Source organism: Rhodobacter sp. SGA-6-6 (assembly GCF_011043545.1).
Taxonomy (GTDB): domain Bacteria; phylum Pseudomonadota; class Alphaproteobacteria; order Rhodobacterales; family Rhodobacteraceae; genus Pseudogemmobacter.
The window spans coordinates 331,032-386,768 of record NZ_JAAKGP010000001.1; the positions used below are offsets into that span (position 1 = coordinate 331,032).

Below are 55,737 nucleotides of genomic sequence, written 5' to 3' on the forward strand. Positions count from 1 at the left end.
CCACATCGCCTGGGACGTCGGCGCCGCCGGGGTGGCGCGCGCGCTGGCCGCGCGGCTGGACAGCCCGGCGATCCTGTCGGACTTCAGCCGGCTGGTGATCGACCCCAACCGCGGAGAGTTCGACCCGACGCTGGTGATGCGGCTTTACGACGGCACCATCATCCCGGCCAACCGCCACCTGACCGCCGACGACATCGAGGAGCGGCTGGCCCGGCTCTACCGCCCCTATCACGCCGCCTATGCCTGCCTGGCCGACCGGCGGCCCGACACGGTGATCCTGGCGATCCACAGCTTCACCCCCTGCCTGAAGGGCCGGCCGCCGCGGCCCTGGCATGTCGGGGTGCTGCATTCGCCGGTGGACGGCCGCCTGTCGCGCGCCCTGATCGCGCGGCTTCAGGCCGAGACCGACATCTGCACGGGTGACAACGAGCCCTATTCGGGCCATCTTCCCGGCGACGCCATCGACCGGCACGCGCTGGCCCATGGCCGCCACAACACGCTGATCGAGCTGCGCAACGACCTGATCGCCACGCCCGGGGACCAGGCCCGCTGGGCCGACCGGCTGGCGCCGCTGCTGGAACAGGCCCTGGAGGACATCGCCGATGGATGACCGCACCCGCACCGAGATCGAGGCCGCCGCCTTCCGCGCGCTGGTCCATCACCTGATGGTCAAGCGGCCGGACGTGCAGAACATCGACCTGATGAACCTGGGCGGCTTCTGCCGCAACTGCCTGTCGCGCTGGTATCAGGAGGCCGCGGCCGAGCGCGGCATCGAACTGTCGAAGGACGCGGCGCGCGAGGTGGTCTACGGGATGCCCTATGCCGACTGGGTGGCGCAGCACCAGACCGAGGCCGACGAGGGCAAGAAGGCCGCCTTCGAGGAGGCCTTCCGCAAGAATGTCGGCCCGCGCGGCTGATCCGCCTAACATTTGCCGGATTTACCAGATTTCATCGGCGGCACAGGCCGGACAGCCCCGCTGGACTGATTCCCGCCGCAGGACAATCCCGCCCCCTTCGCCGGATTGTCCAGCCGTCCACCGGCAATCCGGTGCCGCGGCCCGAATGTCGTTGACTGCATCCCCACACCTGAAATGCTGCGGGTTAACGAGAGGTTAACGCCTCCGATTCCCGCTGCTTTTGTGAGGTTGCCATGGAACTGATGTTTCTCCTGCCCCTGCTGCTTGTCGGCTTCCTGATCGACAGCAACAGCGACGACGATGACGACAATCCCGCGGACAGCCCGCAGCATCTTCAGGGCACCGAGGGCGACGACATCCTGACGGGCGGCACGGCCGGCGATACGCTGGAGGGCGGGGCCGGCAGCGACATGCTGACCGGCAACGGCGGCCGCGACCTGGTCGACGGCGGCGAGGGCGACGATACCCTGCAGGGCAATGCGGGCGACGACACGCTTCTCGGCGGTGCGGGGGCCGACAACCTGCGCGGCCTGGGCGGAGACGACGACCTCCACGGCGACGACGGCGACGACACCCTTGCCGGGGACAACGGCAACGACACGCTGCACGGCGGCCTGGGCGAGGACTTCCTCTTCGGCGGCGTGGGCGAAGACCAGCTGCATGGCGACGGGGGCAACGACGTGCTTCACGGCCTGGCGGGCGACGACGACGTGCATGGCGGCGCGGGCGACGACAGGCTGCTCGGCGAGGACGGCGACGACGCGCTGTTCGGCGACGAGGGCAACGATACCCTTCTCGGCGGCCTGGGCGACGACGCGCTCGACGGCGGGCTCGGCAACGACTTCATGCTGGGCGGCCTGGGCGACGACACGCTTCTCGGCGGCGACGGCGACGACCGGCTGATGGGCGAGGACGGCGACGATTCCCTGCTGGGCGGCGCCGGCGACGACATCCTGCGCGGCGGCAACGGCAACGATTACCTGGACGGCGGCGCGGGCGCCAACCTGGTCACCGGCGGCCTCGGCGACGACACGCTGATCGGCAGCGAGGGCGACACGCTGGGCGGCGGCGAGGGCGAGGACCTGCTGCTGGTCAGCGGCGCGGTCGCCCTGTCCACCGGCGCGGGCTCGGACATGGTGGAGATCGACGGCGATGCCGACGGCCTTGCCACGGTGACGGACTACGTGGCCGGGCAGGACGGCTATGCCATCGTCTTCGACGTGATCCCGCCCTCGGCCACGATCACGCTGACGCAGGAGGCGAACGGTTCGGGCGGGGTCGACACGCTGGTGCAGACGGGCGGCGAAACCTATCTGCGGCTGGTCGGCACCGCCGCCAACGACGTGCAGCTTGCCGATTTCAGCATCGTCCAGGACGCGCCGGCGACCGCCGCGGCGGCCTGACCGGCTCTACAGCCCCACGGCCCGCAGCGCCGCCGCCACCGCCACACCGGCGAGGGCGGCGGCGATGTCGTTGCGGCTGATCGCCGACAGGGCGATGGCGGTGGCAAGCGCCAGCGCCTCGACCAGCCCGCCCGCGGCCAGCGCCTGCGCGGCGATCCCGGCCATCACCGCCAGCGGGGTGGCCTTCAGCGCCGCATCCAGCCGGGCCGAGCGCGGCAGGAACCGCATCGCCGCATAGCCGGCAAAGCGGCAGAGCAGCGCCGCCGCCGCCATCACCGCCAACATGGCGGGCAACGAAGGGGTCATGTCCCCGCCTCCGGCCGCGCGGCCGCCACTGCGGCCCCCGCCAGCCCCGCCGCCACGATGCCCCAGCCGTTGCCCGCCAGCGGCGTGACCAGCAGCGCCGACGCAGCCCCCACCGCCACCGGCACCAGGCTGGACCTCCCCTTCATCATCACCGCCATCATCGCGGCGGCGAAGGCCGGCAGCATCATGTCGGCGCCGAAGGCATGGGGGTCCGGCAGCACCCGCCCGAAGACCACGCCGACCGCGGTTCCGCCCAGCCAGGCGCCCATCAGCGGCACTCCGGTGCCGGCCAGATAGGCCCGGTCCGCCTCGCCCTTCCCGGCCGCGCGCATGGTGGCGATCCAGTTGGCATCGCCGATCATCAGCAGGCTGGCATAGCCCCGCAGCGGCCCGGCCGCGCTCAGCCAGGGCTGGATCGTCGCGCCGAACAGCAGGTAGCGCGCATTCATCACCAGCACGGTGGCGAACAGCGTCAGCAGCGTCGCCTGCCCGGCCTGCACCACCGACAGCGCCGCCAGCTGGGCGGAGCCGGAAAACACCGTGGCCGACATCGCCAGTGCCCAGCCCCAGCTGAGGCCCGCCTGCGCCGCCACCAGCCCGAAGGCCAGCCCGTAGACGAAGATCGCCGTCCCCAGCGCAACCCCGACGCGGAAGCCGCGGCGAAAGCCCTGCCAGCCGAAAGGCGCGCGGGGCTCCACGGTCAGACGGCGGCCTTCCGCATCTCTTCCAGATAGATCTCGCGCAGCCGGGTCGCCACATGCCCCGGCTTGCCGGTGCCGAGCGCCGCGCCGTCCACCTGCACCACCGGCATCACGAAGGCCGAGGCCGAGGTGATGAAGGCCTCGTCCGCCTGTTTCGCCTCGTCGATGGTGAAGCTGCGCTCCTCCACCTCCATCTGCGCCTCGCGGGCGAAGCGCAGCACGGCGGCGCGGGTGATGCCGTGCAGGATGTCGTTCGACAGCGCCCGGGTGATGATGCGGTTGCCCTTGACGATATAGGCGTTGTTCGAGGTGCCCTCGGTGACGAAGCCGTCCTCGGTGAACCAGGCGTCGTCCACGCCCGCCTTCTTCGCCATCATCTTGCCCATCGAGGGATACAGCAGCTGCACCGTCTTGATGTCCCGCCGGCCCCATCGGATGTCGGGGACCGAGATCACCCGCCAGCCGGTCTTTGCCGCCGGATTGTCGGCAAGGCCCGCCTTGGCCTGGGTGAACAGCACCACGGTGGGCGGGGTATCCTCCGGCGGGAAGGCGAAATCGCGGTCGCCCGGATTGCCGCGGGTGACCTGCAGGTAGACCATCCCCTCGTCGATGCCGTTGCGGGCCACCAGCTGGCGGTGGACCTCCAGCCATTCCGCCTCGGTCAGCGGGTTGCGGATTTCCAGCTCGTCGAGGCTGCGTTGCAGCCGCTTCACATGCCCGGCGAAGTCGACCAGCTTGCCGCCCAGAACCGAGGTCACCTCGTAGACCCCGTCCGCCATCAGGAAGCCGCGGTCGAAGATCGAGACCTTGGCCTCGGTCTCGGGCAGGTAGTCGCCGTTCAGATAGACGGTGCGGGTCATGCGTTTATCCCCAAAGCGCGGGCGAAGCCGGGTGGATGTGGCGGTCGTCGTAGCGGACCGGATGCGCCCGGTCTTCGGCCATGTCGGCGGGGCCGTCAAGATCGGACCAGTCGGCGCCCTGCGCCACCAGGATCGCCGGGGCCATCGACAGGCTGGTGGAGATCATGCAGCCCACCATCACCTTCAGCCCCAGCCGCCGGGCCTCGTCCCGCGCCCGCAGCGCCTCGGTCAGCCCGCCGGTCTTGTCCAGCTTCAGGTTCACCACGTCATACTTGCCGATCAGCCCGGCCAGCGAGGCGGCGTCATGGGCGGATTCGTCGGCGCAGACCGGCAGCGGCCTTGCGATCTCGGCCAGCATCCCGTCGGCACCCTGCGGCAAGGGCTGCTCCACCATCTCCACCCCGAGCCGGATCAGGTGCGGGGCAAGGTCGGTATAGACCTCCGGCGTCCAGCCCTCGTTCGCGTCCACGATCAGGCGGACGGAAGGCGCACCTTGCCGCACCGCCTCGATCCGCGGCATGTCAGCGGGGGTGCCCAGCTTCACTTTCAGCACCGCCCGATGCGCATTGCGCGCCGCCGCCTCGCGCATCCTTTCGGGCGTGTCGAGCGACAGGGTGAAGGCGATCTCCACCGGCCGCGGCTCCGCCAGCCCGGCCAGTTGCCAGACCCGGCAGCCGCTGGCCTTGGCCTCCAGGTCCCACAGCGCGCAATCCACCGCATTGCGCGCCGCACCCGGCTTCATCGCCTGCTGCAATTCCGCCCGGCCGATCCCTTCCGGCAGCGCCGCGATGGCGGCCACCGCCTCCTCCACCGTCTCACCATAGCGCGGATAGGGCAGCCCCTCGCCCCAGCCGCGATGCCCGTCGCGGGCGACCGTGGCCGTCACCACCCGCGCCTCGGTCTTCGAGCCGCGGCTGATGGTGAAGGGATTGCGAAGCGGGAAGGTCTCGGCGCGGGCGGCGATCATCTTCGGCCTACCAGAGCGCGATCGACGGCACCGCCTGGATATGCTTCAGCCATTCCATCAGCTCGGCCAGCGGGATGAAGGCCAGGAACACCAGCGCATCGGCGAAGTTGCGCCGCAGCTGGCTGACCGAGAACACCACCTCCTCGTCGGTGCGGAACAGCCGCGGATCGGGCAGGATGCGCGGCACCCGGGCGGCATAGGCCTCATAGGCGCCGGGGAACATCTCGCGCAGCCGGGCCTCCTCGCGCGCCGCCGTCTGCGACAGGATCAGGAAGGTCAGGCCCCCCAGCAGCACCGTCAGCACCAGGCTGCCCAACATCAGCCCGAACCCCACCACCGCCAGCGTCGAGAAGAAATACAGCGGGTGGCGGCACATCGAATAGGGGCCGTCCTGCATCACCCGATGGTTCTTGCGGCCGCCGATGTAGAGGATGGCCCAGAACCGCCCCAGCACCCCGGCGATGACCGCGAAGATGCCGAAGGCCTCCAGAATCTCGAACAGCCACTCCGGCTCCATCCAGGCCGAGCGGGTGAACAGGATCAGCGGCAGGCACAGAAGGAAGGTGGCGCGCAGGATGGTGATGCGCAGCCGTTCCAGCGGATAACGGGCGATGCTCTCGGTCATGGCCGGGCCTTTCGGGGCTGTTGGACCGCCGTTCTGCGCCTTGCCCCTGCGGGCGTCAAGCGGCGGACGATTCACTTCCGGATCATGCTGCACGGCGGCATTGCATTTGCGAAAGCAATATTATACCGAAACCATCAATCCTGACGAAACATGATTTCACGGTGATCCATGAGCTTCCGCCTGCAACCCACCGCCCCCGCCCGCCCCAACCGCTGCCAGCTGTTCGGCCCCGGCTCTCGCCCGGCGCTGTTCGAGAAGATGGCGGCCAGTGCCGCGGATGTGATCAACCTCGACCTGGAGGATTCCGTCGCCCCGGCCGACAAGCCGCAGGCGCGGGCGAACATCATTCAGGCGATCGACAGCATCGACTGGGGCAAGAAGACCCTCTCGGTGCGGATCAACGGGCTGGACACGCCTTACTGGTATCAGGACGTGGTGCAGGTGCTGGAAAACGCCGGCGACCGGCTGGACCAGATCATGATCCCCAAGGTCGGCTGCGCGGCGGATGTCTATGCGGTGGACGCGCTGGTCACCGCCATCGAGCGCGCCAAGGGCCGCCGGAAGCCGATCAGCCTTGAGGTCATCATCGAGACCGCCGCCGGCATCGCCCATGTCGAGGAGATCGCCGCCTCCAGCCCCCGGCTGCAGGCGATGAGCCTGGGCGCGGCCGATTTCGCCGCCAGCATGGGGATGCAGACCACCGGCATCGGCGGCACGCAGGAGAACTACTACATGCACCGCGAGGGCCAGAAATACTGGTCCGACCCCTGGCATTGGGCGCAGGCCGCCATTGTTGCCGCCTGCCGCACCCATGGCGTGCTGCCGGTGGACGGCCCCTTCGGCGACTTCTCCGACGACGAGGGCTTCCGGGCGCAGGCCCGCCGCTCCGCCACCCTCGGCATGGTCGGCAAATGGGCGATCCACCCGAAGCAGGTGGCGCTGGCGAACGAGGTCTTCACCCCCTCCGAGGCCGCGGTGGCCGAGGCGCGCGAGATCCTCGCCGCGATGGAAGAGGCCAAGGCCGCCGGCCAGGGCGCGGCGGTCTACAAGGGCCGGCTGGTGGACATCGCCTCGATGCGGCAGGCGGAAGTGATCGTGCGGCAGGCCGAGATCATCGCCGGCGGCTGACAGGGAATCCTTGACAGGTTGCCCGCCCGGAGAGCAGCCTTGACGCTAGGGAAGCCCGCGAAACGGGCATTCCGCAGAGATCCCCGCGCCGCGATCAGGGGAGAGGAGGCCCCCGCGGCAGTCGGGCAGACGCGCAGCCCGTGGCCTCAGGCCGCGGGCTGTTGCAAGTTCAGTCGAGCGGCTTCGCCGCAAGGTCGCATCTCGCCTCTGCGCGCAAGCGCGCAACCGGCTCGGACGTGCGCGCCGCGCGGGGATATTTAAGTCCAGAAAGAGGACAAGGGCCCTCTCCTCTTTCTGGACTTAAAATATCCTCGGGGGGTCCGGGGGGCGAAGCGCCCCCGGCTCCGGCCTCAGCCGCCGTGCCCCAGGGCGGCCAGCAGCGCGCCATGCAGCGCCGGATTGGCCGCCACCACCCCGGTCGCCCGCGGCACCTCGGCGTTCAGCGCCAGCGCGCGGCCCTGCGGGTCGGTCACCGCGCAGCCCGCGCGCTCGGCGATCAGTGTGCCGGCGGCGATGTCCCATTCCCAGGCCGGGCGCAGGGTCAGCATGGCGTCGTGCCGCCCCTCGGCCGCCAGGCACAGCCGGTAGGCCAGCGATGACCGGAAGCTGCGTTTCAGCGCCGGCACCCCGCGCGGCCAGTGCTCGGGCGCCAGCGCGGCGCGGGTGGTCAGCACGTCGGCGCCCTCCAGCGCCGCGCGTGTGCCGCAGGCGATTTCCCTGCCGTTCCGCAGCGCCGGCCCCCCGGCGGAGGCGGTATAAAGCTGGCGCCTGGCGGGCAGGTAGACCACCCCCGCCACCGGCCGCCCGCCGGCCACCACCGCCAGCGACAGGGCGAAGTTCTCCTCGCCCTCCAGGAAGGCCCGCGTGCCGTCGATGGGATCGAGGATGAACAGCCGCTCCGCCGCCAGCCGCTCCGGCCCGTCGGGCGATTCCTCGGACAGCCAGCCGTAATCCGGCCGTGCCCCGCGCAGATGCGCCTCCAGCGCCGCGTTCACGGCCAGGTCGGCCTCGGACACCGGCCCGGCGCCTTCGCCCTTGTCCCAGGATTTCGGCGACTTGCGCCAATAGCGCAGCGCCACCTCGCCGGCCTCGCGCGCCGCCGCTTCCAGCAGCGAAAGGTCCTCAGCTTCCCGCAAGCGTCAGCCCCTCGACCAGCAGCGAGGGCACGCGGAGCGACAGATGTTCGCGCGCGTCGTTCGCCGGGATGATCCGCCGCAGCATGTCCTTCAGGTTGCCGGCGATGGTGCATTCATGCACCGGATGCACCGGCCGCCCGCCTTCCACCCACCAGCCCGAGGCGCCGCGGGAATAATCCCCCGTCGTCGGGTTGATGGTCGATCCGATCATCGAGGTGACCAGAAGCCCGGTCCCCATCGCCGCCAGCAGCTCCTCGCGGCTCTGCGTGCCTTGCGTCAGGTCCACGCAGCTGGTGGCGGGCGAGGGCGGCGCCGAGGGCCCGCGCGAGGCATTGCCGGTGGAAGCCAGCCCCAGCTTGCGCCCGGTGGCCAGGTCCAGCACCCAGGATTGCAGCACCCCGTCCTGCACCAGCGCCCGAGGCGCAGTCGCCAGCCCCTCGGCATCGAAGGGACGCGAGGCGCCGATGCGCGGCCGGTGCGGGTCCTCGACCAGCGACATCCCCGGCGGAAGCACCGGCTCGCCCATCAGCCCGGCCGCCCAGCTTGCGCCGCGGGCGATGGCGGTGCCGTTGATCGCCGACAGCAGGTGCCCGATCAGCGAGGCCGCCACCCTTTCGTCATAGAGCACCGGGAAATGTCCGGTCGGCGGCTTCACCGCGCCCAGCCGGGCCAGCGCCCGTTCCGCCGCCAGCGCGCCGATCCCGGCCGCCGCCGGCATGTCGGCGCCGTAGACCCGGCCCTCGCCGGCCCAGTCCCGCTCCATCGCCGTGCCCTCGCCGCAGAAGGCCACGGCGGAGAGCGACTGCGAACTGCGGGCATAGCCGCCGGCAAAACCATTGGTCGCCGCCAGGTGCATCCCGCGCCGCGACCAGCTGGCCGAGGTCTCGACCTGGGTGATCCCCTTCGCCGCCAGCGCCGCCGCCTCGGCCGCGCGCGCCTGCGCCTCCAGCGCGGCGGCGGCGGGTTCGGGCGAAGGGTCGCAGAGGTCCAGCGCATCGCCGTCCCGGATGGCGGTCAGCTGCGACGGGTCGGCCAGCCCGGCGGTCGGGTCCTCCGGCGCCTCGCGCGCCATCGCCACGGCGCGTTCGGCCAGCGCCGCGATGGTCGCCGCCGAGGTGTCGGAGGCCGAGACGCAGGCCTGCCGCCGGCCGATCAGCACCCGCAGGCCGATCTCGGTGCCTTCGGCGCGCTCGGCCTGTTCCAGCCGGCCCTGCCGCAGGTCCACCGTCAGCGACTGGCCGGTCACGGCCAGCGCATCGGCGGCCTCGGCCCCGGCCTTCTTCGCGGCGGCCAGAAGCGCCTCGGTCAGAGCGGAAAGGGATGCGGTCATGGCGGGCTCCTTTGGCCGGTCTGAGGTAGTCCCCCGCGCAGGCCGGCGCAAGGCCGGCGGCCATAGCGGTCGCCTGTCCTTCGACAAAACCGGATTCCACCTTTGTCGGACAGGCTCTAGCGGATCTTCTGGCCGTTCAGCAGGAACGATCCGCCGCGGAACTCCAGGTCGGTGGCCAGCTGGTCCAGCTGCCCGGGCACCGCGCGGCCCAGGAACAGCAGGCCGAAGCGCATCCCCGAGACCTCGTCCTCGGACATCAGCCCCAGCTTGGCCAGCCGGTCGATCAGCGCATTGGCCCCGGTGGTCAGGAAGGACAGCTTGCCCTCCGGCATCGGCACCTCCTCGACATAGCGGCTGCGGTCGGCGAAGTAGAAGACCAGGTCGCCGGTGCCGGCGATGCGCAGCCCGGCGCCTTCCACCAGCGCCTCGGTCAGGGTCAGCGTCAGGTCGGTGACGGGCAGGTCCTGCGGTCCGGGAGTCCAGCCGCCGGGCGCCAGCAGCCGCGGGTCCGGGGTATAGGTTCCGGTTGCGTCCAACACCAGCGACATCGGATCGCGCGGCAAGGTGCGGCCGGGGTCGGCGAGGTTCCACAGCTCGTCCGACACGGTGATCCCGGCGAAGCGGTAGAGCACATGCCAGCCCGGCGCGGCAACGCCCGCAGCCGGGAAATCCAGCCGCAGCGCCTCGCGCAGTTCCCCGGCGGTCAGGGCGAAGCGGTCCACCGGGATTTCGGGCGTGCGGCCCCGGAACGCCATCGCCACGGTGGAGGAGCCGATGTCATAGGCCAGCCCCTTGCGGTCCAGCGACAGCATCCCGTCGCCCGAGGCCGCGGTCAGGTCCAGCGCCACAGGCCCGTCCGGCGTCTGCGGCAGGTCCATCACCAGCGCCAGCGGCCCGTGGGCGACGGTCCCCTTCAGCCGCATCCCCCGGTCCAGCAGGTCCAGCAGCGAATGGAACGGCGGCTCGGGCCGGTCCTCCATCTTGTCCAGCACGTCCTGCCCGCCGGCGGGCAGGAAGGCGTCCAGATCGGCCTTCACCGCCGACAGGTCCAGCGCGATGCTGCCCTTCGCCCCCTCGGCCGGGATGTCCGCCCGCATCTCGAAATGCAGCGTGCCCAGGCTGGCCTGCCCCCTGGCGAAAGCCTCCGCCCGTTCCGGCAGGTTGCTCTTCCAGTCCAGCGCCAAGTCGGCCGCCGCCAGCGCCACGAACAGGTCCGGCGGGGCCGTCACCCCCAGCCCCTGCGCCAGCGGGTCGAGCGAGGCCGAGACCGAGCCCGCCCGCAGCGACACGTCCACCGCCTCGGGCCCGATGTCGCGGAAGGTGGCGGCCAGGTCGGGGGCCGCCACCTGCAGGGTCAGCTTCTCCGGCCCGCCCGCCTTGGGCGGCAGCTGCAGCACCAGCGGAAAGCGCGGCGGCAGTTCCAGCGCCACCGCGCCGCCCACCTGCCGCAGGGTGAAGTCCGGCAGCAGCAGGATCGGCCCGTCGTCCAGATCGACCTGGCCATGCGACAGCACCAGCGCATCGCCGCGGCGGCTGGCGGTGGCGGACAGCCCCTCCACCCCCTGCTGCATCAGCGCCCAGACCGCCTCTGGCGTGGTGTCGGCCAGCGCAGGCACGGGGGCCAGCGCGATCAGCGCCAGCGCGGCGGGGCGAAGCAGGGTCATGGGGCCGTCCTTTCCCTTGCGCCTACTGCATCTGCACGCCGTTGACGAAGAGGCTGCCGCCCGCCCGGAACTCGATCTCCGAGACCAGCTGGTCCGGCCCCGCGCCGGGCTTTGCCATCATCGCCAGCCCCATCCGCGCGCCCATCACGTCGTCCTCGGACACCACGCCGATCGCCACCAGCGCATCCATCAGCGCGTTGATCCCGTCCAGCGTGACGGTGACCTTGCCCTCCGGCGCCGGAAAGCCGCCGTAGGAGGCGAGGTCGGCGTTGTCGAAGGTCAGCGCGCCGGTCGCCGCCACCTGCGCCCCCGCCGCCTTGGCCAGCACCTGCGTCAGGTCCAGCGAGAACAGCTTCACCGGCAGCTCCGGCCCGTCCATCTGCACCGCCGGGTCGAGGATGTCGACCTGCCAGGCGCCGGTGCCCTTCACGTCCAGGATCGCCGTGACCGGATCGCGCTTCAGCGCGCCGCCCGGGTCGAACATGTTCCACAGGTCCTCGGTCATGGTCAGGTCGACCATCCTGAACAGGGCCGAGAAATCCGAGGGCTCGGTCGCCTTGGCCACCGGCATCGCCACGCCATAGGCGATCTCGGCGAAGGCGCCCTCCACCATCGGCATCGGGATGTCGAAGCCGGTGGCGTTGACGGTGCCGCCGGTCACGCCGAAGGCATAGTCCATCCGCTGCGCGTCCAACTTCACATGCGCGCTGCTGCCGGCCAGCGCCACCTCGACATGACCGGGCTTGCCGGCCTCGGTCGCATCCACCGACAGGGCGATGGGGCCGGTGCCGTAGCTGCCGTCGACCATGAAGCCCGCCGCCAGCGCCGCCGACATGTTCCCCGCCTGCATCAGCTCGGGCGAGACCATCACCGACTTGCCGCCGAACTTCGGCTCGGCCACGGTCAGGGTCACGTCGAAGGTGGTGTTCTGCTCCGGCTCGCTGCCCTTCACCGCCAGCGCCATGCTGGTGGCGGCGAAGGTGGAATCGTAGCTCTGCCCGCCGCCGGAGGGCGTGGCGGCATAGCTGCCGCTGAGGCCGGAAAGCGTCAGCCCGCCGGTCACGTCCACCGGCTTGCCCTCGGCATCGGTCACGTCCTTGGCCGTCAGCGTCAGCGCCTTGGCGGTGAAGTCGAACTTCGGCGCATCGACGGTGCCGGAGGCGACGACCTTCATCTCCTCCTGTCCCACCACCAGCGTGGCGGAGGACTTGTCGCTGCCCTCGGTGGCGGTCAGATTCACGTCATAGGCCGGCGGATAGGTGATCTCGACCGAGCCGTCGCCGAGGTCGCGGAAGCTGACCTCGGGGATGGTGGAGGCGATCACCGGGCCGTCGGGCACGGTCATCCCCACCGAGATACCGCTGACCACCAGCGTGTCGCCGTTGCGCGCCGTGCCGGTGGCGCTGATCGTCTGGCCCGCCGCGGCGGACATCGCCTGCCAGCCCTCCCAGGCCTCTTCGGGCGTCAGGGACAGCGCGGATTGCGCGGACAGGGCCAAGGCAAGCGCCGTGGCGCCGGAAAGGCGGGAATACATGATCGAACCCCAGGTTTTTTCAATGCCGCCGCCATGGTGTCGCCCGCGGGCCGCGGGCGCAAGAGGAAAGGCGCCGCAGGGATGGCAGGCATTCCTGACGTGGGCTCTTCCTCGCCTGACCCGGGCGGGAACAGGCGAGGCACTGCCTCGCCCCGCCCGTGCGTGACATGTCAACCGGAGGCGGTGGCAGCCCTGAACCCCGAGAGGCCAGCGCCCGACCCGGCGGGCGAGAAGCGCCCGCCGAGGGGCGGGCGGGCGCTGGCCGGGTGCTTGGGGCACCCGGCCGGACAAGGGGATGTTCCGCCGTGGCGAAGGCACACGCCTTCGCCAATGCACCGGCGCAAAGGCGGGGTGAACCCCGCCCTACACCGGCCCCACCCGCCGGACCGGCCGGAATGATCCTCGTAGGGCGGGGTTCACCCCGCCGATCCGCCCTCTCCGGGTAGGGCGGGGTCTCCCCGCCGGTCCGCCCTCCCCGATTGCGCGCCTTCCCGTTCCCTCCTAAGAAACCGCCAGCAAAGGAGCCGCGCCATGATCCAGATCCAGGACGAAACCGACGGCCTCCTGCGGGTGCTCCGCCTGAACCGGCCGGACAAGGCCAATGCCTTGACCGCCGACATGCTGGAAGCCCTCGCCCTCGCCGTCGAGGGCGCCGGAAAGGCCAGGGCGCTGATCCTCACCGGCGAGGGCCGGGTGTTCTCGGCCGGGGCCGATCTGGAGGCCGCCGCTGCGGGCCTTGCCACCTCGCCGCTGTGGGAGCGGCTCTCCGCCGCCATCGCCGCATTCCCCGGCCTGACCGTGGCCGCGCTGAACGGCACCCTGGCCGGCGGCGCCTGCGGCATGGCGCTGGCCTGCGACCTGCGCCTCGCGGTGCCGGGGGCCAAGGTGTTCTACCCGGTGATGCGGCTCGGCTACCTGCCGCAGCCCTCGGACCCCGCCCGCCTTGCCGCGCTGGTCGGCCCGGCGCGGGCGAAGCTGATCCTGATGGCCGGCGCAAGGGTGGAAGCCGAGGAGGCCCTGTCCTGGGGCCTGATCGACCGCATCGTTCCGGCCGAGAGCCTGCTGGACAGCGCCCGCAGCCTTTGCGCCGATGTGCTGGCGGCCGGCCCCGGCCACGCCGCCGCGATCAAGCGGATGGTCTGAGGCGGCTACCCCAGGGCCTGCCAGATCAGCCGCAGCGCCATCGCGGTCGAGGTCGCCACCAGCAGCGGCCGGATCACCCGCGCGCCCACCCGCATCGCCAGCCTTGCGCCGAGCGCCGCCCCCAGCACCTGCCCGAGGGCCATCGCCAGCCCGGTCATCCACCACATGACCCCCGAGAAGGCGAAGACCAGCAGCGAGCCGAGGTTGGAGGCGAAGTTCAGCAGCTTGGTATGCGCCGTCGCCTTCAGCACCCCGAAGCCGGCCAGCGCCACGAAGGCGATCATGAAGAAACTGCCGGTCCCCGGCCCGAACAGCCCGTCATAGGCGGCGATCAGCGGCACCGCGGTGAAGGCGAAGACGCCGGGCCGCATCCGCTCCACCCGGTCGGCATCGCTCAGGCCCTTGCGGAAGGCGAAGAAGGCGGCGACGCCGATCAGGACCGCCGGCATCACCAGCCGCAGCACCTCGGCCGGGATCAGATGCGCCAGCAGCGCGCCGCCGGCCCCGCCGAGGCCGGAAATCGCCGCCATCCCGGCCTGGTCGCGCAGCCGCACATGCCCGGCCCTGGCATAGGCCAGCGAAGCGGTGGCCGAGCCGAAGGTGCCTTGCAGCTTGTTGGTCGCCAGCGCCTCGACCGGGCTGGCCCCGGCCAGCAGCAGCGCCGGCACCGTGATCAGCCCGCCGCCGCCGGCGATGGCATCCACGAAGCCCGCGACGACCGCCGCAAGCACCAGCAGAACCGCAAGATCGGTGGCAATCTCGAACATCCCCGGCTTGTGGCCTGTCCCGGGACGGGCGGCAAGCCCCCGCGCGAAGGCTACAGGTCGAACCGGCGCGAGACGCGGCCGACCTTGCGCCCGTCCTCCAGCGCCCAGTCGGGGTCCCGGGCGTAGTCGGTGAAACCGATGCGGCCGTAATAGGCCAGACCCGGCACGTTGTCGGCCCGGATGGTGGCGTTCAGCGTCGCCAGCCCTTTCGCCCGCACCGCCGCGCAGGTGGCGGCGAACAGCGCCGCGCCGGTCCCCTTGGCCTGCACCCCCGGCGCGACGAAGGTGCCGATGTCGCCCCAGCCCCGGGGCAGTCCCGGCCAGACCCCGACCGCCTGGAAGCCGATCACCTGCCCGTCCTCTTCCGCCACCACGCAGGTCAGCGCCTCCGGCCCGTCGATGTAGTCGGCACGCACCTGCGCCTCGGTCTTCGGGTGCTGGTGCGCGGTGGTGCCGCCGAGGACGATGATGGCATTCAGGAGCGCGGCCATGGCCCCGGCATCCTCCGGCGCGGCATTGCGAACGATCATTCCGAAAACTCCTCTCGGCCATAGCCTTGCAGGTAAAGCAGCGCGGTCAGGTCGCCGTGGTTCACCCGCACGCTGCATTCGGCCTGCACCTTCGGCTTGGCGTGCAGCGCCACCCCCGTCCCGGCGGCCAGCAGCATCGGCAGGTCGTTGGCGCCGTCGCCCACGGCAATGGCATCGGCCGGGGAAATCCCCAGCCGGGCGCAAATCTCCTGCAACGCCAGCAACTTGGCCTCCTTGCCGAGGATCGGCTCCGCCACGGTCCCGACCAGCACCCCGCCTTCGGCCAGCAGCAGGTTGGCCCGGTTCTCGTGGAACCCCAGCCGCTCGGCAATCGCCGCGGTGAAGGCAGTGAACCCGCCCGAGACCAGCGCGGTATGCCCGCCGTTCGCCCGCATCGTCGCCAGCAGCGCCGGCCCCCCGGGCATCAGCGTGATCCGGTCGCGCAGCACCCGGGCGATCACCTCTTCGGGCAGGCCCTTCAACAGGCCCACCCGCTCGCGCAGCGCGGCCTCGAAGTCCAGCTCGCCGTTCATCGCCCGCGCGGTGATCCCGGCGACATGGGCGCCGACCCCGGCCTCCTCGGCCAATTCGTCGATGCATTCCTGCCGGATCATCGTCGAATCCATGTCGGCGATCAGCAGCCGTTTCCGGCGGCCCTCGCTCGGCTGGATCGCAAGGTCCACCCGCAGCGGTTGCAGGCTTTCCCAGACCTCCCATTGATTGGCCGGCATCGCCTCCACCGCGAACTCCGCCGCCACGCCCGGGTCCAGCCAGCGCGCCTCGCCGCCGCCCCAGGCGTTGCGGAGGGACTCGACCAAAGCGCGGTCCAGCACCGGGGTCTCGGGATCGGTCAGCAGGGTGACGGTGAACATGGGCCTGTCGCTTTTGCTCGATGATGCGGCGCATTACCGCGATTTTCCCGCTTGTGCCAGAGCCGCGCTGCCGCTATTCCCCGCGGCGGGACACCCTTCCCCAACGAAGGGCTTTTAGCTGGAAGGCTACCATGACCGACTTGAAGACCCCGGCCGCGCTGCCGGCAAACCCGCGTTTCTCCTCGGGCCCCTGCGCAAAGATCCCCGATTATTCCCTGGACTTGCTGGCGGGCGCCCCCCTGGGCCGCAGCCACCGCGCCGCCGTGGGCAAGGCGAAGCTGAAGGAAGCCATCGACCTGACGCGCGAAATCCTCGGCGTTCCGAACGGCTATCGCATCGGCATCGTCCCCGCCTCGGACACCGGCGCCGTCGAAATGGCGCTGTGGAGCCTGCTGGGCGCCCGGCCGGTCGAGATGCTGGCCTGGGAAAGCTTCGGCGAGGGCTGGGTCACCGATGTGGTCAAGCAGCTGAAGCTGGATGCCACGGTGCGGCGCGCGCCCTATGGGCAGATCGTCGACCTGACCACCGTCGATTTCGACCGCGATGTGGTCTTCACCTGGAACGGCACCACCTCGGGCTGCCGGGTCCCGAACGGCGATGCCATCCCGGCGGACCGGCTGGGCCTGACGATCTGCGACGCCACCAGCGCCGCCTTCGCCATGGACCTGCCCTGGGACAAGCTGGACGTCGTAACCTTCTCCTGGCAGAAGGTCCTCGGCGGCGAGGGCGCGCATGGGATGCTGATCCTGTCCCCCCGCGCGGTGGAGCGGCTGGAGACCTACACCCCCGCCTGGCCGCTGCCGAAGATCTTCCGGCTGACCGCCAAGGGCAAGCTGAACGAAGGCATCTTCGCCGGCGAGACCATCAACACCCCCTCGATGCTGGCGAACGAGGATTACCTCGTGGCGCTGAAATGGGCGAAGTCGGTCGGCGGCCTCAGGGGCTTGATCGCCCGGGCCGAGGCGAATGCGAAGACGGTCTGGGACTTCTGCGCCAGCCGCGACTGGATCGCCAATCTGGCCGAGACGCCGGAGATCGCCTCCACCACCAGCGTCTGCCTGAAGTTCACCGACCCGCGGATCGTGGACGGCGCAGCCTTCGCCAAGGCGGTGGCGAAACGGATCGAGACGGCGGGGGCGGGCTACGACCTCGGCGCCTACCGCGACGCGCCCCCGGGCCTGCGGATCTGGTGCGGATCGACGGTGGAAACCGCCGATGTGGCCGCGCTGCTGCCCTGGATCGAATGGGCCTACCGCGCCGAGATTGCGGCGCTGGCCGAGGCCGCTTGAGCCAACCCCGCCCCGGATCTGATCCGGGGCCTCCCTTCATCACAAGAGGTCCCGGGTCAGGCCCGGGACGCGATGTCCCAGAAACCTACAGGTCACTCTCATGCCCAAAGTCCTCGTTTCCGACGAACTTTCCGAAACCGCCGTCCAGATCTTCCGCGACCGCGGGGTCGAGGTCGACTACCTGCCGAAGCTCGGCAAGGACAAGGAAAAGCTGGCCGAGATCATCGGCAATTACGACGGCCTCGCCATCCGTTCCGCCACCAAGGTCACCGAGAAGCTGCTGGCCAATGCCACAAGGCTGAAGGTGGTCGGCCGCGCCGGGATCGGGGTGGACAACGTGGACATCCCGGCGGCGTCCAAGAAGGGCGTCATCGTGATGAACACGCCCTTCGGCAACTCGATCACCACCGCCGAACACGCCATCGCGCTGATGTTCGCCCTGGCCCGGCAGATCCCCGAGGCCAATGCCTCCACCCATGCCGGCAAATGGGAGAAATCGCGCTTCATGGGGGTGGAGCTGTTCAACAAGACCCTCGGCGTGATCGGCGCCGGCAACATCGGCGGCATCGTCTGCGACCGCGCGGTGGGGCTGCACATGAAGGTGATCGCCTACGATCCCTTCCTGTCCGAGGACCGCGCCAAGGCCATGGGCGTGACCAAGGTGGACCTGGACGAGTTGCTGGCCCGGGCCGACTTCATCACCCTGCACGTGCCACTGACCGACAAGACCCGCAACATCCTGTCGCGCGAGAACCTGGCGAAGACGAAAAAGGGCGTCCGCATCATCAACTGCGCCCGCGGCGGTCTGGTGGACGAGGCGGCGCTGAAGGACGCGCTGGATGCGGGCCATGTCGCCGGTGCCGCGCTGGACGTGTTCGAGGTGGAGCCTGCCACCGAGAACCTGCTGTTCAACCACCCCAACGTGGTGGTGACCCCCCACCTCGGCGCCTCCACCACCGAGGCGCAGGAGAACGTGGCCCTGCAGGTGGCCGAGCAGATGTCGGACTACCTGCTGACCGGCGCGGTGCAGAACGCGCTGAATATGCCGAACGTCAGCGCCGAGGAAGCCGCCGTGATGGGACCATGGGTGAAACTCGCCTCCCACCTCGGCGCCTTCATCGGCCAGATGACCGACGAGCCGATCAAGGCCATCAACATCCTCTACGACGGCCGCGTGGCCGAGATGAACGTGGCGGCGCTGAACCAGTCGGTCATCGCCGGCGTGTTGAAGGCGCAGAACCCGGATGTGAACCTGGTCTCCGCGCCGGTGGTTGCCAAGGACAAGGGCATCCAGATCTCGACCACCCGCCAGGACAAGACCGGGGTCTTCGACGCCTATGTCAAGGTGACGATGGTGACCGACAAGCGCGAGCGGTCCATCGCCGGCACCTGCTTCTCGGACGGCAAGCCGCGGTTCATCCAGATCAAGGGGATCAACATCGACGCCGAGGTGGGCGAGCACATGCTCTACACCACCAACGAGGACGTGCCGGGCATCATCGGCCTTCTCGGCATGACCATGGGCAAGAACGGGGTGAACATCGCCAACTTCACTCTCGGCCGGTCGGGGGTGGGGCAGGACGCCATCGCGCTGCTGTATCTGGACCAGCAGATCGACCCGAAGGTGGTGCAGACGCTGGAATCCACCGGCCTGTTCCAGCAGGTGAAACCGCTGCACTTCGCGGGTGCGTAAGAGGTGGCCCTTGCCTCTTCCTCTCGACGGAAATACTCCACAGGGGGTCCGGGGGACGTGAAGTCCCCCGGCGCCTGCCACCCGCGAAAGGCATCCCATGCGCGCCTATGCCGTCGGCGACATCCACGGGCACCTCGGCCTGCTGCAGGGCGTCCACGACCTGATCGCGGCCGACATGGCGCGGAACGGCGCGGCGCCGGTGGTGCATGTGGGCGACCTGGTGGACCGCGGCGCCGACAGCCGGGGCGTGATCGACTGGCTGATGCGGGGCCTTGCCGAGGGGCGCGACTGGGTGGTGCTGAAGGGCAACCACGACCGCATGTTCTGGCGCTTCCTGCGCGACCCGGCCGAGGCCGAGCCCGGGCTGCGCCCCGACCTTTCCTGGCTGCATCCCCGCATCGGCGGGGTGGAGACCTTGCAATCCTACGGCATCCGCTCGGCCGGGGACCGGCCCATCGCCGCCGTCCATGCCGATGCCGCGGCGGCGGTGCCGCAGGCGCATCGGGAGTTTCTCGAAACCCTTCCCTCGTCGCACCGGATCGGCGAGGTGCTGTTCGCCCATGCCGGCATCCGCCCCGGCGTGGCGTTGCAGGACCAGACCGAGACCGACCTGATCTGGATCCGCGACCCGTTCCTGAAGTTCACCGGCAGCTTCGGCCCGCTGGTGATCCACGGCCATACCGCCATCGACGCCCCCACCCATTACGGCAACCGGGTGAACATCGACAGCTCCGCCGCCTATGGCGGCCCGGTCTCCGCCGTGGCGGTGGAGGGGCACGAGGTCTTCCTGCTGACGCCGCAGGGACGGGTGCCGCTTCAGCCGGCGGGCTGAACCGTCTGGGCCCCGTCGCGGGCCAGCGCCAGCGCCAGTTCCAGCACCTTGCGGTCGCCGATGTGGTTGGCCAGCACCAGCACCAGCCGGGCGTTCAGCGCATGGCTTTCCGCCTCGGTCAGGCCCCGGTGGGCGGCCAGCAGGCTGGCGTAGAAGGTATCGGCATCGGCAATGTTCGGCGTGGTGATCAGATGGCTCATGTCCGTCCCTCCCGGGCCGCGGCGAGGGCTTCGGCAACTTCCTCCGGCGTGGCGCCGGTCCAGCGCGCCGCCACCACCTGGTCAGGCCGGATCAGATACAACGCCTTCTCCGCCCCGCCGAGATAGCGCTTCCGCAGAGTCTCGGTCAGCGCCGGCGACAGGGCACGGGTGCCCGGCACTTCCGGCGCCTCCTGCCCGAGCGCCAGCACCGTGAAGCCCCCCGCCAGCGCCTCCAGCAGCCAACCGTCCTCGAGCGGCGCATCCGGCGCCACCGCCCCCGGCCTCGCCTTGTCCGGCAGGCCCGCCACATCCGGCGCGTGCAAAGGATAGATGCAGGGCACCGACAGCCGGCCCGAATTCACCATCGGCCGGGCGAAATCCGCCCGCCCCGCCAGATGCAGCACGGCATCGCGGAACAGCCGCTCCACCCCCTCCGCGGGCGACATGAATCGCGTCGAGCGCGAGGAGTTCAGAAGGTTCTCGTCGGCGCCGAAGCACCGCTCGCGGTCATAGGCCGCCAGCGCGGCGACCGGCGCCTCGCCGCGCACCACCGCCGCCAGCCGCCAGCCCAGCGCATCCACATCCTGCAGGCCGGAATTCCCGCCGCGCGCGCCGAAGGGCGAGACCAGATGCGCCGAGTCGCCGGCGAAGATCACCCGGTCATGCACGAAATGCCGCAGCCGCCGGCACTGGAAGGTGTAGATCGAGGTCCAGTCCAGCTTGAAATCGCGGTGCCCCACCACCCGCTCGATCCGCGGGATGATCCGCTCGGGCTGCTTCTCCACCTCCGGGTCGGTGGTCCAGCCGAGTTGAAGGTCGATGCGGTAGATGTTGTCGGGCTGCTTGTGCAGAAGCGCCGACTGGCCGTTGTGGAAGGCCGGCTCGAACCAGAACCGGCGTTCGGAGGGGAAATCCGCCTCCATCTCGATGTCGGCGATCAGGAAGCGTTCCTCGAACAGCTCGCCCTCGAAGTCCAGCCCCAGCATCCCCCGCACCGGACTGCGCGACCCGTCGCAGGCCACCACCCAGTCGGCCTCCAGCGCATAGGTCCCGTCCGGCGTCTCCACCGTCAGCACGGCATGGTCCGGGTGCTGCGCCAGCCCCACCACCCTGTTCTTCCAGCGCAGGTCGATGCCAAGCGCCTGCGCCCGTTCTACCAGATATTCCTCGACCCAATACTGCTGCAGGTTCACGAAGGCCGGCATCTTGTGGCCGTCCTCGGGCAGCAGGTCGAAGTTGAACACCTCCGCCTCGCGGTGGAAGGTGCGCCCGACCTTCCAGGTCACGCCCTTCTGCACGCAAGCCGCGCCGACCCCCAGCCGGTCGAGAATTTCCAGCGCCCGCTTCGACCAGCAGATCGCCCGGCTGCCGACCGAGACCACGTTGTTGTCGTCCAGCACCACCGCAGCGACGCCATGGTTGGCCAGTTCGATCGCCATGGCGAGGCCGATCGGCCCGGCGCCGACGATGGCAACCCGCTGCCGAGGCTCCGGCCCGCGCAGCCCCGGCGGGGGCACATAGTCGAAAGGCTTGTAGTCGTAAGGCATCTTCCCTCCCCGGATGCTGCCCTTCATCTTGGCGAAAATACTCCGGGGGGTGCGGGGGGCTGGCCCCCCGCTGCACCCGGGTTCAGCCCTGCAACTGCTCCCACATCTGCCGGTCCCGCTCGGCGGTCCAGATTCTCGGCGTGTCGATCCCCCGCGCCTCGTCCCAGGCGCGGGCGACGTTGAAGGGCAGGCAATGCTCGTAGATGGCGAAGTCCTTGAACTTCGGGTCGCAGGCGGCGCGGCAGGCGTCCCAGGCTTCCTTCAGAGACCCACCCCGGGCGGCCACCTTCGCCACCGGCCGATAGGTGCTGTCGACGAAATCCGCCGTCGCCTCGATGGCCTTCGCCACCATCTCGCGCCCGACCAGCGCATCCCCCCGACCGGGGGCGATGGCGGCGGGGTCGAAAGCGGCGATGGCTTCCAGCGTGCCGCCCCAATCGGCGAAATGACCGTCGCCGCAATAGCAGGCCGAGTGGTATTCCACGATGTCGCCGGTGAACATCACCTCGGCATCCGGCACCCAGACCACCGCATCCCCCGCGGTATGGGCGCGGCCGAGGTGCATGATGTCCACCCGCCGCTTGCCCAGGTAGACGGTCATGCTGTCGGAAAAGGTCGTGGTCGGCCAGGTCAGGCCCGGGATCTCCTCGTGGCCCTGGAACAGCCGCGGGAAGCGGCCGAACTCGCTGTCCCAGTCCTCCTGCCCGCGCTCCACCACCATCGCGCGGGCGGCGTCGGACATGATGATCTCGCGCGCGCCATAGGCGCTGGCCCCCAGCACCCGCACCGCGTGGTAATGCGTCAGCACCAGATGGGTGATCGGCTTGTCGGTCACGCCGCGGATATGCTCGATCACCTTGCGCGCCAGCCGCGGCGTCGCCTGCGCCTCGACCACCATCACCGCATCGTCGCCGACGATCACCCCGGTGTTCGGATCGCCCTCGGCCGTGAAGGCATAGAGACCCGGCCCCACTTCGGTGAAGCTGGTCTTCTTCTCGGCCATGTCGCCTGCGGATGCGAATTGCTTTGCCATCTCATTCCCCTTGTCAGCCCCATCCGGCCGTGATTCCCTGCGCGCCATGTCGAAGCGCATCCCTTACCTCGCCACCGCCCTGATCGTCGCCCTCGCAGCCGCATATCTCTTGTGGATCGGGCGGGAGCCGATCTGCAAATGCGGCTTCGTCAAGCTGTGGCACGGCGTGGTCGTCTCTTCCGAGAACAGCCAGCACATCAGCGACTGGTATACCCCCAGCCACATCATCCATGGCTTCCTGTTCTTCGGCATCCTCTGGCTGGTCGCCCGCCGCCTGTCCTTCGGCTGGCGCCTCGCCATCGCCACGGCGGTGGAGGCGCTGTGGGAGATCGTCGAGAACTCCGACGCGGTGATCGAGCGCTACCGCAGCGTGACGATCAGCCTGGACTACTACGGCGATTCCGTCCTGAACGTGGTGGCCGACATCGCGGCGATGATCATCGGCTTCTTCCTGGCGGCGCGGCTGCCGGTCTGGGCCACGGTGACGCTGGCCGTCGCCTTCGAGGCGACCACGATCTGGCTGATCCGCGACGGGCTGGCGCTGAACATATTGATGCTGCTCTGGCCGCTGGACAGCGTGGCGGCGTGGCAGGCCGGCCGCTAGGATCATCGTCCCGCCCCTAATGGGTTCTCATGCGCCGGGATCACCCGGCCCGAACAGTTGCCGAAGCCGATCCGGTAGCCCTCGCCCTGCGCATGGCCGCGCAGGGTCAGCGTATCGCCGTCCTCCAGGAAGCTGCGGGTTCCGCCTTCGATGGCGATCGGCTCCTTGCCGCCCCATGACAGCTCCAGGAGGCTGCCGCGGCTCTCTTTCGTCGGGCCGGAGATGGTGCCGGAGCCCAAGAGGTCGCCCACGTTCATCGGGCAGCCGCTGGTGGTATGATGCGCCAGCTGCTGCGCGGCGGAATAATACATCTCGCGGTAGTTCGTCCGGGCGATGACCGTCTCCGCGCCGCCCTCCGGCGTCAGCCCGACCTCCAGCGCGATGTCGTAGAGCATCGGCCCCGGCTCCTGCAGATGCGGCAAGAGCGGCACCTCGCGCGGCGGGGTGGACACCCGGAACGGCTCCAAGGCCGCCCGCATCACGATCCACGGGGAAATCGTGGTCGCCGTGGCCTTGGCCTGGAACGGGCCGAGCGGCTGGTATTCCCAGGCCTGGATGTCGCGCGCCGACCAGTCGTTCAGCAGGACGTAGCCGAAGATCATCTCGTCGGCCTCGGCGACCGAGACCATCCCCTCCGACGCCCGCCCGACCACGGCGCCCATCTCCAGCTCCAGGTCGAAACGGCGCGAGGGCTGGAAGGCCGGCATCGGCTGGTCCGGCCCCTTGACCTGCCCCCAGGGCCGGCGCACCGGCGTGCCGGAGACCACCACCGAGGACGCCCGGCCGTTGTAGCCGATGGGGATATGCAGCCAGTTCGGCGGCAAGGCGTTCTCCGGCCCGCGGAACATGGAGCCGACGTTGAAGGCATGGTTCCTGCCGGCATAGAAATCGGTGTATTCGGCCACCAGGAAGGGCATGTGCAACGTCGCCGCGGCCCGCGGCACCAGGAAGGGCTCCACCGCCTCCCGCTCCGCCGCGCCTTCGGCCAGCAGGTCCTGCAACCGCGCCCGCAAGGCGGCCCAGACCGCAGGCCCGGCTTCCATCGCCTCGTTCCAGAACGGCACGTCCAGAAGCGGCCCGCCGTCCAGAGCCAGCAGCCCGGCCTCTTCCAGCCCCGCCACGTCCAGCACGAAATCGCCGATGGCGATACCGCAGCGCGGCTCCTCGCCCTCGACCGAGAACACCCCGCAGGGCAGGTTGTTCAGGGGAAAATCGCAATCGGCACGATTGGCACTGTCGACCCAAGAGCGGAGAAGCGGCATCTACCCTGCTTTCATCTGTCCATAAATATCCCGGGGGTGCGGGGGCTGGCCCCCGCTTTTCTGACAGTCACTTCACCCCCGGCGTCCCGTCGAACTTCTTCTCCAGCGACCCCCAGCAGTCGATGTAATCCTCCTGCAGGTGCCCGGCCTGGGCCGCGAAGGGGGTCAGGTGCTGCGGGAAGCGGGTCTCGAACATGAAGGACATGGTGTTGTCCAGCTTCTCCGGCCCCAGCTCGGCGTTCGACGCCCCCTCGAAGGCGTTCTTGTCCGGCCCGTGCGGCAACATGCAGTTGTGCAGCGACATGCCGCCGGGGACGAAGCCCTTGGGCTTGGCGTCGTAGACGCCGTAGATGTTGCCCATCAGCTCGGACATGACGTTCTTGTGATACCACGGCGGGCGGAAGGTGTTCTCGGCGACCATCCAGCGTTCGCGGAACAACACGAAGTCGATGTTGGCGGTGCCCTCGATCCCCGAAGGGGCGGTCAGCACTGTGAAGATCGACGGATCCGGGTGGTCGAACAGGATGGCGCCGACCGGGCAATAGGTCTTCAGGTCGTATTTGCAGGGTGCGTAGTTGCCGTGCCAGGCCACCACGTCCAGCGGCGAATGGCCGATCTTGGTCTCGTGGAACTGGCCGCACCATTTCACCGTGACGGTGGAAGGCATCTCGCGGTCCTCGAAGGCCGCGACCGGGGTCTTGAAATCGCGGCGGTTCGCCATGCAGTTGGCACCGATGGGACCGCGGCCGGGCAGCTGGAACTTCTGACCGTAATTCTCGCAGACGAAGCCGCGGCAGGGGCCGTCCAGCACCTCGACCCGGTAGACCAGCCCGCGCGGGATCAGCGCGATCTCCTGCGGCTCCAGGTCGATGATGCCAAGCTCGGTGCAGAAGCGGAGCCGGCCCTCCTGCGGCACCACCAGCAGCTCGCCGTCGGCCGAGAAGAAATATTCGTCCTTCATCGACTCGGTGACGAGATAGATGTGCGAGGCCATGCCGGTCTGGGTGTTCACGTCCCCCGCCGTCACCATGGTCCGCATTCCGGTCAGCCAGGTCAGCCGCTCACCGCTGTGCGGCACCGGGTCCCAGCGGTATTGGCCCAGAGAGATGATGTCCGGGTCGATGCAGGGCGCCGATTTCCACAGCGGCAGGTCGATCTTGCGGAAGCGGTGGGTGTGCTTGACCGAGGGGCGGATGCGATAGCACCAGGTCCGTTCGTTCTGATGCGAAGGCGCGGTGAAGGCGGTGCCGGACAGCTGCTCGCCGTAAAGCCCGTAGTTGCATTTCTGGGGCGAGTTCATCCCCTGCGGCAAGGCCCCCGGCAGCGCCTCGGTCTCGAAGTCGTTGCCGAAGCCGGGCATGTAGCCCTCGACCGTGCCCTTGGTATCGACGGCCCGGATCAGGCCGCTGTGACGTGCCTGGGTGTTCATCGGCGCCTCCCGCATCCATGTGAAAAGATGAGTCTCCCTTGCCCGAATTATCGTTGCACTTGCAACGAAGTCAAGGCGAAAGGCCGGATGCTATCCCAGGATGTCCAGTTCCTCGTTGATCTCGTCGATCAGGCTGGCCCGTTGCAGCGCCGTCTCGCCGACCAGCCCGACATGGGCGATGGCCAAGAGCCGCAGCGTGCTGACCAGCGTGGTATAGCTGGGGATCAGCCCGTAGCTGGAGATGTGGCAGCGCAGCGCCAGGTCCGAGAACCGCTTGGCCTGCGCCAGGTTGCCCTGGTCGGTCAGCGAGATGATGCTGGCCCGGGTCGTGCGGGCATAGGACAGGATCGCCTTCATCTCGCGCGGCTGCGGGCCTTGCGCCAGCACGATCATCACGTCGCGCGGCCCCATCAGCGCCAGGTCCTCGGCCACCGCGCCGCCGGTGATCCCGACCGCATGGACGTTGGGCCGCAGCCGCGAGAACAGCGCCAGCCCGTAGCGCGCCAGCCAGGCATCCGTCCCGAGGCCCAGGAACCACAGCCGCGGCGCATCCGCGATCAGCCGCGCCGCCTGCCGCAGGGCATCGGGACTCATCTCCTCGAAGGTGCGGGTGATGTTGGCCAGTTCCAGGTCCAGATGCTCGCCGATGGTGCGGCCCAGCACGGTCGTCCCGTGGCTGGCCACCGAATAGCTGTAGGGCTGGGTGCGGTTGCGCTCCTCCCGCGCCTGCAGCTTGACCTCCTCGAAGTCGGTATAGCCGAGCGCACGGAAGAACCGGGCGGCGGTGGCCTTGGAGACATCGGCGATCCCCGCCAGTTCCGTTGCAGTATGCGTTTCAATCAGCCCGGGCCGGTCCAGAATCACTCCGGCCAGTTTCTGCTCGCTCCGGGTCAGGCGGTCGAAGCGTTCCTGGATGCGCAGGGCCAGCCGTGTGGACATTTCCCTTCCTTTCCAGTCGGTTATTTTTTCTTTTGACAGGCTGAAACTGTGGTTTCATCATTTTGGAACACGGGAACACTTCTCCGAAATCCTGAAACAGCATTCTGAAACAGTAGGGGCGCGGCGTGTCGAAATCAAACATCATCCGGCAGCAGATTTGGGGCAAGCTGAGGAACGTCGCCAAGCCCGACACCCGTTTCGACAAGAACTTCGCCGAGGTGATCCCCGACTTCGAGGGATCGGAAATCGCCAACCGGCGGGTGCTGGACATGGAGGCCTGCAGGAACGCCGAATTCCTGTTCATCACCCCCGACAACTGCCTGGTGGAAATCCGCCGCGCGCTGATCGAGATGGGCAAGCCCTTCTTCATGTCGACCTACGGCATCTACCGCGGCTTCCTCTACATCGAGCCGGGCTCGGTCCCGAAGGGGCACGAGCTTTACGCCGCCTGGCTGGACGGGATGGAGCATTTCGGCCGGCCGATCACGCTGGAAGAGGTGGCGAGGAAGGGCCGGATCGACTTCCTCGTCACCGGCGCCTCCGCCGTCTCGGTGGATGGCGTGCGCTTCGGCAAGGGGCACGGGTTCTTCGACCTGGAATGGGGCATGTTCACCGACCTCGGCCTCGTGGGCGAACAGACGCCGGTCGTGGCTGTGGTCCACGACTGCCAGGTGGTGCACGAGAAGCTGCACCCCAGCCCGACCGACATCCTGGTGGACTGGATCGCCACCCCCGGCGGATTGCACCGGGTGGACCGACGGGCGAAGCGGCCGCATGGGGTGATCTGGGACCTCTTGGAGCCGAAGCAGATCGAACAGACGCCGCCCTTGCAGGAACTGCGGGCTATACAGGGGCTTGCGCCCCGGGCCTGACGGAAAACAAGAAACAAGACAACAGGAGGATGGAATGACACTGACGATTTCCCGTCGCGGCTTTCTCCACACCGCCGCCGCCGCAGGCGCCACCCTTGCCCTGCCGGGACGCGCGCGGGCGGCCACCCCCTTCACCATGCAGGCGGCCTGGATCAACGATGCCGAGTTCTCGGGCTATTTCCTGGCCATCGACAAGGGCTATTACGCCGAGGAGGGGCTGGATCTGACCTACCTCCCCGGCGGCCCCGACGTGATCCCGGAAAGCGCGATCATCGCCGGGCGGGCCGACCTGACGCTGACCACGCCCGACACCACGATCCGGGCGATCTCGGAGCAGGGCGCGAAGTTCAAGATCATCGGCGCGCAGTATCAGAAGAACCCCATCGGCGTCGTCTCGCTGAAGAAGAACCCGATCAACGCGCCCGCCGATCTGGTCGGCAAGACCATCGCCGTGCCGCCGGTCAACATCGTCACGGTCGAGGCGCTTCTGGCGCTGAACGGCATCGACAAGACGCAGGTCAACATCGTGCCCTATGCCTATGACCCGACGCCGCTGGTCAAGGGCGAGATCGACGCCTCACTCGACTTCACCACCAACGTGCCCTTCACCATCGGCCAGCTGGGCGAGGAGGCGCAGTCCTTCCTGCTCTACGACCACGGCGTCACGCTTTACAACGACACCGTGGTGGTGACGGAGGAGACGCTGGCCGCGAAGCGCAAGGAACTGGTCGCCTGGCTGCGCGCCAGCCGCAAGGGCTGGGTCGAGAACCTGGCCGATCCCGCGCTCTACCCGCCGCAATGGGCGGAGACCTGGTTCGCCGGGACGGGGCGCAGCATCGAGAACGAGGTCTTCTTCAACACCGCGCAGAAGCCGCTGATCGACACGCCGAACGGCATCTTCGCGATGACGGAAGAAGACATCGAGAAGAACATCCAGGCGCTGGCGGCGGTGGGCATCACCGGCAGCCGCGACATGTTCGACACCACGCTGCTTGCCGAGATCTGATGTCGGCCGCCCCGGGCATCCTGTTGCGCGACATCTGCAAGACCTACCGCAGCCGGGGGTCCGAGGTGGTGGCGCTGAAAGACATGAACCTGGTCTGCCCGCCGGGGTCGTTCACCGCGCTGATCGGCCCCTCGGGCTGCGGCAAGTCCACGGCGATGCGGATCGCCCTTGGGCTGGAGGACCACGACAGCGGCGAGGTGCGGATCGCGGGGCAGGCCCCCGCGACCGCTACCGCCAGCGGCATCACCGGCGTTGCCTTCCAGGACGCGGCGTTGCTGCCCTGGCGCACCGTGGCCCGCAACATCGCCTTGCCGCTGGAGGTGCTGGGGCGCGACCCCGGCCGCTATGCCCACGAGATCGCCAAGCTGATCGAACTGGTGGGGCTGAAAGGCTACGAGCAATCGCTGCCCGGCCAGCTTTCGGGCGGGATGCGACAGCGGGTCTCCATCGCGCGGTCGCTGATCACCTCGCCCGAGGTGCTGTTCATGGACGAACCCTTCGGCGCGCTGGACCAGATCCGGCGGCGGCAGATGAACGTCGAATTGCAACGGATCTGGCAGGAGACCGGATCGACCGCGCTGCTGGTCACCCATGGCATCGACGAGGCGGTGTTCCTGGCCGATTACGTGGTGGTGATGCACGCCAACCCCGGCCGGGTGGTCGAGGTGATCGAGGTCCCTTTCCCCCGCCCCCGCAGCGACGACCTTTATTCCGCGCCGGAGTTCCATGCGCTGACCGACCGGATCGCAAAGGTGCTGCATGGCCATTGAGCGCGCCTGGTGGCGCAGCGGCTCCTTGCGCAACCTGTTGATCCTGCTGATCCTGTGGGAGGTGGTGGGCCACCTGAAGCTGGTCGCCGGCGGGGCGCTGCCGCCGCTCTCCGCCATCCTGATCCGGTTCTGGATCGACCGCGCCGACTACCCGGGCCATGTCGCGGCCACGGTCTGGGCCTCGGTCCTCGGCTTCGTGATCGGCAATGTCGCCGCCATCGGCGCCGGGGTGCTGTTCGTCCTGTTCCCGCGGCTGCAACGACTGGCCCGCGGCGTGAACATCGCCGTCTTCGCCCTGCCGCCCATCGCCATCGCGCCGATCCTGGTGCTGACCCTGCAGGGCATGGCGCCCCGCGTGGTGCTGGCCGCGCTCGGCGTCTATTTCGTCACCATGACCGCCACCGTGGTCGGCCTGTCGCAATACGACACCCGCTCGGCCGATGTGGTGCGGGCCTATGGCGGCGGCAACTGGCGGGTGATGAAGCTGGTGCGCCTGCGCGGCGCCATCCCCGACATCCTCGGCGGGTTGCGCATCGCTGCCCCCAACGCCGTGCTCGGCGCCATCCTGGCCGAGTTCGGCGGCGGCGGTCGCTGGGGACTCGGCACCTATCTCCTCGGCTCTCTCGGACGGGGCGAGCCGGCGCGGCTCTGGGGCATCGGCCTCGTCGCCACGCTGATCGCCGGGGCCAGCTACGCCGTCTTCGCGCTGGTTTCGGCCCGGATCCTCGGCTCCACCCGCTCGGTGACGCTGAACACCGCCCTGCCGCCCTCGGACGCCGATGCCGATGCCCCGCTGGCCCTGCGCATCGCGCTGATGGCCGGGGCGGCGGCCTTGCCCTTCGTCCTCTGGTGGGCCTTCATCCGGCTGACCGGCGTGCCCGAGATGATCGCCAAGACCCCATGGGGCGTGGTGGACTACCTGTTCCTCGCCGATGCCTCGGCCACCGCACGCGCCAAGCTGCTGGCCGCGCTGGCGCAGACCCTGCCGATCACCGCGCTCGGCATGGTGGCGGGCCTCGGCTTCGCCTTCCTGCTGGCGATCTCGTCCCGGATGATCCCCGGCTTCATCCGCGCCTTCATGCCGGTGGCCTTGGTGACGCAGACCATGCCGCTGGTCGCCCTGACGCCGCTCCTGGTGCTGATGCTGGGCCGCGGCCTGTCGGTGACCTTGTGGATCACCATCTCCGTCACCTTCTTCCCGGCCTTCGTGCTGCTGGTGCAGGGCCTGCAACGGGTGCCGCAATCGGTGCTGGACCTGCCCCGCGCCTATGGCGCCCCGGCCTGGAAAGAGTTGCGGATGGTGTCGATCCCCGCAGCACTACCCTACCTCTTCGCCGCCACAAGGCTGACCGTGCCCCGAGCGCTCCTGGGGGTGATGATCGCCGAATGGCTGGCCACCGGCACCGGGCTCGGCAACCTGCTGAACCAGTCGCGCGGCTATCTGGACTACGGCATGATCTGGACCGTCGCCGCGGTCTCGGTCTGCCTGTCGGTCGCCTTCTACTACGCCGTGCTGGCGGTGGAGCGGCGGGTGCTGACCCGTCTCGGAATGCAGGTGGTGGAGTAGCTACCGCGCCATGCCGCGCAGCGACGCCAGCGCGGCCAGCGCGGTCGGCACCGTGATCGCCAGCAGCAGCCAGAAGAACCCCAGCGGCCCCATTCCTGCCGTCAGCGCCGACAGCAGCACCGGCATCCCGATGCCGCCGACCAGTCCCGCGCCCAGGATCACCGGCGTCACCCGCGGGTCGTCGCCCATCTTCCGCGTGGCGGTGACGAAGATGCCGGGGAAGAACATCCCCGCCGAGACGCCCATCGCCACGAAGCCCGGCCCCGGCGCGCCGGCCACCGAGACCAGCGCGGCGGCGGCGGCCAGCACGATGGCCGCGGCATAGATGGTGAAGGAACTGAAGCGATGCGCCACCATCCCCAGCCCGATCCGCGACAGTAGGAAGGCCAGGAAGAAGGCCGACAGCAGCCGCGCCGCCGCCTCCTCGCCATGCCCGGCCCGCACCAGCGCGGTGGGGCCGAGACCGGCCAGCGAGGCCTCGATCCCGATGCCGATGGCGGCGAAGATCAGGATCGGCCAGTGCGGCCGGAACCCGGTCTGCACCGGGCGCGGCGCGTCCGCGGCCTTCTCCCGCTCGGCCGAGAGCAGCCAGATCGCCAGATAGGCCACCACCGCGAAGCCGAAGGCCAGCCGCGAGGAATTGTCCAGCGCCACGAAGGCCAGCGGCGAGACGATGGCCCCCGCCGCATAGGCCGCGTTGAGAAGGCTCAGCATCGACGCCCCGCGCGCGCCGAAGGCCCGCAGCACCCGCGGGTTGAAGACCGCGGTCGCCATGCCGTAGCCGGTGCCGAAGACCACCGCCGAGACCAGCACCGCTCCCCAGGCCGGCTGCACCGCCAGCCCCGCACCGCCGAGCGCCAGCATCGCCAGCGCCAGCCGCGGCGAGACATGGCGCGACCAGCCATACATCACCGCGACGCCGACCGCGCTGCCCACCCATTGCGCCGAGACCAGCATCCCCGCCGCCCCGGGCTGGAGGTCGAACAACCGCGTCATCTCGGGCAGCGCCGGGCCGATCAGCGCCTGGCCGAATCCCATCAGGACGAAGGTCGCCAACCCCGTCAGCAAGAGCCCTGCCCCGGGCCCGATTCGGTTGCGCACTCCGCCTACTCCTGTCGCCGCCGCGCTTCCTCATCTGCCGGTGCGGGACTGTCAACGCTTGCAGCAGGGCCGGGATTCCGGCAGCAATGGGAAAGCCGCAGGGGTCGAGATTTCATGCACAGGTTCCAGCTTTCCGCCTTCCTGCCCTACCAGCTTGCCGTGGCGGCGGGCCGGGTGTCGAAGGCCTTCTCCGAACGCTACCGGGCCGAGTTCGGGCTTTCGATCCCGGAATGGCGGGTGCTGGCGCATCTGGCCGGCGGCGATGCGGTCTCGGTGCGCGAGATTCACGCGCGGGTGGACATGGACAAGTCCAAGGTCAGCCGGGCGGCGGCGCGGCTGGAACAGGCCGGGCTGATCGAGAAACGCGGCCATGCCGGCGACCGGCGTCTGCTGGACATGCGGCTGACGGCAAAGGGGCAGGAGCTGATGGCGCGGATCGTCCCCATCGCCGACGCCTATCAGGAAGAACTGCTGGCCAGGCTGGGCGCGGAGGCCGAGCCCTTCCGCGCCGCCCTGCTGCGCATCCTGGAGGAGAAATGACCACGCTTTACGACTACTGGCGGTCCTCCGCCTCCTACCGGGTGCGGATCGCGCTGAACCTGCTGGGGCTGTCCTATACCGCGGTGCCGGTGAACCTGGTCGAAGGGGCGCAGAGAGCGCCGGAGAACCTGGCGCGCAACCCGCAGGGGCTGGTGCCGACGCTGGAGATCGACGGGCTGACCCTGACGCAGTCGCTGGCAATCATCGAATACCTGAACGACAGCCATGGCGGGCTGCTGCCTGCCGATGCCACGGGCCGGGCGCGGGTGCGGGCGCTGTCCTACGCCGTGGCGATGGAGATCGCGCCGATCTGCAACCTCTCGGTCCGCACCCATGTCGCGGCATTGACCGGCGGGGCCTTCACCGCCGACGACTGGCAGCGGCATTACATCTCCGCCGGGCTGGCGGCGGTGGAGCGGATGCTGGACGCGCCGCAGACCGGCGCCTTCTGCCATGGCGACAAGGTGACCATGGCCGACATCTGCCTGATGCCGCAGATCTACAACGCCGAACGGGTGGGGCTGGACGTGGCGTCATGGCCGACAATCGCGCGCATCAGGGCTAGGCTGGAGACCATCCCCGCCGTGCAGGCGGCCCATCCCGACAAGGTGAAGCCATGACCGACGTGTTCATCCTCTCCGCCGCCCGCACCGCCATCGGCACCTTCGGCGGCAGCCTCTCCGGCCTGCCGCCGGTGGACATCGCCACCCATGCGGCGAAGGCGGCCATAGAGCGGGCCGGGATCGGGGCCGAACAGGTGGGCACCGTGGTCTTCGGCCATGTCATCAACACCGAGCCGCGCGACATGTATCTGTCCCGCGTCGCCGCCGTGCAGGCCGGCGTGCCGGAGACGGTTCCGGCGATGAACGTCAACCGGCTCTGCGGGTCGGGGGCGCAGGCCATCGTCTCGGCGGCGCAAGCGCTGATGCTGGGCGATGCCGAAGTGGCGCTCGCGGGCGGAGCAGAATGCATGAGTCGCTCGCCCTATTCGCTGCCCGCCGCCCGCTGGGGGCAGAAGATGGGCGACACCAAGGCCGTCGACATGATGACCGGCGCGCTGACCTGCCCCTTCGGCACCGGGCATATGGGGATCACGGCCGAGAACGTGGCGGCGCAGGACGGGATTTCCCGGGAGGATCAGGACGCCTTCGCGCTGGAATCGCAGGCGCGGGCGGCACGGGCGATTGCCGAGGGGCGGTTCGCGGCCGAGATCGCGCCGGTGGAGATTGTCGGGCGCAAGGGCTCGGTGCATTTCGCGGTGGACGAACATCCGAAGGCCACCACGGCCGAGGCGCTGGCCGGGTTGCGGCCAGCGTTCCAGAAGGACGGCACGGTGACGGCGGGCAATGCCTCGGGCCTGAACGACGGTGCGGCGGCGCTGGTTCTGGCGACGGGGGCGGCGGCCAAGGGGCTGGCACCGCGGGCGCGGATCATGGGCTGGGCGGTGGCGGGGGTAGAGCCGAAGGTGATGGGCCTCGGCCCCATTCCGGCGGTGCAGGCGCTGTGCGCGAAGCTCGGCGTCAGCGCGCAGAGCTTCGATGTGGTGGAATCGAACGAGGCTTTCGCGGCGCAGGCCATCGCGGTCAGCCGCGCCTTGGACCTGGACCCGGTGAAGGTGAACCCCAACGGCGGGGCCATCGCGCTCGGCCATCCGGTGGGGGCCACTGGCGCGATCATCACCGTGAAGGCGCTGCACGAGATGGAGCGGACGGGCGGCAGGACCGCGCTGATCACCATGTGCATCGGCGGCGGCCAGGGCATCGCGCTGGCCATCGAACGGGTCTGACCCCGGTTCGTCGAGCACTCCGTGCACTCCTCACCAACCGCAGCGAGGAGTGCACGGAGTGCTCGACGAGCGGTCTACCAGACCCGCACCCGCGCCCGGGCCGACCGTCCCGTGGCGTCGATCACCGAGACGGTAACAAAACCCGATCCCGGCAGCTCCAGCAGGCTTTCGCGGTCGCGGGTGGCGACCATCAGAGGCTGGCCGTCCACCATCCAGGTGAAGGGCGCCACCCCGCCGCGCACGCGGACCATCAGGCCGGCGGGCAAAAGTTCCACCTCCGCCCCGTCCGGCGGGAAGGCCACCGCGGGGGCATCCGCATCCGCCTCGAAGGCGGCGGTGCGGGACCGGAAGCGTTGCAGCGGCTGCGGCAGCTGCGCGTTCGACACCAGCAGCGTGGCGGCGGGCGCCGGGGGCTGCGGGTCCAGCTTCGGCTTCAGCCGGTTGAAGGCCTTGAACAGCACCGGCGCGGCGGTATCCGCCCCGAAAGCCCCCGGCACCGGCGTGCCGTCGGCGCGGCCCATCCAGACCCCGATCACATGCCGGCCGTCGAAGCCGATGGCCCAGGCATCGCGGTGGCCGTAGGAGGTGCCGGTCTTGTAGGCCAGCCGGTTCTGCGGCGCGCCGGGGGGCGGCGCGAGGCCGGCCAGGATGTCGCCCACCTGCCAGGCCGCGACGGCGCTGACCAGACGCTGCCCCTCGGCCCGGTCGCCCTCCGTCCGCCAGGTCAGCGGCAGGGCGACGCCTCCCCGCGCCAGCGCGGCGTAAAGCTGCACCATGTCCTGCAGGGTGACGCCGACACCGCCCAGGGACACCGCCAGCCCGGGCTGGCCGCCGGGCAGCTGATACTTCATCCCGGCCTTGCCCATCGCGGACAGCAGCCGCGCCGGACCCATCGCCTCGGTCAGCATCACTACCGGGATGTTCAGCGACATCTGCAAGGCCTCGCGCACCCGGACCGTGCCGTGGAACAGCTTGTCGAAGTTCTGCGGCGCATAGGTGCCGAAGACGGTGGGACGGTCGTCGATCATCGTCTCGGGATGGGCCAGCCCCTGGTCGAAGGCCAGGGCATAGACCAGCGGCTTCAGGGTCGATCCCGGGCTGCGCAGGGCATGGGTCATGTCGACATAGCCCTGCCGCCGGTCTTCGGTGAACTCCGCCGAGCCGACGGAGGCGAGGATCTCGCCCGAGGCATGGTCCGCCACCACGATGGCGACCTGCAACCGCTCGCCCTTGCCCTGCACCGCCTCGCGCGCCAGCGCCTCCAGCTGCTTCTGCAAGGTCAGGTCCAGGGTCAGGTGATGCTCCTGCGCCATCGGGTCCTCGGCGCGGGCGCGGTCGGCCAGATGCGGGGCCAGCGCCGGGAAGGGCTTGCGCAGGCCGGGAACCTTTTCGCTGTAGGCGGCCGTCGCCTCCTCCCCTTCGATCAGCGCGAAGGTGACGGCGCGGTCCAGCACCCGGTTCCGGGCCGCCTCGGCCCGGTCGGCGGCGCGGTCGGGACGGCGGGTCTCGGGGCTTTGCGGGATGGCGACCAGCAGCGCCGCCTCGGCCGGGGTCAGCCGGGCGGGCTCCTTGCCGAAGTATGAGATGGACGCCGCCCGCACCCCCTCCAGGTTGCCGCCGAAGGGCGCGAGGTGCAGATAGAGCGACAGGATCTCGTCCTTCGACAGCCGCCGCTCCAGCGCCAGCGCCACCCGCATCTGCCGCAGCTTGCCGCCGACCTCGCCGGTGGTGCCCTCTTCCAGCAGCCGCGCCACCTGCATGGTCAGCGTCGACCCCCCCGAGACGATGCGGCCGTTGGTCGCCGCCTGCCAGCCCGCCCGCACCAGCCCGCGCCAGTCCACCCCGGGGTGGTCGCGGAAGCGGCGGTCCTCGTAAGTCAGCAGCATGTCGATGTAGCGCGGGTCCACCTCGTCCAGCCCCACCGCCAGCCGCCAGCGGCCATCGGCCACCGTATAGGCGCGCAGCAGGTGGCCGCCTCGGTCCAGCACCTCGACGCTGGTCTGCACGGCGAGGGGCGGCAGGACGGTGGCGTCGATCCACCCGTCCAGCCGGTCGCGCCCCAGGGCGGCGAGCCAGAGGCCCGCCGCCGCCGCGATGAACCAGCGCGCCCGCATCGCTACTTCGCGGCGATTGTCACCGATCCCGCATCGGAGCGGGCGCGGTAGTCGGGGCGATACATGTCCTCGACCGAGGCCGCCGGGTGGTGGAACGTGCCGGGGCTGACGGCGCGGACCACATAGGCCAGCCGGAAGCTGTTGCGCGACGACCAGTCCACCGCGGTGATGAAGCGGTCCTGCCGGAACTCGCTATGGGTCACGTCGGTCAGCGCATCCAGCCAGTCGAGGTTCGCCACCGAGCCCGCGCTCATCAGGTTCGGGTTGTCGATCTCGAAGCCCGCCGGCAGCGGGTCGGCCACGATCAGCCGGCCGTCCGAATAGTCGAAGGGCGCGACCTCGATCACCGCCACCAGCCGGTCGCCGACCTTCAGCCCGTCCAGCGAGGCGGGGTCTCCGGTCAGCGTGTAGTAGCTGCGGCTGATGGCATAGCCGCTGCCGCCCGCCGGCTCCGGCTCCGCCGGGACACCGTAGGTCGAGATGGTGATGGTGGTGTCCTGGCCTTCGTTGGTCACCGTCACCGGCGGCTGGCCGTCGGTCAGCACCTTGACCAGCGGGCCGTCCACCGCCGCGCCGTCGATCTTGACGCCCGAGGTATCGGGCCGGTCGATCAGCGCGTTCGCCGCCAGCAGCGCCCAGGTCGCCTCCTGCGTCGACAGGTTGGTGCCGGCCCGCGCGATGCGGTCGGTCAGCGCCTCGCGGTCCACCACGGTGGACCCGGCCTCCACCGCCAGCGTCAGCAGCGCCGCCGCGTCGCGGTAGTTGGTGCCGTAGTCCACCCGCCAGACCTGCCGTTCCTCGGCCGCCAGCGCCTCCATCATCCGCACGCCCGCCTTGCGGAACATCGCGTCGGCCCGCGGCTGGTCGCCGTAGGAGGCCAGCGCCGCCCCCAACTGCGCCTGCGCCAGCGCGGTGGCGAAGTCGTCGCCCTTCACGTCGGCATAGTAGCGCAGGTCGCCGATCGCCGCCGCGCCCTCGCGCGCCAGCACCATCAGCGCATAGGCCAGCGCGGTGCCGCCGCCGTTGGTCTCGGCGTTGAAGTCGGGGGCATAGTTCACCTGGTTGCGCAGGTTGGTCAGCGCGTTCTTCAACGCCAGGTCCGGCACCGCATAGCCCTGCGCCTTGGCGCGGGACAGGAAGTCGGTGACATAGGCGTCCAGCCACATGTCGCCCGACCCCGCGCTCCACAGCCCGAAGCCACCCTCGGCGCCCTGGTTCGACAGGATCTCCACCACCGCCTCGTCGATGCGCTTCTGGATGTTCTCGGCCCCTTTCAGGTCCATCACCCGGGCGACCTCGTCGAAATACAGCAGCGGCAGCGCGCGGCTGGTCATCTGCTCGGTGCAGCCGTAGGGATAGCGGTCCAGCGCCGCCAGCAGGCCCGGCGCGTTCAGCCGCGCCAAGGGGCCGACCGCCATCACCGACTTGCCGGAGCCGGGCACCATGTCGGCGAAGACCGCCTGGTCGAAGGTGAAGCTCTGGCCGTTCTTCAACTCCAGCCGGCTGATCTTGACGATCTCCGGGTCGTTCACCTGCACCGGAATGGTCAGGGTCTTCTTCAGCACCTTGCCGTCCGGCGTGGTCAGGTTCACGTCGATGCTATGGATGCCCACGGCCGAGGCCGTCACCGGCACCTCGAACACCGCCTTTCCCTGCTCGGTCAGGTCGAAGCCCGAGGGCACCTCGCCCAGCGTCACGCCGTTCGCCGCCACGTCCAGCCCCATCCGGCCCGAAGGCCCGGTGGCATGGACGATCTCCAACAAGAGCCGGCTCTCGTCGCCCGGCGACAGGAAGCGCGGCAGGCTGGCGGTCACCACCACCGGGTCGCGCACCAGCACGTCCTTGTCGGCCTGGCCGACGCCATGCTTCGACCAGGCCACCGCCATCACCTTCACCGTGCCGTTAAAGGACGGCAGGTCGAAAGAGGTGCGGGCGTAGCCATCGGCGCCCACTTCGACCGGGCCGGAGAAATAGGCCACCAGTTCCTCGGTCGGCGGGGGCGATTGCAGCCGGGCCTGCGCGCCGGCATCGCCGCCGGAGCGGACCTCGCCGGTCGCCCCGTTCAGCCCGTCGATCAGCCTTCCGTAGACATCGCGGATGCCGACGCCCAGCTTGCGCTGGCCGAAGTAATGGCCCTTCGGATCGGGCGGGGTGAAGCCGGTCAGGTTCAGGATGCCCACGTCCACCGCGGCGATGGTGACATAGGCCTTCTCGCCCGCCGCCATTCCTTCGACCTTGACCGCCACGTCCAGCGGCCCGCGCGGCGCGGCTTCCCCGGCCATCTCCACCGTGGCCTTCAACGCCCGGGCGCCGGGGTCCACCGCGGCGTAGCTGAGGCCGAGCGCCCGCGCCGGGTTGCGGCCGGAGGCCACGTCCATCGGCCGCAGGGCCGAGACGGTGACGTAGACGCCGGCGCCCCAGTCCTCGGTCACCGGCAGCGGGATCAGGTTCTCGCCCTCCTTCACCTCGACCGCCTGCATCGAGACGAGGCGGTTCGACAGCACCGTCACCAGCGCCGTGCCCGCCGCCCGCGGCACCACCCGCAGCGTGGCGGTGTCGCCCGGCGCATAGGCCGGCTTGTCCAGCGACAGTTCCAGCGTGTCGGGGGTGTTGGCGGCGTCGGCCGGCGCATACCAGCCGGCCCAGAACGAGGTGGAGGTCTCGGCCAGTTGGCCGTCGGTCCGCTCCACCACCAGTTCGTAGTTGCCCCAGTCCACCGGACCGGAGATTTCCACCGGGCCCTCGCCCAGCGTGGCATCGCCCTCGGCGGCAAGGGTGCGGTAGGTCACCGCCTCCCAGCTCCAGTTGCCGTAGCTCTGATACCATTGGTAGTCGGTCTGCACGCGGTTCAGCTTCCAGTGCACCTGCATCGCGGCGGGCTTCAGGTCCGTTCCCACGCCCACCAGCTGGAACCGCGCCTGCGAGCCTTCGGCGACCACGCCGTCGAACAGCGGCTTGACGCCGATCATCGCGGCGGCGGGTTCCACCGGCGCGGTGATCCGGCGCTCCACCGGACGGCCCGAGCCTTCGGCGACGCGCACGGCGACCAGCGCCTCCAGCGGGCGGCCCGGGTCGTCGATCGACGGCAGGGCGATCTCGGCATGGCCCTTGCCCTGCTCATCGGTCTGGCCGGCCATCAGCGGCTCCATCAGCGCGCCGAAATGCTGGTCGTGGCGGCCGAAGACGAAGCCGGGATAGTCCTTCAGCCCGGATGCCGCGCGCAGCAGCGTCTCGCCCTCGATGGCCAGCCCGGCGCCCGGGGCGCCGAACAGGTAGCGCGCGTCGATCTCCAGCGCAGCGACGGGGCCGTTCAGGGTCAGCGGCGTGTCGTCGCGGGTCAGGGTGAAGTCGATCCGCTCGGGCAGGAAATCCTCCACAAGGAAGGTGGTGCTGGCCAGCGGCGGCGCCTCCAGATCGGCCAGAACCTGCAGCGTCCAGACCCCGCGCGGGGCGGAGCCGGCCACCGGCAGCTCGAACACATGGCCGCCGGCGCCCTTGTCCTCGACCAGCTGGCGGGAATATTCCACGCCGTCCGGGCGGGTCAGGATCGCGGTCAGCGGCAGGCCGTCCACCGCATCTGCCACCGCATCGCGGGCCAGCGCGGTGGCATAGACCGTCTCGCCGGCGCGATAGGCGCCGCGGTCGGTGGTCAGGAACACGTCCACCGGCGGCGCGGGCTCGCGCCCCTCTACCCCGCGGTCGGACAGGTCGAATTCGGGATCGGTCAGCGACAGGAAGCCGATATCGGCCGCGCCGTCCTTCACCACCACCATCGCCGGGGCAGAGCCGCCGGTGCCGCGCACCAGCCCGGCGTCGAAGCGGGCGTAGCCCTGTTCGTCGGTGGTGGCGGTGCCGAGCACGGTGTTGGCGCGGTTCAGCAGTTCCACCGTCACCCCCGGCCTGGCCGCCGCGGTGCCCAGGCTGCGGACGAAGACATGCAGCCCGTCCACCCCGCTCATCGAGGTGATGCCGAGGTCGGAGACCACGAACCACTGCCAGCCGGGGGGAATGTTGTAGGGGTCCACCCCCGGCACCGCGGCCTTCAGCGCGTAGATGCCGGCGGGGCGGTCCTTCAGCGCCTCGGCCAGCGGCAGGCGGGTGGTCACGTCTTTGTTCACCTCCTGCGCCACGGTGGCGGTGCCGGACCAGATTTCCTCGCCCACCTCTTCGGTGAAGTAGGATTCGCTGTATTCCTGCATCGGCCAGCCGAAATAGCTGTTCTGGATCGCCCGCAGCAGGTTGCGGTCGGTGACCTGGAACAGGGTGAGGTCCAGCTTCTCGGTGTTCACGGTCTGCACCGGCAGCGCCGCCTCGGCGGTCTTCGGCAGGACATAGCCGCGGCCGGGGAAGCTGACGCCGGGGTTGCGGTCGCGGACATAAAGCGTCAGGTCGATGTCCTTGGCCAGTTCCTGCCCGTCCTTCGACGGCAGCCCCTCGCGGAAGGTCACCGTATAGCGGCCGCCGTGTTCGACCCCGACCACGCAGAGCTGGCGGTAACCGTCGCTTTCCACGGTCAGGCCGGGCGAGGGCATCTTGACGAAATCGGCGTAGTCCACGCCCGAGGGCACCAGATCCTCGGAGAAGCTGGCGCAGATGCGCGGGCGGGCCAGGTCGGCCTGCACGTTGTTGTCGGTGATGCGGAAGCCGTATTTGCCGATGGCGTCGTCCAGCGCCGCCGCGGTGTCGTCGCGGTTCTGCAGCGATTGCGCCAGCCGCAGCGCCTTCACCGTGTCGCTGCCGCGGCCCATGCGTTCCAGGCTCTGGCCCATCGTCACCAGGATGCTGTGGCGCTGCGCCGCCGATCCGGCGCGGAGATAGGCGTTGACCGCGGCCAGATAGGCCCGGTTCTCATACCAGGACTGGTCGTTGCTGCTGCTCTGCGCCGCCATCTGCGCCCGCCGGGCATATTCCGCCCAGAGATCGGCGCTGTCTTCCAGGTTCAGCGCCGCGCCGGTGAAGGCGGTGGCCATCACCCAGTTGCCCGAAGCCTCGTTCTCGGCGGCCGAGCGCAGGTGTTCCTCGGCGCTCCAGGGGCCGGTGGTGTGGGTGCGGCCCAGGCTGGCGGCCATGTCGTAAGCGCCGGAGATTTCCCAGTCCGGCACGAAGGTCAGTTCGCCCCGCCGTTCGGGGGCGGCGGCGATCAGCCCGGCGTCGCCGGCGACGATCCAGGCCGATTGCGCGCCGGCGAAAGAGGCCGCCTCGCCCGGGTCCGCCTTCAGGAAGCAGCTGCCGTTGCGGCTGTTGAAGGTATAGGCCTCGCAGCGGCTGTTGGTGATGCAGGCGCGCTCGCAGGCGTCCTGGGTGGTGTCGAAGATCGACGAGATGTCGCCGCCGGGCAAATCGGTGTCGGCCGAGACCACGGCCCGCCGCTCGGGGATCAGGTCCTGCGCATGAATCGCACCGGGAAACGCCAGGAAAAGCGCCGCAACCGCGGCCTTTGCAAAGCTGCGCATGAAAAATCCTCCTGTCACATGACACGGACTCTGGCACGGCCCCCGGCTTGCGGCAAGCGTCGCACGACCCGTTTCCGTTAAGTCTTGGTTCACTTTGCTGCGCGAAGGTAGTGCCGAAAACCGGATGTGGCGGGTTGCGCGCTCCGGCGGGCGGCAGGATGTCGGCGCGGGGCTGCATGGAGCTGATGGAGAGACTGGCGAAGGAACGGCGGGCGCGGCTGGCGGCCGAACGCCTGCTGGAACAGCGCACGCGCGAGCTGTTCGCCGCCAACGAGAAGCTGGCCGTCCATGCCCGGTCGCTGTCGGACCAGATCGTCGAGCAGCGGCAGGTCGTCCATTCCGCCCGCTCCGAGGCCGAGGAGCTGAAGGGCCAGAACAGCCGCTTCCTGCACGACCTGAACCGCGCCCATACCGCCGCCGTCATGGCCGAGCAGCGGCTGCGCGAATCGATCAACACCATCCGCGACGGCTTCGCCGTCTTCGACGCCGACCTGAACCTGGTGATGGCGAACCACGCCTATCTCGCCTTCTTCGAGGGGCAGGGCATCGGCCCCGGCATCGGCTACACCGACCTGCTGCGCCTGGCCGCCGCCAAGGCCGACCCGCAGGGCGAAGAGGCCGGGGCCTGGGTCGCCCGCATGTGCGCCCGCATCGCCGGCAACCGGATCGAGGCGGAGACGCTGCGGCTCGCCAACGGCAGCTGGATCAGGATGGTCGACCGCCGCGCCCGCGACGGCGACATGGTCAGCCTGGTCATGGACATCACCGAGCAGATGCGGATCTGGGCCGCGATCGACGCGCTGCCCGATGCCTTCGTGCTTTTCGACAGGGAGGAGAGGCTCTTGACCTGCAACCAGCGCTACCGCGACATGTTCCCCGACAGCACCGCGGCCATGGTGCCCGGCACCACCTTCGAGGAATTGCTCCGCCACGGCCTGCGGAACGGCCATGTCCCCGCGGCGGCGGGGCAGGAGGAAACCTGGCTCGCCTCCCGCCTGCGCCGGTTCCGCGAGGCGAAGGAGACCACGGAAACCCGGCTCTCCAGCGGCCGGGTGATCCTGGAATCGGATCACGTCACCCCGGACGGCGGCCGGGTCGGCCTGCGCACCGACATCACCCAGCTGCGCGAACAGCAGCTGGCGCTGGAGGCCGCCCGCAAGCAGGCCGAGGCGGCGAGCCGCGCCAAGTCGGCCTTCCTGGCCAACATGTCCCACGAGATCCGCACCCCGATGAACGGTGTCGTCGGCATGGCGGAACTCCTGTGCGACACCGGCCTGACCGAGGAGCAGCGGCTCTTCGCCGAGACCATCCGCTCCTCGGGCGAGGCGCTGCTGGCGATCATCAACGACATCCTCGACTATTCCAAGCTGGAAGCCGAGCGGATGACCCTGCACCCCGAGCCCTTCGACCTGGAGCGCACGATCCACGAGGTGACGATGCTGTTGCAGCCGCGGGCGCGGGAAAAGGGCATCGACCTGATGATCGACTTCGACCTGTTCCTGCCCACCCGCTATGTCGGCGATCCGGGCCGGCTGCGGCAGGTGCTGACCAACCTGATCGGCAATGCGGTGAAGTTCACCGAACAGGGCCATGTGCTGACCCGCGTGGTCGGGATGGAGGCCGGGGACGGCCGCCAGCAGCTGCATGTCACCGTGGAGGACACCGGCATCGGCATCGCGCCGGAACACCTCGACCACATCTTCGGCGAGTTCAACCAGGTCGAGGACGAAAGGAACCGCAAGTATGAGGGCACCGGGCTGGGGCTGGCGATCACCCATCGGCTGATCGAGCGGATGGGCGGCGCGGTCTGGGTCGACAGCGAGCCGGGCAAGGGGTCTTCCTTCGGCTTCCGCGTCACCCTGCCGGTGGCCGAGGGCGCGGCGGCGCTGCGCCAGCCGGTGACGCTGCGTCGGGCGCTGGTGGTGGACGACCAGTTCATCAACCGCACCATCCTGGAACGCCAGCTGGCGCCCTGCGGCATCAGGGTCACGCTCTGCCGCTCGGGCGCCGAGGCGCTGGCGGCGCTGGCTGCCGATCCGGGTTACGACGTGCTGCTGACCGACCATGCCATGCCCGGGATGGACGGGCTGGAACTGGCGGCGAAGGTGCGGGCGGCGGGACATGTGCTGCCGGTGGTGCTGCTGTCCTCCAACCCCGCCGCGGCGAAGGAGAGCGAGGGTGCGGCCTGCATCGACGCCTTCCTGCAGAAGCCGGTGCTCCGGGCCGATCTCTACCGCCGGCTGGAGGAACTGTCGGTCCCGGCGGTGGCAGAGCCGGAGCCGCCGCCTGCCCCGGCAGGCGCGCGGCAGATGCGGGTGCTGGCGGCGGAGGACAACCGCACCAACCAGCTGGTGTTCCAGAAGATGGTGAAGGGCATCGACATCGACCTGCGCTTCGCCGGCAACGGGCGCGAGGCGGTGGAGCTGTGGCGCGACTGGCGCCCCGACCTGATCTTCATGGACATCTCGATGCCCGAGATGGACGGCAAGGACGCCGCCCGCGCCATCCGCGCGGCGGAAGCGGGCGGGGCGCATGTGCCCATCGTCGCGCTGACCGCCCATGCGATGGAGGGCGACGCCGAGGGCATCCTGGCGGCGGGCATCGACCGCTACCTGACCAAACCGCTGCGCAAGGCGGCGATCACCGCCGCGCTGGCCGAGTTCTGCCCGGCCGAGGCGCGATCGCTGGCCGAAGAGGATGCGGCGTGACGGGGCTTGTCGCCGGCCCGCGAAGAGAGACGAAACGGACCGCTACGCCTGCTCAGGCAGCCTGTTCCTGCGGCTCCGCCCGGGTGAACACCAGCCGGTCGCCCTCGGACAGGTCGGCGCGGAAGCCGTAGCCGCCGGCGGTGAAGCCGCGCAGGGCCTCCGGGTCGGTCAGGTGATTGTCGCAGAGGAAGCGGGCCATCGCGCCACGCGCCTTCTTGGCCCAGAAGGAGACGATCTTCGCCTCGCCATTGCGTTCCTCAAGGAAGACCGGGGTGATCACCCGCAGCTTCAGCGCCTTGCGCTGTGCCACGGTGAAATATTCGACCGAGGCGCAGTTCACCAGCACCTCGGTCCCCATCTCCGCCGCCTGCCGGTTCAGCGCCTTCGCCACCCGGTCGCCCCAGAAGGCATAGAGGTCCGGCCCGCGCAGGTTTTCCAGCCGCGTGCCCATCTCCAGCCGGTGCGGCTGGATCGCGTCCCAGGGCCGCAGCAGCCCGTAAAGGCCGGAGAGGATGCGCAGGTGCCCCGCCGCCCAATGGCGGGCGTCGGGCTCCATCGTCGCGGCCTCCAGCCCGGCATAGGTGTCGCCGGCGAAGCATTGCACCGCCGCCATCGCCTGCCCGGGGCCGGGCTTGCGGCGGAAGGCGGCAAAACGGTCGCGGTTCAGCCGGGCCAGCGGCTCGGACAGGTCCATCAGATCGCGCAGGTCCTGCACCGACAGCTCGCGCGCCCGCTGCACCAGCCGCCAGGTCTCGGCCGGGAAATCCGGCTCGGTCAGCGCCACCCCTTCGGGCAGGGCCTTCGGCCTTTCGTCCAGCCGCTTGGCCGGCGAGATCACGCAGAGCATCGCTTCCCCCTATTCCTCGTGCAGGATCGCCAGGAAGGCCGGGCCGAAGCGCTCGGCCTTCTGCGGGCCCATGCCCTGCACCCGTTCCAGTTCATCCAAGCTGCGCGGCCGCCGCTCGGCAATCTGGCGCAGCGTCGCATGGGTGCAGGAGAGCGGCTTGCCCGTCCCGTCCGCGCCGCGCTGCAGCCGCAGCTGCACCTCGGCCAGCCGGTCGAAGACCGCGCCCTCGGGACGGCCGGCCAGCGCCATCCGCGCCGGATGCGGCGCCTCCACCGCGCCGGCGATCACCGACAGGAAGGCAAGGCCGTAGCTTTCCAGCTTCTTCGCGCCGACCCCGGTGATCCCCGCCATCTGGTCCAGCGTCACCGGCCGCTTCTCGGCCATCTCGATCAGGGTGCGGTCGGGGAAGATCACATAGGCCGGGACCGCGGCGGCCTCGGCCAGCGCCCGCCGCTTGGCCTTCAGCGCCGACAAGAGCGGCGCGTCCTCGTCGTCCACCTGCACCCGGGCGGCGAATTTCGGGGTGGCGCGGGGGGCCTCCTTGCGGAAGGCCACCGTTTCCTCGCCGCGCAGCACCGGGCGGGCGGCTTCGGTCATCCGCAGGGCGCCGTGGCGTTCGGGATCGGGCCGGACGAAATCGCGGCCCATCATCTGGCGGAAGACGGTGCCCCATTCGGTCTTCGTGAGTTCCCGCCCCACGCCGAAGGTGGGCAGCTGGTCGTGGCGGCGGGCGCGGACCTTCTCGGTCATCGACCCGGTGAGGATGTCGACCAGATGCCCGGCGCCATAGCTTTCGCCGGTGCGCAGCACCGCCGACAAGGCCTTGCGCACGGCTTCGGTGGCGTCGAAGACCTCGGCCGGCCGGTCGCAGAGGTCGCAATTGCCGCAAGGGCCGCTGTCCTCGCCGAAATAGCGCAGCAGCACCTGGCGGCGGCAGCCGATGGCCTCGGCCAGGCCGAGAAGAGCGTTCAGCCTTCCATGGTCGGCCTGTTTCCGCTCCAGCGGTGCCAGCCCCTCGTCGATCTGGCTGCGGCGGAAGCGGATGTCGTCGGCGCCGTAAAGCGTCAGCGTCTCGGCCGGCGCGCCGTCGCGGCCGGCACGGCCGATCTCCTGGTAATAGCCCTCGATCGACTTCGGCAGGTCGGCATGGGCGACCCAGCGGATGTCGGGCTTGTCGATGCCCATGCCGAAGGCGATGGTGGCGACCACGATCAAACCATCGTCGCGCTGGAAGCGGGTTTCGACCAGCCGGCGCTCGTCCGGGTCCATGCCGCCATGATAGAACAGCGACGGATGGCCGGCGGCCTGCAAGGCGGCGGCCAGGGTTTCGGTCTTCGCCCGCGTGCCGCAATAGACGATGCCGGACTGGCCCTTGCGGGCAGCGGCGAAGCGCAGGATCTGGTCGCGGGGGGAGTCCTTCGCGGCGAAGGCCAGATGGATGTTCGGCCGGTCGAAGCCGCGCAGGAAGGTGTCCGGCGCCTGCCCGTCGAAAAGGCGGGTGACGATCTCGGCCCGCGTCTCCTCATCCGCCGTTGCGGTGAAGGCAGCCACCGGCACCTGCAGCGCGCGGCGCAACTCGCCGATGCGCAGGTAGTCGGGGCGGAAGTCGTGGCCCCACTGGCTGACGCAATGCGCCTCGTCCACCGCGATCATCCGCACGCCGATCCGGCGCAGCAGCGGCACGGTGGCGGTGGAGGCCAGCCGCTCGGGCGCCATGTAGAGGAGCCGCAGCCGTCCCTCGTCCAGCGCGGCGAAGACCTCCTCGGTTTCCTCGTCGGTGTTGCCGGAGGTCAGGGCGCCCGCCTCCACCCCCGCCGCGCGCAGGCCGCGGACCTGGTCGCGCATCAACGCGATCAGAGGGGAGATGACCACGGTCACGCCGTCCCGGCACAGCGCGGGCAACTGGTAGCACAGCGACTTGCCGCCGCCGGTGGGCATGATGGCAAGGGTGTTGCGCCCCGCCATCACGGCGGCGACGATCTCTTCTTGCCCCGGGCGGAAGCCGGGGAAGCCGAAGACACGGCGGAGAATTTCGGCGGCCTGCTCCACGGGTCAGAACCCGCCGGTCGCCACGAGCCGTTGCAGGAAGAAGACCACGATGATCACGATCAGCGGCGCGAAGTCGATGCCGCCGGTGGCGGGCAGCATCCGGCGGATGCGGGAATACAGCGGCTCCAGCAGCTGATTCAACCCGTGCCAGACCTGGCCGACCAGCGGCTGGCGCAGGTTCAGCACCTGGAAATTGATCAGCCAGGACATGATGATATGGATCAGGATGATCCATTGCGCGATGCTCAGGATCAGCAGCAGCGTATCGCGGATCGCAATCATTGGTGTTTCCTCCGGGCCAGACGCCAGATGTTGTAGAACAGCTACCCCTTGCGCCACAAGGGCGATAGGCAACGCCGGGTCACGCTTGCCTTCGCGCCCGGCTTCCGCCAAGCCGGGACCCGGAACAGGAGGCCCGGATGTATCCCTATCTGCGCATGATTAAGGAAATCCTGAAATTTCGCGGCGCGCCGAAGCTGCATCCCTTCGACCCCCATGTCAGCCACCACCTCTGCTGGCCCTGGGACATCGACCCCTGGATGGAGTTGAACAACGGCCGCACGCTGACGCTGTATGACCTGGGCCGGATTCCGATGGCGGGGCGGACCGGGCTGCACCGGATCGCGCGGGGAAAGGGCTGGGGGCTGGCGGTGGCCGGGGCCTCGGTCCGCTACCGCAAGCGGGTCAAGATGTTCGACCGGATCGAGATGCGGACACGGCTGATCGGCTGGGACCACCGCTTCGTCTACATGGGGCAGAGCATGTGGGTGCGCGGCGAATGCACCTCGCAGGCGCTGCTGCGGTCGGCGATCACGCAAGGCAAGCGCGGGATCGTGCCGCCGGCCGAGATGGCGGCGGCGCTCGGCCTGCCGGGGGAAAGCCCGGACCTGCCGCAGTGGGTGCAGGCCTGGATCGAGGCCGACGCACAGCGGCCCTGGCCGCCGGAGCACTGACGCAGGCAGCTTGCGCCGGGGGGCTTTTCCGGTTTCACTCGCCGCAACGATACAGGGGCAGGGGACGGGAATGGTTTCTCCACGGAAACGCATCTGGGGCTGGTATTTCTTCGACTGGGCCAGCCAGCCCTACAACACCCTGCTGCTGACCTTCGTCTTCGGCCCCTATTTCACCGAGATCGCCATCGGCTACTACCTGGGCCAGGGGCTGGACGCCGATGCCTCGGCCGCGGCGGCGCAGAGCTTCTGGGGCTGGGGCATCGCCGCCAGTTCGGTGCTGATCGCCATCTTCGCGCCGATCCTGGGCGCGGTGGCCGACACCACCGGGCGGCGGCTGGTCTGGGTCTGGTTCTTCTCGGCCTTCTACGTCATCGGGGCGACGGCGCTGTGGTGGGTGGCCCCGGGCGGCGGGGTGGAGGTGCTGTTCTGGGCGGTGGCCTTCTTCGGCATCGGCTTCATCGGCATGGAATTCGCCACCATCTTCACCAATGCGCTGATGCCCTCGCTGTCCGACCACGACGAATTGGGCGCCATCTCCGGCTCGGGTTTCGCCTTCGGCTATCTCGGCGGGCTGGTGGCGCTGGTCCTGATGCTGGGGCTGTTCGTGCCGAACCCCGAGAACGGGCTGACCTACCTGGGCCTGCCTCCCCTTCTGGGCGAGGATGCCGAGACCCAGGTCGGCACCCGCTTCGTCGGCCCGTTCACCGCGCTGTGGTATGTCGTCTTCATGGTGCCCTTCTTCCTGTGGGTGAAGGAGCCCCGCACCGCCGCCGCGCGGGTCGACCTGGGCCGGGCGCTTTCGCAGGTGAAGGAGATGCTGGCCTCGCTGCGCTTCCGCGACAGCCTGAAGGCCTATCTCCTGTCCTCGCTGCTCTACCGCGACGCGCTGAACGCGCTTTATGCCTTCGGCGGGGTCTATGCGAAGGGCGTGCTGGGGTGGAGCATCGGCCAGATCGGCATCTTCGGCATCGTCGGCGCGGTGACGGCGGTGCTGGCCTCGTGGATCGGCGGACGGATGGACCGCCGCTACGGGCCGAAGCCGGTGATCTCGACCAGCATCGTCGTGCTGATCGCCATCTGCCTGGTGCTGGTGGGGATGACGCGCGAGCAGGTCTGGGGCTTCGCGCTGGATCCGGCCGGCACCTCGGCCGACGTGATCCTGTTTTTCTGCGGCGCGGTGATCGGCGCCGCCGGCGGCACGGTGCAGTCGGCCAGCCGCACCATGATGGTCCGCCACACCACGCCCGAGCGTGCGACCGAGGCCTTCGGCCTGTTCGCACTGTCCGGCAAGGTGGCCAGCTTCGTCGCGCCTTCGCTGATCGCGCTGGTGACCGGGATCAGCGGATCGCAGCGCATCGGCTTTTCGCCGCTGATCCTGCTGTTCCTCATCGGCCTGATCCTGCTAGTCTGGGTCAACCCGAAAGGTGAGCAGTCAAGATGATCCTCCGTTCCCTCGCCGCCGCGCTGCTCGGCGCGGCGCTGCTGGCCGCTCCGGCCCAGGCCGAGAAGCTGGCCAACAAGCTGTTCGGCGCCCATGTCGCGCCGTCGAACCAGAAGCCGATGCCGATCGGCTCCTACGCCCGCGGCTGCGCGGCGGGGCTGGTGGAACTGCCGCAGACCGGGCCGACCTGGCAGGCGATGCGGCTGTCCAGGAACCGCAACTACGGCCAGCCCGAGATGATCCGCTTCCTGGTCGACCTGTCGGAGACGGCGGCGGCGCTCGGCTGGGGCAAGGGGCTTTACATCGGCGACATCAGCCAGCCGCGCGGCGGACCGATGACCAGCGGCCACGCCTCGCACCAGATCGGGCTGGACGCCGACATCTGGTGGCTGGCGCCGAAGCGGCTGGACCTTTCGGCCAAGGAGCGGGAGAACATTTCCTCGATCCCGATGCGCTCGGCCGACCAGCTTTCGGTCACCGCCAGCTGGGGGCCGCGGGCGCGGGCGCTGTTGAAGGCCGCCGCCAGCGACCCGCGGGTGGACCGGGTCTTCGTGGCCGCCGCGATCAAGATCGAGATCTGCAAGACCGCCACCCGGGCCGACAAGAAATGGCTGCAGAAGGTGCGCCCCATCGCCGGGCACGACACCCATTTCCACGTGCGGCTGAAATGCCCCAAGGGCGCCCGGCTCTGCGAGACGCAGAAGCCCACGGTGGCCGAACTGTCCAAGGGCGGCGACGGCTGCGACGAGACGCTGACCTGGTGGGTGACCGATTACCTGAACCCGCCGAAGCCGACCAAGAAGAAGAAAAAGACCGACGAGGACGCGCCCCGCAAGAAGGGGCCGCGCGAATTCACCCTGGCGGACCTGCCGAAGCAATGCCGCGACGTTCTCGCCTCGGACTGATCGCGGCGGCGCTGGTTTCCATCGGCCTGTCGGCCGGGGCGGCAAGCGGCGATCCGGCGGAGTTCCTGTCCGCCTTCCGCTGGACGGGCGAGGATGCCCGGCTGGGCGGCCTGTCCGCCATCGACCTGTCGCCCGACGGCAGCCGCTTCGTGGTGCTGTCCGACCGCGGCGCGATGGCCGAGGGCCGCTTCCTGCGCGACGGCGAGGGCGCGATCACCGGCATCGAGGTCCCGCCGCTGACCCTGCTGGAAGACGGCGACGGCGCCCCGCTGCGCCCCGGCCGCAGCGACAGCGAGGGCATCGCCCGGGCGCCCGACGGCACCATCTACATCTCCTTCGAGGGCGCGGCGCGGGTGCTGGCCTACGACCGGATCGGCGGCCCGGCCCGCAGCCTGCCCCGGCCCGAAGCCTTCCGCCGGATGCAGGCCAATTCCGCGCTGGAGGCGCTGGCGATCGACAACCGCGGCCGGCTTTTCACCCTGCCGGAACGCTCGGGCGCCGAGGACCGGCCCTTCCCGGTCCATGTCTTCGACGGCAGGGCCTGGTCGCAACCTTTCTCGATCCCGCGCGACGGCCCGTTCCTGCCGGTGGGCGCCGATTTCGGCCCCGACGGCCGGCTCTACCTGCTGGAGCGCGATTTCCACGGTCTCGGCGGCTTCGCCAACCGCGTCCGTGCCTTCACCCTCGGCCCCGACGGCCCGCTCGATGTCGAGGTGGTGTTGCAGACCCGCCTCGGCAGCCGCGACAACCTGGAGGGCATCGCGGTCTGGCGGGACGACCGCGGCCGCATCCGGCTGACCATGGTCTCGGACGACAATTTCCGGTTCTTCCTGCGCCAGCAGGTGGTGGAATACGTGCTGCCGGTTGACGGCCGCCCCGTCGGGGGCTAAAGCGCGCCGTCCCCGGGAAAGGCCCGCGGACCAAGTCTCCGCGACCTTGTCAAAACGGAACCCGAACATGACCCGTCTCCTGCCCGGCATCCTTGCCATGGCCGCCGTCGTGGTGGCCTCGAACATCCTGGTCCAGCATCCGCTCGGCGGCTATCTGACCTGGGGTGCGCTGACCTATCCCTTCGCCTTCCTGGTCACCGACCTGACCAACCGGCTGCAGGGCGCCGCCGCCGCCCGCCGCGTGGTGCTGGCGGGCTTCGCCGTCGGCCTGATCTGTTCCTTCATCGGCACCCGGATCGAGGGAGAGTTCGGCCCGCTGGTCACGCTGCGCATCGCGCTCGGCTCCGGCGCGGCCTTCCTGGCGGCGCAGCTGCTGGACGTGGCCATCTTCGACCGGCTGCGGCAGGGCCGCTGGTGGCGGGCGCCGCTGGTGTCGACGCTGGCCTCCTCGACGCTGGACACCTGCATCTTCTTCCCCACCGCCTTCGCCGCCGCGCTGACCTTCCTGGAGCCGGGCAACGATGTCGGCTGGGCCACCGCGCCGGTGCCGCTTCTGGGGATCGGGCCGGAAGCGCCGTTCTGGGCTTCGCTGGCGATTGCCGACTGGTGCGTCAAGATCGGCCTGGCGCTGCTCGCGCTTGTGCCTTTCCGCATCATTGTCGGCAGACTTGTGGCAAGGGTTGCGTAAAATCTGTTGACGAACACCAAATCTGTGTCACGCTCCCCTTATCGGCAACTTTTGAAAGGAGGTGATCCAGTGTCTAGAGGGATATTGGAGAGAGGTGTCGGGACAGTCAGGAGGAGTGTCTTCTAGGGGCAGCCCCCAACAGGACAGACCACTGATTGGGCCTTTCGATCCTAACTGGCCCATCTCCTTGGAACTCGGAAAGGGTCGCCCTGCGGGGGCGGCCCTTTCTCTTGTGGCGGGCCGTTCCCGCCGCTAGCCTGCCGCCCATGCTGCATGTCACCGAAACCCTGGCCATCGCCGACTGGGAACTGACCGAGTCGTTCATGCGCGCCTCGGGCCCGGGCGGGCAGAACGTCAACAAGGTCTCCACCGCCGTGGAACTGCGGTTCGAGGCGGAGCGGTCGCCGCATCTGGCCCCGCCGGTGAAGGCGCGGCTTAAGCGGCTGGCCGGGCGGAAATGGACGGCCGAGGGCGCCATCGTCATCCAGGTGGACGAGACCCGCAGCCAGGCCCGCAACCGCGAGATCGCCCGCGACCGGCTGGTGGAGATGATCCGCGCCGCGCTGGTGGCGCCGAAGCGGCGGATCGCGACGAAGCCGACGCTGGGCAGCCAGCGCCGGCGGCTGGCGGCCAAGACGGTGCGCGGCGAGGTCAAGGCCCTGCGCGGCCGGGTGGAGGACGACGAATGACCGAGACGCTTGCCGAACGCCGCGCCCGGCTGATGGGGCCGAACGTGCCGACCTTCTACCGGACGCCCGTTCATATCGTGAAGGGCGAGGGCGTCTGGCTCTGGGATGCGGACGGCAAGCGCTATCTCGACTGCTACAACAACGTGCCCCATGTCGGCCATTGCCACCCCAGGGTGGTGGAGGCGATCTGCCGGCAGGCCGCCACGCTGAACACCCATACCCGCTATCTGCACGACCTGGTGCTGGATTATATCGAGCGGCTGACCGCCACCTTGGGCCACGGGATTTCGCAGGCGATCCTGACCTGCACGGGCTCGGAGGCCAACGACATCGCGCTCAGGATGGCGCAGGCGGCGACCGGGGCCACCGGGATCATCGTCACCGACGCCACCTATCACGGCAACACCATGGCGGTGTCGCAGCTGTCCACCCGCAAGCCCCCCATCGGCGGGCGCTGGCCGAACGTGCGGCTGGTCCCGGCGCCGGACTCGCTGCGGCGGCCGGACCCGGACGGCCATATCTTCGCCGGCCATGTCCGCGCCGCGATGGCCGAGCTTGAAGCGGCAGGCTTCGGCACCTCGGCGCTGCTGATCTGCCCGATGTTCGCCAACGAGGGCCTGCCTTCGCTGCCGCCGGGCTGGCTGGCGGCGACCGAGGCGGCCCTGCGCGAGGCCGGCGCGCTGATCATCTCCGACGAGGTGCAGCCCGGTTTCGGCCGCGCCGGCAGCCATTTCTGGGGCCACGAACGCCTGGGTTTCCGCCCCGACATCGTGACCATGGGCAAGCCGATGGGCAACGGCCATCCGGTCGCCGGGGTCGCCACCACGCCGGCGATCATGGCCGCCTTCCGCAATGCCTTCAGCTATTTCAACACCTTCGGCGGCAATCCCGTCTCGGCCGCTGCCGCGCTGGCGGTGCTGGAGGTGATCCGGGACGAGGGGCTGCAGGAGAATGCCGCGACGACCTCGGCCCATGTGCTGGCCCGGTTGCAGGACCTGCGCCACCCGTTCCTGGCCGATGTGCGGGCGAACGGGCTGTTCTTCGGGGCCGAACTGATCGACGGCGACCAGCCCGCCACCGCCTTCGCCGCCGCGCTGGTGGAGAGCATGGTCGCCCGCGGCTTCCTGATGAACGTCATCGGCGCCGGGCGGAACATCCTGAAGATTCGCCCGCCGATGCCCTTCGGCATCGACCACGCCGACCTGCTGCTGGACGCGCTGGAAGACGCCCTGCGCGACACCAAGGTGCCGGCATGATCGAGGCCCTCGCGCAAGAGGCCGCTGCCCATTGGGGCGGCACCCCGCTGCGGCTGATCCGCAACCGCGAGAATGCGGTGTTCGAGATGCGCCTGCCCTCCGGCGCCCGCGCGGCGCTGCGGCTGCACCGGCAGGGCTACCAGCCCGAATCCGCGATCCGCTCCGAACTCTGGTGGTGCGCCGCGCTGGCCGCCGAGGGCGTCGATGTCCCCGCCGCCCTGCCCGACCGCGAGGGGCGGCTGCTGGTCACCCTGTCCACCGGCCGCGCGGCCTCGGTCATCGAATGGCTGGACGGTGAACCGCTGGGCGAGGCCGGCGTTCCCTTCGCCACTCCGCTGCCGCTTCTGCTCGACCGTCACCGCGCGCTCGGCCGGCTGATCCGCCGGCTGCACGACACCACGGCGGCGCTGACCCTGCCGCCGGATTTCCAGCGCCCCTGCTGGGATGTCGACGGCCTGACCGGCGAATCGCCATTCTGGGGCCGGTTCTGGGACCATCCCTCGGCCACCCCGGACCAGCGCGCCGTGCTGATCCGCGCCCGCCATACCCTGCGGGAGCGGCTGTCCGCCCTGCCCGGGGTGCAGCTGATCCATGCCGACGTGCTGCGCGAGAATGTATTGGTGAACGATAATTCTGTATTCCTGATCGACTTCGACGATTCCGGCTGGGGCTTCCCGCTCTACGACCTCGGCACCACGCTGTCGCAGAACCTCTACGAGCCCGCCTACACGGAAATCCGCGATGCGCTGATGGAGGGATACGGCACCGAAGACCGCGACCTGGTGGAGCTGATGACACTGGCCCGCACCTGCGCCAGCGTCGGCTGGACCATGCCGCGGCTGGCGCCGGAGGACCCGATCAACGCCCGCCATATCGCAAGGGCGGTGATGTGGGCCGAACGGCTGGCGGTCTGACGCAGGGAACGGCTTGCGCAGGACACGGCGAAGGTTTAGTCGCAAAACCGTTACATCCAGCATCGGGCGCCATCCGGCCCCCGCACCCCGGAAGACACCATGTTCAGGTTCATCAGGGCAATCATGCCGCGCTCGGACAATTTCTTCGAGCTGTTCGAGGCGCAGGCGAAGAAGGCGCAGGAAGCCGCGCTGACCCTGCGGCGGATCGTCGACGGCGGCCCGGGCACGGCCGAGAACTGCGCCCTGCTGTCGCGGCAGGAGGAAGAGGCGGACCAGATCTCCTACGAGGTGCTGCAATCCATCCGCCGCAGCTTCATCACCCCCTTCGACCGCTCCGACATCAAGGCGCTGTCCACTTCGCTGGACGATGCCATCGACCAGATGAACAAAACCGGCAAGACCGCCCTCCTCTACGACGTGACCGCGTTCGAGCCGAACATGCGCGCCATGGCGGACGGGGTGATCACGCTGTCGAAC

Annotated in this window: 50 protein-coding genes (2 of these 50 running past the window's edge); 26 read left to right on the forward strand and 24 right to left on the reverse strand. The window is 69.7% G+C overall.

Going from position 1 to position 55,737, the window contains the following annotated elements:
• The 3 genes from G5B31_RS01590 to G5B31_RS01600 form a co-directional block, all read left to right on the forward strand.
• Positions 1 to 610: the 3' portion of an N-formylglutamate amidohydrolase gene (locus G5B31_RS01590; protein ID WP_165013118.1), read on the forward strand. Its footprint begins 128 nt before the window's first position; 610 of the gene's 738 nt are visible here — the last part of the coding sequence; the start codon falls outside the window, past its left edge; the stop codon is at positions 608 to 610.
• Positions 603 to 917, forward strand: coding sequence for a DUF1244 domain-containing protein (locus tag G5B31_RS01595; protein WP_165013119.1), 315 nt, complete (start codon positions 603 to 605; stop codon positions 915 to 917). The genes G5B31_RS01590 and G5B31_RS01595 overlap by 8 nt, the downstream gene beginning before the upstream one ends.
• 233 nt (positions 918 to 1,150) lie before the next feature.
• Positions 1,151 to 2,320: a calcium-binding protein gene (locus G5B31_RS01600; protein WP_165013122.1), complete on the forward strand. Its 1,170-nt coding sequence runs from the start codon at positions 1,151 to 1,153 to the stop codon at positions 2,318 to 2,320.
• Between the two features lie 6 nt (positions 2,321 to 2,326).
• Here the strand turns inward: G5B31_RS01600 and G5B31_RS01605 are convergent, their stop codons facing one another.
• The 5 genes from G5B31_RS01605 to G5B31_RS01625 are packed head-to-tail and all read right to left on the reverse strand — an operon-like array spanning position 2,327 to position 5,779.
• Positions 2,327 to 2,626, reverse strand: coding sequence for an AzlD domain-containing protein (locus G5B31_RS01605; RefSeq protein WP_165013124.1), 300 nt, complete (start codon positions 2,624 to 2,626; stop codon positions 2,327 to 2,329).
• Positions 2,623 to 3,324 (reverse strand): AzlC family ABC transporter permease, encoded by a 702-nt coding sequence (locus tag G5B31_RS01610; RefSeq protein ID WP_165013126.1) that lies wholly within the window; start codon positions 3,322 to 3,324, stop codon positions 2,623 to 2,625. Before G5B31_RS01610 ends, G5B31_RS01605 begins: the two co-directional genes overlap by 4 nt.
• Before the next feature lie 2 nt (positions 3,325 to 3,326).
• On the reverse strand, positions 3,327 to 4,187 hold the full coding sequence (locus G5B31_RS01615; protein ID WP_165013128.1) for a D-amino-acid transaminase: 861 nt from the start codon (positions 4,185 to 4,187) through the stop codon (positions 3,327 to 3,329).
• 4 nt (positions 4,188 to 4,191) lie between these two features.
• Positions 4,192 to 5,154: an N-acetyl-D-Glu racemase DgcA gene (gene dgcA, locus G5B31_RS01620; protein ID WP_165013130.1), complete on the reverse strand. Its 963-nt coding sequence runs from the start codon at positions 5,152 to 5,154 to the stop codon at positions 4,192 to 4,194.
• Between the two features lie 7 nt (positions 5,155 to 5,161).
• Positions 5,162 to 5,779, reverse strand: coding sequence for an isoprenylcysteine carboxylmethyltransferase family protein (locus G5B31_RS01625; RefSeq protein WP_165013132.1), 618 nt, complete (start codon positions 5,777 to 5,779; stop codon positions 5,162 to 5,164).
• A 168-nt stretch (positions 5,780 to 5,947) separates the two neighbouring features.
• Here G5B31_RS01625 and G5B31_RS01630 point away from each other — a divergent pair, with 168 nt between their 5' ends.
• On the forward strand, positions 5,948 to 6,907 hold the full coding sequence (locus tag G5B31_RS01630; RefSeq protein ID WP_165013134.1) for an L-malyl-CoA/beta-methylmalyl-CoA lyase: 960 nt from the start codon (positions 5,948 to 5,950) through the stop codon (positions 6,905 to 6,907).
• A gap of 350 nt (positions 6,908 to 7,257) precedes the next feature.
• On the opposite strand, the gene G5B31_RS01635 is transcribed toward G5B31_RS01630, so the two are convergent.
• The 4 genes from G5B31_RS01635 to G5B31_RS01650 form a co-directional block, all read right to left on the reverse strand.
• A complete protein-coding gene (locus G5B31_RS01635; protein WP_165013136.1) occupies positions 7,258 to 8,043 on the reverse strand; it encodes a 3'(2'),5'-bisphosphate nucleotidase CysQ in 786 nt (261 codons plus the stop codon).
• Entirely contained in the window at positions 8,030 to 9,373 is a 1,344-nt protein-coding gene (locus G5B31_RS01640) for a TldD/PmbA family protein (protein WP_165013138.1), read from the reverse strand. Before G5B31_RS01640 ends, G5B31_RS01635 begins: the two co-directional genes overlap by 14 nt.
• Positions 9,374 to 9,489: 116 nt before the next feature.
• Positions 9,490 to 11,037, reverse strand: a complete 1,548-nt coding sequence (locus G5B31_RS01645; RefSeq protein WP_165013140.1) for a DUF2125 domain-containing protein — start codon at positions 11,035 to 11,037, stop codon at positions 9,490 to 9,492.
• 22 nt (positions 11,038 to 11,059) lie between these two features.
• Positions 11,060 to 12,571, reverse strand: coding sequence for a DUF2125 domain-containing protein (locus tag G5B31_RS01650; RefSeq protein ID WP_165013142.1), 1,512 nt, complete (start codon positions 12,569 to 12,571; stop codon positions 11,060 to 11,062).
• Positions 12,572 to 13,102: 531 nt separating this feature from the next.
• Here G5B31_RS01650 and G5B31_RS01655 point away from each other — a divergent pair.
• Positions 13,103 to 13,714: an enoyl-CoA hydratase/isomerase family protein gene (locus G5B31_RS01655; protein ID WP_165013143.1), complete on the forward strand. Its 612-nt coding sequence runs from the start codon at positions 13,103 to 13,105 to the stop codon at positions 13,712 to 13,714.
• A gap of 5 nt (positions 13,715 to 13,719) precedes the next feature.
• Here the strand turns inward: G5B31_RS01655 and G5B31_RS01660 are convergent, their stop codons facing one another.
• From G5B31_RS01660 to serB, 3 genes are read right to left on the reverse strand one after another with little or no spacing between them, the layout of a single operon-like run.
• Positions 13,720 to 14,481, reverse strand: coding sequence for a TSUP family transporter (locus tag G5B31_RS01660; protein ID WP_165013145.1), 762 nt, complete (start codon positions 14,479 to 14,481; stop codon positions 13,720 to 13,722).
• 50 nt (positions 14,482 to 14,531) lie between these two features.
• Positions 14,532 to 15,011 carry a GNAT family N-acetyltransferase gene (locus G5B31_RS01665; RefSeq protein ID WP_165013147.1) on the reverse strand — a complete coding sequence of 160 codons (480 nt, stop codon included), beginning with the start codon at positions 15,009 to 15,011 and terminating at the stop codon, positions 14,532 to 14,534.
• Positions 15,008 to 15,883, reverse strand: a complete 876-nt coding sequence (gene serB / locus G5B31_RS01670) for a phosphoserine phosphatase SerB (RefSeq protein ID WP_165013149.1) — start codon at positions 15,881 to 15,883, stop codon at positions 15,008 to 15,010. Before serB ends, G5B31_RS01665 begins: the two co-directional genes overlap by 4 nt.
• A 131-nt stretch (positions 15,884 to 16,014) precedes the next feature.
• Between serB and G5B31_RS01675 the strand changes: the two genes are divergently transcribed.
• The 3 genes from G5B31_RS01675 (at position 16,015) to G5B31_RS01685 (ending at position 19,697) form a co-directional block, all read left to right on the forward strand.
• The gene (locus G5B31_RS01675) at positions 16,015 to 17,172 is read left to right on the forward strand and encodes a phosphoserine transaminase (protein ID WP_165013151.1); all 1,158 of its coding nucleotides are present in this window, start codon (positions 16,015 to 16,017) and stop codon (positions 17,170 to 17,172) included.
• Between the two features lie 100 nt (positions 17,173 to 17,272).
• Positions 17,273 to 18,865: a phosphoglycerate dehydrogenase gene (serA, locus tag G5B31_RS01680; protein WP_165013153.1), complete on the forward strand. Its 1,593-nt coding sequence runs from the start codon at positions 17,273 to 17,275 to the stop codon at positions 18,863 to 18,865.
• Between the two features lie 97 nt (positions 18,866 to 18,962).
• Complete coding sequence (locus G5B31_RS01685) at positions 18,963 to 19,697, forward strand: metallophosphoesterase (RefSeq protein WP_165013155.1); 735 nt, start codon at positions 18,963 to 18,965, stop codon at positions 19,695 to 19,697.
• Here G5B31_RS01685 and G5B31_RS01690 read toward each other — a convergent pair.
• From G5B31_RS01690 to G5B31_RS01700, 3 genes are all read right to left on the reverse strand, one after another.
• Entirely contained in the window at positions 19,682 to 19,897 is a 216-nt protein-coding gene (locus G5B31_RS01690) for a DUF2783 domain-containing protein (RefSeq protein ID WP_165013157.1), read from the reverse strand. The two genes, G5B31_RS01685 and G5B31_RS01690, sit on opposite strands and share 16 nt — an antisense overlap.
• Positions 19,894 to 21,444: an FAD-dependent oxidoreductase gene (locus G5B31_RS01695; RefSeq protein WP_165013159.1), complete on the reverse strand. Its 1,551-nt coding sequence runs from the start codon at positions 21,442 to 21,444 to the stop codon at positions 19,894 to 19,896. Before G5B31_RS01695 ends, G5B31_RS01690 begins: the two co-directional genes overlap by 4 nt.
• Before the next feature lie 82 nt (positions 21,445 to 21,526).
• Complete coding sequence (locus G5B31_RS01700; RefSeq protein ID WP_165013161.1) at positions 21,527 to 22,477, reverse strand: MBL fold metallo-hydrolase; 951 nt, start codon at positions 22,475 to 22,477, stop codon at positions 21,527 to 21,529.
• Positions 22,478 to 22,523: 46 nt separating this feature from the next.
• Here G5B31_RS01700 and G5B31_RS01705 point away from each other — a divergent pair, with 46 nt between their 5' ends.
• Positions 22,524 to 23,081 carry a DUF2585 domain-containing protein gene (locus G5B31_RS01705; RefSeq protein ID WP_165013163.1) on the forward strand — a complete coding sequence of 186 codons (558 nt, stop codon included), beginning with the start codon at positions 22,524 to 22,526 and terminating at the stop codon, positions 23,079 to 23,081.
• A gap of 2 nt (positions 23,082 to 23,083) precedes the next feature.
• On the opposite strand, the gene fahA is transcribed toward G5B31_RS01705, so the two are convergent.
• The 3 genes from fahA to G5B31_RS01720 form a co-directional block, all read right to left on the reverse strand.
• Positions 23,084 to 24,343 carry a fumarylacetoacetase gene (fahA, locus tag G5B31_RS01710; RefSeq protein WP_165013165.1) on the reverse strand — a complete coding sequence of 420 codons (1,260 nt, stop codon included), beginning with the start codon at positions 24,341 to 24,343 and terminating at the stop codon, positions 23,084 to 23,086.
• Between the two features lie 67 nt (positions 24,344 to 24,410).
• Positions 24,411 to 25,772: a homogentisate 1,2-dioxygenase gene (hmgA, locus tag G5B31_RS01715; protein ID WP_165013167.1), complete on the reverse strand. Its 1,362-nt coding sequence runs from the start codon at positions 25,770 to 25,772 to the stop codon at positions 24,411 to 24,413.
• A gap of 90 nt (positions 25,773 to 25,862) precedes the next feature.
• A complete protein-coding gene (locus G5B31_RS01720; RefSeq protein WP_165013169.1) occupies positions 25,863 to 26,711 on the reverse strand; it encodes a MurR/RpiR family transcriptional regulator in 849 nt (282 codons plus the stop codon).
• A gap of 125 nt (positions 26,712 to 26,836) precedes the next feature.
• Between G5B31_RS01720 and G5B31_RS01725 the strand changes: the two genes are divergently transcribed.
• The 4 genes from G5B31_RS01725 to G5B31_RS01740 are packed head-to-tail and all read left to right on the forward strand — an operon-like array spanning position 26,837 to position 30,926.
• Entirely contained in the window at positions 26,837 to 27,583 is a 747-nt protein-coding gene (locus tag G5B31_RS01725; protein WP_165013171.1) for a 5-formyltetrahydrofolate cyclo-ligase, read from the forward strand.
• A gap of 34 nt (positions 27,584 to 27,617) precedes the next feature.
• Positions 27,618 to 28,589, forward strand: a complete 972-nt coding sequence (locus tag G5B31_RS01730) for an ABC transporter substrate-binding protein (protein WP_165013173.1) — start codon at positions 27,618 to 27,620, stop codon at positions 28,587 to 28,589.
• The gene (locus G5B31_RS01735) at positions 28,589 to 29,359 is read left to right on the forward strand and encodes an ABC transporter ATP-binding protein (RefSeq protein WP_165013175.1); all 771 of its coding nucleotides are present in this window, start codon (positions 28,589 to 28,591) and stop codon (positions 29,357 to 29,359) included. The genes G5B31_RS01730 and G5B31_RS01735 overlap by 1 nt, the downstream gene beginning before the upstream one ends.
• On the forward strand, positions 29,349 to 30,926 hold the full coding sequence (locus tag G5B31_RS01740; RefSeq protein ID WP_165013177.1) for an ABC transporter permease: 1,578 nt from the start codon (positions 29,349 to 29,351) through the stop codon (positions 30,924 to 30,926). Before G5B31_RS01735 ends, G5B31_RS01740 begins: the two co-directional genes overlap by 11 nt.
• On the opposite strand, the gene G5B31_RS01745 is transcribed toward G5B31_RS01740, so the two are convergent.
• Positions 30,927 to 32,027, reverse strand: coding sequence for an MFS transporter (locus G5B31_RS01745; RefSeq protein WP_165013179.1), 1,101 nt, complete (start codon positions 32,025 to 32,027; stop codon positions 30,927 to 30,929).
• 114 nt (positions 32,028 to 32,141) lie between these two features.
• On the opposite strand from G5B31_RS01745, the gene G5B31_RS01750 reads away from it, so the two are divergent.
• Genes G5B31_RS01750 through bktB form a run of 3 tightly spaced genes read left to right on the forward strand, consistent with a single transcriptional unit; the run spans position 32,142 to position 34,353 of the window.
• Positions 32,142 to 32,567 carry a MarR family winged helix-turn-helix transcriptional regulator gene (locus tag G5B31_RS01750; protein WP_165013181.1) on the forward strand — a complete coding sequence of 142 codons (426 nt, stop codon included), beginning with the start codon at positions 32,142 to 32,144 and terminating at the stop codon, positions 32,565 to 32,567.
• Positions 32,564 to 33,187 carry a maleylacetoacetate isomerase gene (gene maiA, locus G5B31_RS01755; protein WP_165013183.1) on the forward strand — a complete coding sequence of 208 codons (624 nt, stop codon included), beginning with the start codon at positions 32,564 to 32,566 and terminating at the stop codon, positions 33,185 to 33,187. Before G5B31_RS01750 ends, maiA begins: the two co-directional genes overlap by 4 nt.
• Entirely contained in the window at positions 33,184 to 34,353 is a 1,170-nt protein-coding gene (gene bktB, locus G5B31_RS01760; RefSeq protein WP_165013185.1) for a beta-ketothiolase BktB, read from the forward strand. Before maiA ends, bktB begins: the two co-directional genes overlap by 4 nt.
• A 74-nt stretch (positions 34,354 to 34,427) precedes the next feature.
• On the opposite strand, the gene pbpC is transcribed toward bktB, so the two are convergent.
• Together pbpC and G5B31_RS01770 are read right to left on the reverse strand one after the other, a co-directional pair.
• A complete protein-coding gene (gene pbpC, locus G5B31_RS01765) occupies positions 34,428 to 36,467 on the reverse strand; it encodes a penicillin-binding protein 1C (RefSeq protein ID WP_165013187.1) in 2,040 nt (679 codons plus the stop codon).
• A 2-nt stretch (positions 36,468 to 36,469) separates the two neighbouring features.
• Complete coding sequence (locus G5B31_RS01770) at positions 36,470 to 41,920, reverse strand: alpha-2-macroglobulin family protein (RefSeq protein ID WP_165013189.1); 5,451 nt, start codon at positions 41,918 to 41,920, stop codon at positions 36,470 to 36,472.
• 176 nt (positions 41,921 to 42,096) lie between these two features.
• On the opposite strand from G5B31_RS01770, the gene G5B31_RS01775 reads away from it, so the two are divergent.
• Positions 42,097 to 44,628 (forward strand): response regulator, encoded by a 2,532-nt coding sequence (locus G5B31_RS01775; protein WP_165013749.1) that lies wholly within the window; start codon positions 42,097 to 42,099, stop codon positions 44,626 to 44,628.
• Positions 44,629 to 44,680: 52 nt separating this feature from the next.
• Here G5B31_RS01775 and yaaA read toward each other — a convergent pair whose 3' ends face one another.
• The 3 genes from yaaA to G5B31_RS01790 are packed head-to-tail and all read right to left on the reverse strand — an operon-like array spanning position 44,681 to position 47,806.
• Complete coding sequence (yaaA, locus tag G5B31_RS01780) at positions 44,681 to 45,475, reverse strand: peroxide stress protein YaaA (protein WP_165013191.1); 795 nt, start codon at positions 45,473 to 45,475, stop codon at positions 44,681 to 44,683.
• A gap of 9 nt (positions 45,476 to 45,484) precedes the next feature.
• Positions 45,485 to 47,524 carry a DNA helicase RecQ gene (gene recQ, locus G5B31_RS01785; protein ID WP_165013193.1) on the reverse strand — a complete coding sequence of 680 codons (2,040 nt, stop codon included), beginning with the start codon at positions 47,522 to 47,524 and terminating at the stop codon, positions 45,485 to 45,487.
• Between the two features lie 3 nt (positions 47,525 to 47,527).
• The gene (locus tag G5B31_RS01790) at positions 47,528 to 47,806 is read right to left on the reverse strand and encodes a YggT family protein (RefSeq protein WP_165013195.1); all 279 of its coding nucleotides are present in this window, start codon (positions 47,804 to 47,806) and stop codon (positions 47,528 to 47,530) included.
• Positions 47,807 to 47,943: 137 nt separating this feature from the next.
• Here G5B31_RS01790 and G5B31_RS01795 point away from each other — a divergent pair, with 137 nt between their 5' ends.
• The 9 genes from G5B31_RS01795 to G5B31_RS01835 form a co-directional block, all read left to right on the forward strand.
• Positions 47,944 to 48,477: an acyl-CoA thioesterase gene (locus G5B31_RS01795; protein ID WP_165013197.1), complete on the forward strand. Its 534-nt coding sequence runs from the start codon at positions 47,944 to 47,946 to the stop codon at positions 48,475 to 48,477.
• A 70-nt stretch (positions 48,478 to 48,547) separates the two neighbouring features.
• Positions 48,548 to 49,918 (forward strand): MFS transporter, encoded by a 1,371-nt coding sequence (locus G5B31_RS01800; protein WP_165013199.1) that lies wholly within the window; start codon positions 48,548 to 48,550, stop codon positions 49,916 to 49,918.
• Entirely contained in the window at positions 49,915 to 50,823 is a 909-nt protein-coding gene (gene mepA / locus G5B31_RS01805) for a penicillin-insensitive murein endopeptidase (protein ID WP_165013201.1), read from the forward strand. Before G5B31_RS01800 ends, mepA begins: the two co-directional genes overlap by 4 nt.
• Positions 50,796 to 51,713 carry an esterase-like activity of phytase family protein gene (locus G5B31_RS01810; protein WP_165013203.1) on the forward strand — a complete coding sequence of 306 codons (918 nt, stop codon included), beginning with the start codon at positions 50,796 to 50,798 and terminating at the stop codon, positions 51,711 to 51,713. The genes mepA and G5B31_RS01810 overlap by 28 nt, the downstream gene beginning before the upstream one ends.
• A 67-nt stretch (positions 51,714 to 51,780) precedes the next feature.
• Positions 51,781 to 52,401 (forward strand): queuosine precursor transporter, encoded by a 621-nt coding sequence (locus G5B31_RS01815; RefSeq protein WP_165013205.1) that lies wholly within the window; start codon positions 51,781 to 51,783, stop codon positions 52,399 to 52,401.
• Positions 52,402 to 52,667: 266 nt separating this feature from the next.
• The gene (gene arfB / locus G5B31_RS01820; RefSeq protein WP_165013207.1) at positions 52,668 to 53,090 is read left to right on the forward strand and encodes an alternative ribosome rescue aminoacyl-tRNA hydrolase ArfB; all 423 of its coding nucleotides are present in this window, start codon (positions 52,668 to 52,670) and stop codon (positions 53,088 to 53,090) included.
• Positions 53,087 to 54,346 carry an aspartate aminotransferase family protein gene (locus G5B31_RS01825; RefSeq protein WP_165013209.1) on the forward strand — a complete coding sequence of 420 codons (1,260 nt, stop codon included), beginning with the start codon at positions 53,087 to 53,089 and terminating at the stop codon, positions 54,344 to 54,346. Before arfB ends, G5B31_RS01825 begins: the two co-directional genes overlap by 4 nt.
• A complete protein-coding gene (locus G5B31_RS01830) occupies positions 54,343 to 55,260 on the forward strand; it encodes a phosphotransferase enzyme family protein (protein WP_165013210.1) in 918 nt (305 codons plus the stop codon). Before G5B31_RS01825 ends, G5B31_RS01830 begins: the two co-directional genes overlap by 4 nt.
• A gap of 99 nt (positions 55,261 to 55,359) precedes the next feature.
• On the forward strand, positions 55,360 to 55,737 hold the 5' portion of the coding sequence (locus tag G5B31_RS01835; RefSeq protein ID WP_165013212.1) for a DUF47 domain-containing protein. The gene runs 264 nt beyond the window's last position; only the first 378 of its 642 coding nucleotides appear in the window; the start codon lies at positions 55,360 to 55,362; its stop codon lies beyond the right edge, outside the window.

Bases quoted from the DNA above. Each gene is read 5' to 3' on its own strand.
- G5B31_RS01595 (WP_165013119.1), top strand. From the start codon at position 603: ATGGATGACCGCACCCGCACCGAGATCGAGGCCGCCGCCTTCCGCGCG.
- G5B31_RS01600 (WP_165013122.1), top strand. From the start codon at position 1,151: ATGGAACTGATGTTTCTCCTGCCCCTGCTGCTTGTCGGCTTCCTGATC.
- G5B31_RS01605 (WP_165013124.1), bottom strand. From the start codon at position 2,626: ATGACCCCTTCGTTGCCCGCCATGTTGGCGGTGATGGCGGCGGCGGCG.
- G5B31_RS01615 (WP_165013128.1), bottom strand. From the start codon at position 4,187: ATGACCCGCACCGTCTATCTGAACGGCGACTACCTGCCCGAGACCGAG.
- dgcA (WP_165013130.1), bottom strand. From the start codon at position 5,154: ATGATCGCCGCCCGCGCCGAGACCTTCCCGCTTCGCAATCCCTTCACC.
- G5B31_RS01625 (WP_165013132.1), bottom strand. From the start codon at position 5,779: ATGACCGAGAGCATCGCCCGTTATCCGCTGGAACGGCTGCGCATCACC.
- G5B31_RS01630 (WP_165013134.1), top strand. From the start codon at position 5,948: ATGAGCTTCCGCCTGCAACCCACCGCCCCCGCCCGCCCCAACCGCTGC.
- G5B31_RS01640 (WP_165013138.1), bottom strand. From the start codon at position 9,373: ATGACCGCATCCCTTTCCGCTCTGACCGAGGCGCTTCTGGCCGCCGCG.
- G5B31_RS01645 (WP_165013140.1), bottom strand. From the start codon at position 11,037: ATGACCCTGCTTCGCCCCGCCGCGCTGGCGCTGATCGCGCTGGCCCCC.
- G5B31_RS01650 (WP_165013142.1), bottom strand. From the start codon at position 12,571: ATGTATTCCCGCCTTTCCGGCGCCACGGCGCTTGCCTTGGCCCTGTCC.
- G5B31_RS01655 (WP_165013143.1), top strand. From the start codon at position 13,103: ATGATCCAGATCCAGGACGAAACCGACGGCCTCCTGCGGGTGCTCCGC.
- G5B31_RS01660 (WP_165013145.1), bottom strand. From the start codon at position 14,481: ATGTTCGAGATTGCCACCGATCTTGCGGTTCTGCTGGTGCTTGCGGCG.
- G5B31_RS01665 (WP_165013147.1), bottom strand. From the start codon at position 15,011: ATGATCGTTCGCAATGCCGCGCCGGAGGATGCCGGGGCCATGGCCGCG.
- serB (WP_165013149.1), bottom strand. From the start codon at position 15,883: ATGTTCACCGTCACCCTGCTGACCGATCCCGAGACCCCGGTGCTGGAC.
- G5B31_RS01675 (WP_165013151.1), top strand. From the start codon at position 16,015: ATGACCGACTTGAAGACCCCGGCCGCGCTGCCGGCAAACCCGCGTTTC.
- serA (WP_165013153.1), top strand. From the start codon at position 17,273: ATGCCCAAAGTCCTCGTTTCCGACGAACTTTCCGAAACCGCCGTCCAG.
- G5B31_RS01685 (WP_165013155.1), top strand. From the start codon at position 18,963: ATGCGCGCCTATGCCGTCGGCGACATCCACGGGCACCTCGGCCTGCTG.
- G5B31_RS01690 (WP_165013157.1), bottom strand. From the start codon at position 19,897: ATGAGCCATCTGATCACCACGCCGAACATTGCCGATGCCGATACCTTC.
- G5B31_RS01695 (WP_165013159.1), bottom strand. From the start codon at position 21,444: ATGCCTTACGACTACAAGCCTTTCGACTATGTGCCCCCGCCGGGGCTG.
- G5B31_RS01700 (WP_165013161.1), bottom strand. From the start codon at position 22,477: ATGGCAAAGCAATTCGCATCCGCAGGCGACATGGCCGAGAAGAAGACC.
- G5B31_RS01705 (WP_165013163.1), top strand. From the start codon at position 22,524: ATGTCGAAGCGCATCCCTTACCTCGCCACCGCCCTGATCGTCGCCCTC.
- fahA (WP_165013165.1), bottom strand. From the start codon at position 24,343: ATGCCGCTTCTCCGCTCTTGGGTCGACAGTGCCAATCGTGCCGATTGC.
- hmgA (WP_165013167.1), bottom strand. From the start codon at position 25,772: ATGAACACCCAGGCACGTCACAGCGGCCTGATCCGGGCCGTCGATACC.
- G5B31_RS01720 (WP_165013169.1), bottom strand. From the start codon at position 26,711: ATGTCCACACGGCTGGCCCTGCGCATCCAGGAACGCTTCGACCGCCTG.
- G5B31_RS01730 (WP_165013173.1), top strand. From the start codon at position 27,618: ATGACACTGACGATTTCCCGTCGCGGCTTTCTCCACACCGCCGCCGCC.
- G5B31_RS01735 (WP_165013175.1), top strand. From the start codon at position 28,589: ATGTCGGCCGCCCCGGGCATCCTGTTGCGCGACATCTGCAAGACCTAC.
- G5B31_RS01740 (WP_165013177.1), top strand. From the start codon at position 29,349: ATGGCCATTGAGCGCGCCTGGTGGCGCAGCGGCTCCTTGCGCAACCTG.
- G5B31_RS01750 (WP_165013181.1), top strand. From the start codon at position 32,142: ATGCACAGGTTCCAGCTTTCCGCCTTCCTGCCCTACCAGCTTGCCGTG.
- maiA (WP_165013183.1), top strand. From the start codon at position 32,564: ATGACCACGCTTTACGACTACTGGCGGTCCTCCGCCTCCTACCGGGTG.
- bktB (WP_165013185.1), top strand. From the start codon at position 33,184: ATGACCGACGTGTTCATCCTCTCCGCCGCCCGCACCGCCATCGGCACC.
- pbpC (WP_165013187.1), bottom strand. From the start codon at position 36,467: ATGCGGGCGCGCTGGTTCATCGCGGCGGCGGCGGGCCTCTGGCTCGCC.
- G5B31_RS01770 (WP_165013189.1), bottom strand. From the start codon at position 41,920: ATGCGCAGCTTTGCAAAGGCCGCGGTTGCGGCGCTTTTCCTGGCGTTT.
- G5B31_RS01775 (WP_165013749.1), top strand. From the start codon at position 42,097: ATGGAGCTGATGGAGAGACTGGCGAAGGAACGGCGGGCGCGGCTGGCG.
- yaaA (WP_165013191.1), bottom strand. From the start codon at position 45,475: ATGCTCTGCGTGATCTCGCCGGCCAAGCGGCTGGACGAAAGGCCGAAG.
- G5B31_RS01790 (WP_165013195.1), bottom strand. From the start codon at position 47,806: ATGATTGCGATCCGCGATACGCTGCTGCTGATCCTGAGCATCGCGCAA.
- G5B31_RS01795 (WP_165013197.1), top strand. From the start codon at position 47,944: ATGTATCCCTATCTGCGCATGATTAAGGAAATCCTGAAATTTCGCGGC.
- G5B31_RS01800 (WP_165013199.1), top strand. From the start codon at position 48,548: ATGGTTTCTCCACGGAAACGCATCTGGGGCTGGTATTTCTTCGACTGG.
- mepA (WP_165013201.1), top strand. From the start codon at position 49,915: ATGATCCTCCGTTCCCTCGCCGCCGCGCTGCTCGGCGCGGCGCTGCTG.
- G5B31_RS01810 (WP_165013203.1), top strand. From the start codon at position 50,796: ATGCCGCGACGTTCTCGCCTCGGACTGATCGCGGCGGCGCTGGTTTCC.
- G5B31_RS01815 (WP_165013205.1), top strand. From the start codon at position 51,781: ATGACCCGTCTCCTGCCCGGCATCCTTGCCATGGCCGCCGTCGTGGTG.
- arfB (WP_165013207.1), top strand. From the start codon at position 52,668: ATGCTGCATGTCACCGAAACCCTGGCCATCGCCGACTGGGAACTGACC.
- G5B31_RS01825 (WP_165013209.1), top strand. From the start codon at position 53,087: ATGACCGAGACGCTTGCCGAACGCCGCGCCCGGCTGATGGGGCCGAAC.
- G5B31_RS01830 (WP_165013210.1), top strand. From the start codon at position 54,343: ATGATCGAGGCCCTCGCGCAAGAGGCCGCTGCCCATTGGGGCGGCACC.